The organism is Flavobacterium jejuense (genome assembly GCF_006491595.2).
Classification (GTDB): domain Bacteria; phylum Bacteroidota; class Bacteroidia; order Flavobacteriales; family Flavobacteriaceae; genus Flavobacterium; species Flavobacterium jejuense.
Genome location: NZ_VEVQ02000001.1, coordinates 519,041 through 576,711, shown reverse-complemented (window position 1 = coordinate 576,711; position 57,671 = coordinate 519,041). Strand labels below are relative to the sequence as shown.

Annotated in this window: 48 protein-coding genes and 1 tRNA gene (1 of these 49 cut by a window edge); 14 read left to right on the top strand and 35 right to left on the bottom strand. The window is 28.9% G+C overall.

Annotated features, from left to right (window positions below; genetic code table 11):
• The first annotated feature begins 64 nt into the window (after nucleotides 1–64).
• The gene (locus tag FIA58_RS02660) at nucleotides 65–943 is read left to right on the top strand and encodes a T9SS type A sorting domain-containing protein (RefSeq protein WP_140959749.1); all 879 of its coding nucleotides are present in this window, start codon (nucleotides 65–67) and stop codon (nucleotides 941–943) included.
• Between the two features lie 102 nt (nucleotides 944–1,045).
• On the opposite strand, the gene FIA58_RS02655 is transcribed toward FIA58_RS02660, so the two are convergent.
• From FIA58_RS02655 to FIA58_RS02640, 4 genes are all read right to left on the bottom strand, one after another.
• Complete coding sequence (locus FIA58_RS02655) at nucleotides 1,046–1,966, bottom strand: hypothetical protein (RefSeq protein ID WP_140959747.1); 921 nt, start codon at nucleotides 1,964–1,966, stop codon at nucleotides 1,046–1,048.
• Nucleotides 1,967–2,220: 254 nt separating this feature from the next.
• Nucleotides 2,221–2,733, bottom strand: a complete 513-nt coding sequence (locus FIA58_RS02650) for a hypothetical protein (RefSeq protein ID WP_243754626.1) — start codon at nucleotides 2,731–2,733, stop codon at nucleotides 2,221–2,223.
• 18 nt (nucleotides 2,734–2,751) lie between these two features.
• On the bottom strand, nucleotides 2,752–4,425 hold the full coding sequence (locus FIA58_RS02645) for a hypothetical protein (protein WP_140959743.1): 1,674 nt from the start codon (nucleotides 4,423–4,425) through the stop codon (nucleotides 2,752–2,754).
• A gap of 641 nt (nucleotides 4,426–5,066) precedes the next feature.
• On the bottom strand, nucleotides 5,067–6,215 hold the full coding sequence (locus FIA58_RS02640; protein ID WP_140959741.1) for a hypothetical protein: 1,149 nt from the start codon (nucleotides 6,213–6,215) through the stop codon (nucleotides 5,067–5,069).
• 247 nt (nucleotides 6,216–6,462) lie between these two features.
• Here FIA58_RS02640 and FIA58_RS02635 point away from each other — a divergent pair, with 247 nt between their 5' ends.
• A complete protein-coding gene (locus tag FIA58_RS02635) occupies nucleotides 6,463–7,380 on the top strand; it encodes a hypothetical protein (RefSeq protein ID WP_140959739.1) in 918 nt (305 codons plus the stop codon).
• An 87-nt stretch (nucleotides 7,381–7,467) separates the two neighbouring features.
• On the opposite strand, the gene FIA58_RS02630 is transcribed toward FIA58_RS02635, so the two are convergent.
• Nucleotides 7,468–7,806 (bottom strand): hypothetical protein, encoded by a 339-nt coding sequence (locus FIA58_RS02630; protein ID WP_140959737.1) that lies wholly within the window; start codon nucleotides 7,804–7,806, stop codon nucleotides 7,468–7,470.
• A gap of 281 nt (nucleotides 7,807–8,087) precedes the next feature.
• Here FIA58_RS02630 and FIA58_RS02625 point away from each other — a divergent pair, with 281 nt between their 5' ends.
• A complete protein-coding gene (locus FIA58_RS02625; protein ID WP_140959735.1) occupies nucleotides 8,088–9,020 on the top strand; it encodes a hypothetical protein in 933 nt (310 codons plus the stop codon).
• 221 nt (nucleotides 9,021–9,241) lie between these two features.
• On the opposite strand, the gene FIA58_RS02620 is transcribed toward FIA58_RS02625, so the two are convergent.
• The 10 genes from FIA58_RS02620 to FIA58_RS02575 form a co-directional block, all read right to left on the bottom strand.
• Nucleotides 9,242–9,772 (bottom strand): hypothetical protein, encoded by a 531-nt coding sequence (locus FIA58_RS02620; protein ID WP_140959733.1) that lies wholly within the window; start codon nucleotides 9,770–9,772, stop codon nucleotides 9,242–9,244.
• Nucleotides 9,773–9,827: 55 nt separating this feature from the next.
• Nucleotides 9,828–11,738, bottom strand: a complete 1,911-nt coding sequence (locus tag FIA58_RS02615; protein ID WP_140959731.1) for a DUF262 domain-containing protein — start codon at nucleotides 11,736–11,738, stop codon at nucleotides 9,828–9,830.
• Complete coding sequence (locus tag FIA58_RS02610) at nucleotides 11,731–12,774, bottom strand: DUF4435 domain-containing protein (protein WP_140959729.1); 1,044 nt, start codon at nucleotides 12,772–12,774, stop codon at nucleotides 11,731–11,733. Before FIA58_RS02610 ends, FIA58_RS02615 begins: the two co-directional genes overlap by 8 nt.
• A complete protein-coding gene (locus tag FIA58_RS02605; protein WP_165928831.1) occupies nucleotides 12,767–13,939 on the bottom strand; it encodes an AAA family ATPase in 1,173 nt (390 codons plus the stop codon). The genes FIA58_RS02610 and FIA58_RS02605 overlap by 8 nt, the downstream gene beginning before the upstream one ends.
• Nucleotides 13,940–14,017: 78 nt before the next feature.
• Nucleotides 14,018–14,767 carry a nucleotidyltransferase domain-containing protein gene (locus FIA58_RS02600; protein WP_140959725.1) on the bottom strand — a complete coding sequence of 250 codons (750 nt, stop codon included), beginning with the start codon at nucleotides 14,765–14,767 and terminating at the stop codon, nucleotides 14,018–14,020.
• 586 nt (nucleotides 14,768–15,353) lie between these two features.
• Nucleotides 15,354–16,067: a hypothetical protein gene (locus FIA58_RS02595; protein WP_140959723.1), complete on the bottom strand. Its 714-nt coding sequence runs from the start codon at nucleotides 16,065–16,067 to the stop codon at nucleotides 15,354–15,356.
• Between the two features lie 309 nt (nucleotides 16,068–16,376).
• Nucleotides 16,377–16,670, bottom strand: coding sequence for a phage repressor protein (locus FIA58_RS02590; RefSeq protein ID WP_140959721.1), 294 nt, complete (start codon nucleotides 16,668–16,670; stop codon nucleotides 16,377–16,379).
• Between the two features lie 150 nt (nucleotides 16,671–16,820).
• Nucleotides 16,821–18,116: a hypothetical protein gene (locus FIA58_RS02585; RefSeq protein ID WP_140959719.1), complete on the bottom strand. Its 1,296-nt coding sequence runs from the start codon at nucleotides 18,114–18,116 to the stop codon at nucleotides 16,821–16,823.
• A 19-nt stretch (nucleotides 18,117–18,135) separates the two neighbouring features.
• On the bottom strand, nucleotides 18,136–18,882 hold the full coding sequence (locus FIA58_RS02580; RefSeq protein WP_140959717.1) for a hypothetical protein: 747 nt from the start codon (nucleotides 18,880–18,882) through the stop codon (nucleotides 18,136–18,138).
• Between the two features lie 387 nt (nucleotides 18,883–19,269).
• On the bottom strand, nucleotides 19,270–20,232 hold the full coding sequence (locus FIA58_RS02575) for a hypothetical protein (protein ID WP_140959715.1): 963 nt from the start codon (nucleotides 20,230–20,232) through the stop codon (nucleotides 19,270–19,272).
• 392 nt (nucleotides 20,233–20,624) lie between these two features.
• Here FIA58_RS02575 and FIA58_RS02570 point away from each other — a divergent pair, with 392 nt between their 5' ends.
• The 3 genes from FIA58_RS02570 to FIA58_RS02560 all read left to right on the top strand — a co-directional run bounded on the left by FIA58_RS02570 (nucleotide 20,625) and on the right by FIA58_RS02560 (nucleotide 23,474).
• Nucleotides 20,625–21,254: a response regulator transcription factor gene (locus tag FIA58_RS02570; protein WP_140959713.1), complete on the top strand. Its 630-nt coding sequence runs from the start codon at nucleotides 20,625–20,627 to the stop codon at nucleotides 21,252–21,254.
• 5 nt (nucleotides 21,255–21,259) lie between these two features.
• Complete coding sequence (locus FIA58_RS02565; protein ID WP_140959711.1) at nucleotides 21,260–22,060, top strand: hypothetical protein; 801 nt, start codon at nucleotides 21,260–21,262, stop codon at nucleotides 22,058–22,060.
• A 619-nt stretch (nucleotides 22,061–22,679) separates the two neighbouring features.
• Nucleotides 22,680–23,474 carry a sensor histidine kinase gene (locus FIA58_RS02560; protein ID WP_140959709.1) on the top strand — a complete coding sequence of 265 codons (795 nt, stop codon included), beginning with the start codon at nucleotides 22,680–22,682 and terminating at the stop codon, nucleotides 23,472–23,474.
• On the opposite strand, the gene FIA58_RS02555 is transcribed toward FIA58_RS02560, so the two are convergent.
• From FIA58_RS02555 to FIA58_RS02490, 14 genes are all read right to left on the bottom strand, one after another.
• The gene (locus FIA58_RS02555) at nucleotides 23,471–24,271 is read right to left on the bottom strand and encodes a TatD family hydrolase (protein ID WP_140959707.1); all 801 of its coding nucleotides are present in this window, start codon (nucleotides 24,269–24,271) and stop codon (nucleotides 23,471–23,473) included. The two genes, FIA58_RS02560 and FIA58_RS02555, sit on opposite strands and share 4 nt — an antisense overlap.
• On the bottom strand, nucleotides 24,231–24,629 hold the full coding sequence (locus FIA58_RS02550; protein WP_140959705.1) for a hypothetical protein: 399 nt from the start codon (nucleotides 24,627–24,629) through the stop codon (nucleotides 24,231–24,233). Before FIA58_RS02550 ends, FIA58_RS02555 begins: the two co-directional genes overlap by 41 nt.
• A 73-nt stretch (nucleotides 24,630–24,702) precedes the next feature.
• A tRNA-Ser gene (locus FIA58_RS02545) sits at nucleotides 24,703–24,773 on the bottom strand.
• Between the two features lie 166 nt (nucleotides 24,774–24,939).
• Nucleotides 24,940–26,313 carry an SDR family oxidoreductase gene (locus tag FIA58_RS02540; RefSeq protein WP_140959703.1) on the bottom strand — a complete coding sequence of 458 codons (1,374 nt, stop codon included), beginning with the start codon at nucleotides 26,311–26,313 and terminating at the stop codon, nucleotides 24,940–24,942.
• Between the two features lie 9 nt (nucleotides 26,314–26,322).
• A complete protein-coding gene (locus tag FIA58_RS02535) occupies nucleotides 26,323–27,000 on the bottom strand; it encodes a hypothetical protein (RefSeq protein WP_140959701.1) in 678 nt (225 codons plus the stop codon).
• A 7-nt stretch (nucleotides 27,001–27,007) separates the two neighbouring features.
• On the bottom strand, nucleotides 27,008–27,715 hold the full coding sequence (locus FIA58_RS02530; RefSeq protein ID WP_140959699.1) for a DUF434 domain-containing protein: 708 nt from the start codon (nucleotides 27,713–27,715) through the stop codon (nucleotides 27,008–27,010).
• 2 nt (nucleotides 27,716–27,717) lie between these two features.
• On the bottom strand, nucleotides 27,718–28,737 hold the full coding sequence (locus FIA58_RS02525) for an RNA ligase (RefSeq protein ID WP_140959697.1): 1,020 nt from the start codon (nucleotides 28,735–28,737) through the stop codon (nucleotides 27,718–27,720).
• 247 nt (nucleotides 28,738–28,984) lie between these two features.
• Complete coding sequence (locus FIA58_RS02520; RefSeq protein ID WP_140959695.1) at nucleotides 28,985–29,197, bottom strand: hypothetical protein; 213 nt, start codon at nucleotides 29,195–29,197, stop codon at nucleotides 28,985–28,987.
• Between the two features lie 121 nt (nucleotides 29,198–29,318).
• Nucleotides 29,319–29,861 (bottom strand): cysteine peptidase family C39 domain-containing protein, encoded by a 543-nt coding sequence (locus FIA58_RS02515; RefSeq protein ID WP_140959693.1) that lies wholly within the window; start codon nucleotides 29,859–29,861, stop codon nucleotides 29,319–29,321.
• A 70-nt stretch (nucleotides 29,862–29,931) separates the two neighbouring features.
• On the bottom strand, nucleotides 29,932–30,834 hold the full coding sequence (locus FIA58_RS02510) for a phosphatase domain-containing protein (RefSeq protein ID WP_140959691.1): 903 nt from the start codon (nucleotides 30,832–30,834) through the stop codon (nucleotides 29,932–29,934).
• Nucleotides 30,835–30,923: 89 nt separating this feature from the next.
• Nucleotides 30,924–32,108 carry a hypothetical protein gene (locus FIA58_RS02505; RefSeq protein WP_140959689.1) on the bottom strand — a complete coding sequence of 395 codons (1,185 nt, stop codon included), beginning with the start codon at nucleotides 32,106–32,108 and terminating at the stop codon, nucleotides 30,924–30,926.
• Nucleotides 32,109–32,132: 24 nt separating this feature from the next.
• Nucleotides 32,133–33,416 carry a methyltransferase domain-containing protein gene (locus FIA58_RS02500; RefSeq protein WP_140959687.1) on the bottom strand — a complete coding sequence of 428 codons (1,284 nt, stop codon included), beginning with the start codon at nucleotides 33,414–33,416 and terminating at the stop codon, nucleotides 32,133–32,135.
• A 71-nt stretch (nucleotides 33,417–33,487) separates the two neighbouring features.
• Nucleotides 33,488–36,406 carry a reverse transcriptase domain-containing protein gene (locus tag FIA58_RS02495; protein WP_140959685.1) on the bottom strand — a complete coding sequence of 973 codons (2,919 nt, stop codon included), beginning with the start codon at nucleotides 36,404–36,406 and terminating at the stop codon, nucleotides 33,488–33,490.
• A gap of 1,231 nt (nucleotides 36,407–37,637) precedes the next feature.
• On the bottom strand, nucleotides 37,638–39,155 hold the full coding sequence (locus FIA58_RS02490; RefSeq protein WP_140959683.1) for a TROVE domain-containing protein: 1,518 nt from the start codon (nucleotides 39,153–39,155) through the stop codon (nucleotides 37,638–37,640).
• Nucleotides 39,156–39,266: 111 nt separating this feature from the next.
• On the opposite strand from FIA58_RS02490, the gene FIA58_RS02485 reads away from it, so the two are divergent.
• Both FIA58_RS02485 and FIA58_RS02480 read left to right on the top strand, forming a co-directional pair.
• Complete coding sequence (locus FIA58_RS02485) at nucleotides 39,267–39,878, top strand: HD domain-containing protein (RefSeq protein ID WP_140959681.1); 612 nt, start codon at nucleotides 39,267–39,269, stop codon at nucleotides 39,876–39,878.
• A gap of 43 nt (nucleotides 39,879–39,921) precedes the next feature.
• Nucleotides 39,922–40,947 carry a helix-turn-helix transcriptional regulator gene (locus FIA58_RS02480; protein WP_140959680.1) on the top strand — a complete coding sequence of 342 codons (1,026 nt, stop codon included), beginning with the start codon at nucleotides 39,922–39,924 and terminating at the stop codon, nucleotides 40,945–40,947.
• 52 nt (nucleotides 40,948–40,999) lie between these two features.
• On the opposite strand, the gene FIA58_RS02475 is transcribed toward FIA58_RS02480, so the two are convergent.
• Entirely contained in the window at nucleotides 41,000–41,881 is an 882-nt protein-coding gene (locus FIA58_RS02475) for a hypothetical protein (RefSeq protein WP_140959678.1), read from the bottom strand.
• Between the two features lie 118 nt (nucleotides 41,882–41,999).
• Here FIA58_RS02475 and FIA58_RS02470 point away from each other — a divergent pair, with 118 nt between their 5' ends.
• Together FIA58_RS02470 and FIA58_RS02465 are read left to right on the top strand one after the other, a co-directional pair.
• Nucleotides 42,000–43,031 carry a formimidoylglutamase gene (locus FIA58_RS02470; protein ID WP_140959676.1) on the top strand — a complete coding sequence of 344 codons (1,032 nt, stop codon included), beginning with the start codon at nucleotides 42,000–42,002 and terminating at the stop codon, nucleotides 43,029–43,031.
• 76 nt (nucleotides 43,032–43,107) lie between these two features.
• Complete coding sequence (locus FIA58_RS02465) at nucleotides 43,108–44,370, top strand: DEAD/DEAH box helicase (protein ID WP_140959674.1); 1,263 nt, start codon at nucleotides 43,108–43,110, stop codon at nucleotides 44,368–44,370.
• A gap of 13 nt (nucleotides 44,371–44,383) precedes the next feature.
• Here FIA58_RS02465 and FIA58_RS02460 read toward each other — a convergent pair whose 3' ends face one another.
• From FIA58_RS02460 to ettA, 3 genes are all read right to left on the bottom strand, one after another.
• Complete coding sequence (locus FIA58_RS02460; protein WP_140959672.1) at nucleotides 44,384–46,597, bottom strand: tetratricopeptide repeat-containing hybrid sensor histidine kinase/response regulator; 2,214 nt, start codon at nucleotides 46,595–46,597, stop codon at nucleotides 44,384–44,386.
• A 96-nt stretch (nucleotides 46,598–46,693) separates the two neighbouring features.
• Nucleotides 46,694–48,826 (bottom strand): ATP-binding response regulator, encoded by a 2,133-nt coding sequence (locus tag FIA58_RS02455; protein WP_140959670.1) that lies wholly within the window; start codon nucleotides 48,824–48,826, stop codon nucleotides 46,694–46,696.
• Nucleotides 48,827–48,922: 96 nt separating this feature from the next.
• Nucleotides 48,923–50,617 carry an energy-dependent translational throttle protein EttA gene (gene ettA, locus FIA58_RS02450; RefSeq protein WP_140959668.1) on the bottom strand — a complete coding sequence of 565 codons (1,695 nt, stop codon included), beginning with the start codon at nucleotides 50,615–50,617 and terminating at the stop codon, nucleotides 48,923–48,925.
• Between the two features lie 97 nt (nucleotides 50,618–50,714).
• On the opposite strand from ettA, the gene FIA58_RS21605 reads away from it, so the two are divergent.
• A complete protein-coding gene (locus FIA58_RS21605; protein WP_262887650.1) occupies nucleotides 50,715–50,846 on the top strand; it encodes a hypothetical protein in 132 nt (43 codons plus the stop codon).
• 23 nt (nucleotides 50,847–50,869) lie between these two features.
• On the opposite strand, the gene FIA58_RS02445 is transcribed toward FIA58_RS21605, so the two are convergent.
• A complete protein-coding gene (locus FIA58_RS02445) occupies nucleotides 50,870–52,057 on the bottom strand; it encodes a T9SS type A sorting domain-containing protein (RefSeq protein ID WP_140959666.1) in 1,188 nt (395 codons plus the stop codon).
• A 230-nt stretch (nucleotides 52,058–52,287) separates the two neighbouring features.
• Nucleotides 52,288–52,470, bottom strand: coding sequence for a CAL67264 family membrane protein (locus tag FIA58_RS02440; protein WP_008258152.1), 183 nt, complete (start codon nucleotides 52,468–52,470; stop codon nucleotides 52,288–52,290).
• A gap of 318 nt (nucleotides 52,471–52,788) precedes the next feature.
• Between FIA58_RS02440 and FIA58_RS02435 the strand changes: the two genes are divergently transcribed.
• The 3 genes in view from FIA58_RS02435 to FIA58_RS02425 are tightly spaced (at most 35 nt apart) and all read left to right on the top strand, a layout consistent with a single transcriptional unit that may run on beyond the window.
• Nucleotides 52,789–56,088, top strand: a complete 3,300-nt coding sequence (locus FIA58_RS02435; RefSeq protein WP_140959664.1) for an Ig-like domain-containing protein — start codon at nucleotides 52,789–52,791, stop codon at nucleotides 56,086–56,088.
• Nucleotides 56,089–56,123: 35 nt separating this feature from the next.
• Entirely contained in the window at nucleotides 56,124–57,056 is a 933-nt protein-coding gene (locus tag FIA58_RS02430) for a PorP/SprF family type IX secretion system membrane protein (RefSeq protein WP_140959662.1), read from the top strand.
• Between the two features lie 12 nt (nucleotides 57,057–57,068).
• Nucleotides 57,069–57,671, top strand: the 5' portion of a protein-coding gene (locus tag FIA58_RS02425; RefSeq protein WP_140959660.1) for an OmpA family protein. 1,347 nt of this gene lie beyond the right edge of the window; only the first 603 of its 1,950 coding nucleotides appear in the window; the start codon lies at nucleotides 57,069–57,071; the stop codon falls past the right edge of the window.

Genomic DNA, 57,671 nt, shown 5'->3' with positions numbered 1-57,671 from the left:
ACCCTAAAAAGTCTCTAAAACAGGTAGCTTTTCTAAATTTGAAGTAAATATTAAAAAAATTATTATGAAAAAATTTTTACTACTTCTAATTTTTATTAGTGGATTAAGCACCTCTTTTTCACAGAATCCACAAATTCAAGGAGATCTTATGCTTTGCCCTTGGACAAATGGTACTGCAACAGTTATGAACCAAACTTATGATACATATCAATGGTATTATAAATATTGGTTCACTTCAGACAATTATGTAGCCATTTCTGGTGCGGATCAAGCTTCTTTTACATATGATTGGTACACCTATGACCAAGCTCTTTTAAAAGTAGTTGTTACCTTAGGAACTGATACTTTCGAATCTAATGAAATACAAATTGATAGTTATGCCTGGTCTAGTCTAATAATAGTGAATGAAATAAATGAGACAGTATCAGTCGATAACTTTAATGGAAATTTTTTATTATGCCAAGGAGGTAGTTTTAATAATACTATAAATAGTCCTTATAATACCAACATACAATGGTATAAAGATGGTTTACCAATTCCAGGAGCAACCACTATTTCATATGTTATAACTGAACCTGGAAATTACTATGTTGAAGCCTCACCAGATTTTTGTCCAAATAGTTCTAGTAATAATCAAGGTATGTCTATGGTTGTTGAATGGGATACTAATTGTACCTTAAGCACTAACAGCCCTACTGCTCTAAATAATGCAATCACTATTTATCCAAATCCAGTAGCACATACTCTTACTTTAGGTATTACTAAAAATAGTATAATAAATAGCTATAGTATTATTGATGCTTCTGGTAAAGTATTAATACAACAGAAAGTATTATTAAGTAACAACGCAACAATTGATGTTAGCAATTTATCAAATGGTTTCTACATCTTAAAATTAGAAAGTGATTCTGGTGAAGCTATAAAAAAATTCATCAAAGAATAACTAAACCTTTTTGCCCCTAAACACAATGCAACAAGAAAAACCCTGTAAGACTTTATGCTTACAGGGTTTTGTTATTTGAAATATTGTATACTTTAAAAGCAATTAAAGTTCTACCATAAAATCATAAATAGCATAATGAGGTTGCCCTGAAGTAACCGTATTTAACAAAAATATTGGATTTGAAGGTGTACAAGGAGTAATATCAAAATTATTTGAAATAATACCTGACGAACTTCCTACAACCCATCTTTTACAACAATTATCATAATGAAAGCCTAATTCTTTCATGGTAAATATATTGTTAGCAGGAAGGTTTTTATAGGAATATCTTCCTACTAGGTTGGCACCTAAATCATATTCTAAAATATCTCCATAATTAGGTGAGCAAATATAATTGGTTAAACCAGAAATCACTTGCACTTTATTCCCTACAAAAGTTAACCCATTAAATTGAGGAAAAGATGGAAAAGATGAAAAAGGATTACAAACACCTGTACCTACATTGACTTTTAATATTGAAGAAGTAGCCTCCTTTATCGCTAAGTATAAGCCTGTATTGCCATAATTTTCAATATCTTGCAAAGGAGCAGTTGCATTTGCGGCAATATTTGCGGCACCTGTAGATATTTGAAATTTAAGTATTTTTTGTGGAAAGTTAGAATTTGCTCCAGTTACAGCCCATGCATAATCAGGAACACCAGGCATATCGCAAATACCTGTAACACTAGTAACAAGTGTAGTTCCTATTTTTAAAGTAGAAAGATAACTATAACCTACTGTAGGTGAAGAACATAAATCTACTTTATAAATGTGTGAACTAAGCCCTCCAGGAACAGGTGTACTTGTACCACCAGATAATACTAAGGCATACATATCGCCACAAGAAGGAGCACGTGAAGTAGTTGAAATGGTTTTACTGTTGTTTTTAGAGTCAACTTCAATTGATTCATCAGGAGTTTGACATGACCATAGCAATGTAACTACACTTGCTAATGCCATTTTCATAATTGTACTTTTTTTCATGATTTGTGTTTATTTGAAATGTTTATTACCTAAAATTAAGTAATATTTTTTTATTCAAAAACACTTATTAATTATTAAATTACTGTAATTCAATATTTTATGATTATTTACATTTTTTCTATACTCCTTTTTAACAAATAGTAAAGTTTTACTATAAACTAGTTAACATTTAAAAGCTGTGTTCATTCTTTTATATATTATATGCTCTAAAAAGTACAAATTGCAAAAGTTTTTTTAAATCTGAAATCCACTTATCATTTTTCTCCCCAAAAACTCCATTGTTGTCCATTATATATTTGAACTGTTTTTGAAACTGGATCATAAACAATCGTACCCGGTTCAGGACTAGGAATATTGGCATAAGCATTGTCTACTTTGGGCAATATCAACGCTTTATCTGAAGATTCTAAAACTAAAACACCTGAAGCAGTACTAGGGTTAATTCCTATAACAATACCATTTCCTACATCGGTTAATAAATCCTGAGAAGAAGTATCTACTGTACCTGATTTTCCTGAAAGATCTATCCAAGCGGTACCATTATAATATTTTACTCGTTGATCGTTAGTATCGTAAATTAATGTTCCACCTACTGGAGAAGTAACTGCTGCTGCAGAGGTAACCCAAGGCAAAACAATTCCTTTTAAAGTTCCTTCTTGAAAATCTAAAATTCCATCACCTTCAATCACAGTTTTCCCTATTCCTACTTGGGAAAATAAACAAGAAAAAGGTAAAATTACACTTAAAAATAAAATTATTTTTTTCATCATTTGATTTTTAAATAGTTAGTAGCATCTTTGTTTTATAATTACCCATGAAGTCCCATCATATAACTTCATTACTTGATCGTCTGTATCAAAAACTAACATTCCTTCAACAGGGTTAATAATTGCTGTTTCTGGTGAATCCATCCTAGTTATAACAAAACCTTTGGTTTTAGAACCTAAAATTAACATTCCGTTATCTATAGATTGTATCCATGATTGACTAGCAGTAGCATCAAAAGTGGAAATAATCATATTTTGACCACTCACAGGAGTTCCTGTACTACCATTCTCATAACAAATAGAATTGCCAAATGTAAAATACATGTTGTTTTCTAATGGTATATTTAAAAAAGCATCTGTTGTTATTGGAATTTTTGTGTCTGAGTTATCAAAAATAGCATCAGTACTTAACAATATATAATCAGCATCAGTATTATCTAACTTTAAATTTACCGATGTAATAGCTGAACCCATTTTTTGTACTTTCCAAATGCGATTCATATGATGCAATGCAAAGCCACTGATATGATTATCAAATTGAGTATTTAGACCATTATCTGCAACTAGTAAGTAATTTAAATTAGTAGTAATAGCAGTATGAGAAGCATTGTTTGCCGTAAAATTTGTATCTGTTGATATTGTTATAATTCCGTCCGTATTTACCGATTTTGAAATTTGCTGATGCAAAGCCGTTGAGTCATCTCTACCAATACCAAAGATGTTTTTATTATAAGTTCCTGCTGTCGTTGCATCCCAAATAACAGTTCCATTTGTAGCCAGATAATTATTTGGTGAAGTTTGATTTAAAGTAATACCATATTTAATGGCTAAATAGCTGTTTATTTTTAAAGTCTCAGTAGCAGATAGATTTTTACTATAATGAATTATTTCGCCTAAAAGTCCATCAAATGCTCTATCACTACTAAAAGTTAAATTACCACTCTTTGATTGTCGGCCAATAGAAATAGGACCAGATGTAACTTGATGCGAACTATTTTCATCTATACGTGTAGCATCTAATTCCACTAGCGATATGGTAGTAGTAGCCCGAACTAAATTATTTATTATTATATTTTTATTGGTTCCAAAATTTACATCATAATTATACACATTAGGTTCAGAAGTACCAGCCCAAGTAGTAAAAAATTCTGCTCCTCCATTACCTATAGAGGTATACCCATAAGACCTGTGGCTTCCAATAGCAAAACCATATCCTCTATCTCCATAAAATCCAAAATCAAACACAAAGGGAGCTGTTTTGGCAGCACTAGTTATATCTGGTTTGGCAACCACAAAAACATTAAGGCCTGCTTGAGCTGCAAGGGTAAAAACATAATCATTACCAAAATTTAAACCATTATTGATTCCGTCAAATTCTACTGTGGAATTAAAATTAATTCTTTTAGTACCTGACGTTCTGTAAACTGGTGAGGACAATTCACCACTATTAGTAGCATTGTTAACTCTAACACCTGATTTATCTACCCAATTATTAACTATGACTCCATCTGCCGCAGCAATACCATCATTTGCTTTTAACCAAATATTTAATTGCGTGGTTATACCTCCTGGTCCAACTTGGGAATACCCAGTCCAAAAAAACAAAAAAAGAGGAAACAAAATTATACTAATCTTCTTTTGATAAAATATAATCGTTTTTTTATACAAACTTATTATTATTAGCTTTCTCATAGATAGATAGATAGATAGATAGATAGATAAATTTTTACTTCTAATTCTCATAGAAAATTAGATATTTTACAATACATTGATAAAATTATTAGACCGATTGAAAAAATTTGTAGATAAAAAACTCATTTGAATGGTTAAACAGTAATTATGTTTTTTATAAATACAAATACAAGAATATTTATTAAAAAACAACTATTTAATCTTGTAACTATTTCATAATCAAACAATAAAACAAATTAATAGATAAACATATCTCTCAATTAATTATATCTTTTGCTACAATAGTCATGCAACACAAACATGAAGTTTATCTATTCTTTTTTAAAGACTTTTACTATTATTGAAGTAACTGGAGCTCAACTCGACTCTTTATTAAGTAATGCCATTTTGTAGTTTTCTTTCCAGAAAAATTAGTACTATAAAAGTAAAACATTGTACTCCTGTCAAGGATGGTTTTGAAAGGAAGTAGGTGTAAGAGGTTAAGGGCTTGAACGATCATTTTAAATTATTTTTATTTTTTTAATCAAATCGTTTTTGAATTTCGATTTGAATGTTAGTTATACTGAATTTGAAAACAAAAATACTTTTTTTTTATATCCTATAAGTTAAATTAGTGTTTTATTCTAACTTTAGGATCATTACTAAAAATCTAGATTAGGTTCCTCTCCATTTAAAACTCTTCCTTCTATCAATCTTTGTAAATAATTATCCCTTAAACCAGTATAAAATAGATCTTCTCCTCCTACAGAAAACCCCATTTTTATATTGAATAGGTATTGTTCGAAAGCCAAAGGTAAATGATCCGCTACTTTTTTACAACGGTATTCATTATGAGCCAAAACCAACGCTTCTCTAAAATCTTCATTTGCTCGTATAGGTATATTTTCTTTAGCTTCAATCATTTCTCTAATTAGGTCTTCGTAATACATGTTATCTTGAATGGAATTGGATTCCTCATAATGCTTGTACTTGCTTTGTATGTCTTTGGTTTCAAACGTTTTTACAAAAAAAGAAACCACTTCATGATCGTACCCAACAAGAGACGGTTTATAATCTGTAGGAGTGTTTACTGGTTGCTCTTTTTTTTCTTTTTCCTTCTCCTTGTTTTTAAAGTACAAATCGGAGTAAAAATTTTCTTTTTCACCTCTAATATCTGGTAAAAGGAACAAGTTAGTATTGCCAGTTCTTTGATTATGGAACTCATACCATTCAGGCATTTCAAGATAATCACCTTCAGGATTTAAGTAGCCCGCTTTTCTTTCTTCATAATCTTGCCATTCATCACCTGAGCAATAATCGATAAGTTCCGCTTCTTCGCTTAGTAAATATTCTTGATACATTTCAATGTCGCTTGCTGTAAGAGGTTCTAAAAACGGACAATTTAAAATATCGTTTTGCCATATTACAAAATCAAAACAAATTTCTACACCTTCTACTTTAATTTGTTCTGCTCTCCACAAACATTGTAAGTCAAATAATTTTTTTTGCAAGATAATTTCTAAATGGTCGTGTGCAAGTTCTATCCACTGGGAACGATGATCATCGGCCATTTTTTTATACATATCTCCAAATCGAAACCACATGTATTTCTTTTGCAAATAGTCGTTGATAAAAGAACTAATAGAGCTTTCTTGATAGCCTTTGAAATACGCTTGAATGGCTTCGTTTTGTTCGATTTCTTTTCGCCATTTTATTTTAAGCTCTTTTTCATCTAGGAGTTCTTGAATGCCTTTTTCTATTCTATCCTTTGTGTATTTATCTAGGTTTGCGTCGTCATTTGGTGTTTCCATAGTAATATCAATTTAGATGAAACCAATTAGGTTTTACTTCTTGAAAAGAAATGCTTTTCATTTTACGAATCTTCAAGAATTGTACCAAATTTAGGATGAAAAATAATCATTATTTTTTTATTAGCAAACGGTTTATAAAAGTAAAATAAAGTCTCTAATTAAGTAGTATTGTAATTGTTATTTATAATAAGTAATTCAGTTGAATGTAAAATTTAAAAAATAAGATTTACTTTGTAAAAAAAAAGTTATGTTAGAAGCTATAGTTACAATCTTTACCTTTAGTACCATTGGTTTTATTATATGGAAGGTATTTCGCTTTATAAAAGGGAATGATATCACATTTGGTAACAAAACTGTTGCCTCAATTATTACCTACTTAAACACTAAGAATTATACTAAAGCTGAAAATACAATCCAACAATTAAATCCAGATGATTTTACAGCAACACTAGATGCTATTGGACTAAAAGTAACAACAGATTCTTTAAAAAAATGGGAAGAAAACACAACTAATCCGGAACTTGTGCAACTTTGTTTAGGTGTTCATTACCTACATAAAGCTTGGATTGCTCGTTCCCACGAATATGCTTCGAATGTTTCTCAAAAAAAAGCAGAAAGCTTTTACGACTTACTTGCTATAGCAGAAGACTATTTTTCTCTTATTTCAAACGAATCTCCTTATGCAATGGAGAAATATTCAAGAATGATTCGGTTGACTACGAGTCAGGAGGGTTATACTTCGGAAGCTACGACTTATTTTGAACTAGCTATAGAAAACAATAAAGATTTCTTTTACCCTTACATACATTTAGCAGAAGTACTTCAACCAAAATGGGGAGGAAATCAGCAATTAATTACTGATTTTATAAACACGTTGCCTGATAATTTCTTAATAAAAAATACAGTAAAACTTAAATTGTTATTGGACTCTTACATTTGTTCAGAAAACTATTTTGAAGGGGATTTGGAGTATACTACACACAAAATACTTTATGAAATTGATAGTAAAATTGGCAACGAACCAATTAATTCGATCCATAAATACATGTTATATAACTACATGAAAGAGATAGCGAGTGTATTGCATAAAAAGAAGTTAGTTAGTAAGTACAAAAAAGCGAGTAAGAACTACCCTACTTTATATCCTTACGGAGTTATTCTTTAATTTGGATACTCCGATTTTTAGTTCTCAAAGGATTATTTTTATTTTATATCAATCTCTTTTTCATATTCGCAGCTATTTTTTTAGCTTCTAACATACTAATTCCTTTGTAATTAAAGATGTCACTAAGACTATATTATCTTGTTGTAAAGCTAGTAGGACTTTATGAATGGTTGGTTGTTTTAAGTGTTGTTCGTTCATAACTTTAAATCTATAAAAATAAGGAGAAAAATCTCTTCCTTGAATACAACCTACAATAGGTAAAACATTATCACCATTCATAGTAACTTCATATTCGTCACAGGTTAATTGAACTACATTTTGATACCAATTCTTGATGTAGTTAGTATAATTCTCACTACTTTTCTTATCACTTCCTAAACCATTGATATGCTCTTGATTAAAATCCACTTTGTACTTGAATATCATTTTGATGAAATCCTATTTGTAATAAAAACCTAAAGTGTATTTCTTATAAATTTATGTAAGTAATTCCTTCAAAAATACGCTTTTTTAAATAAAGAAGAAGAAAACAAACACATTTAAAATCAAAATAAATGGATATTAAAACCTCTACTTTCTAAAATCTATAATTATTGTTCAAAAATTGGGTAATAAAAATAAAAGGATAACACTACCTAATGATCGATCAAATGGTGTATCCTGAAAAACCATAATAAAAGAGTAAGGAAAAACTAATATAATAAATCATGAAATTAATCTCAAAAACAGCTCTTTTACTTGTATTTCTATCCTTTTTCTCTTGTTCTAATGAAGAAGAAGTAAATCCTTTAACTAATGATGATTTCAATTCTTTAGGCATGAGATCAGATGGTAAACTATTAATTTTTAAAAGTATTGAAGATTATGAAAAGGTAGTAAATAATCCATCTGAAGCTTTACAGAACGAAGTTTTAAACGAAATTACTAAAATGCCTCATCTTACTTACGCAGAAGTTAATCCAATTGTAGCATTAGACATTAATACTATTGATACTTATATTAGTCCTTATTTTTCAAAACTGATTAATAAAGACAACTGCATTCAAATTGGTTCACATATATTCAGAATTAATAAACAAAATGGAACTGTACTTGTATTAGAAGCAAAATACGCAAATGAATATCAAGATTTAGTTCAAGAAAACATTTTGAATTCTCATATTCAAATCTATTCAACAGATGATGACATATTAGGATTAATTGTAAATGGTAAAGAATCCATTACAAATAAAATTTGTAGAGAGGATGCCGCTGGAGGACGTAGCCAAGGTGTAGGCTTACAAATTGGTGGAAGACTTGTTACTTTATATAGCATCTACGAAAAATCGGGAATTTATTGTTCTGCACATTACTATATGTATTCTAATGCTACATTTAGTAGTACTGAAAGAGCTTATATACAGACAGAAAACACATGGACAAAAGCAAAATGTGGTAATCCATCAGGACCAAGTTCATTGCCTTGGTATAGTAGTCCTGGTCACACTGGTTATGAAAAAATACTTCCTGTTTATAAATCTACCAAACGTTTAAATGGGTATCATTTAAAAAGTAGAATTCGTTTTGAATTGGGATCTACTTCAAGTTATACCACTTCATTTTCTACTTGGGCAGAAATAGAGGCTAATAGCCCTTATTAATTTAATCCTTGAATTAAGCATAAAAGAAGAACCCCGAATTTTAATAAATTCAGGGTTCTATATTTATTTAAAATAGATTATTTCACTTCTTCAAAACCTACATCTTGAGTTTGGATTTTAGAAGTATCAGCATGTGATTATGCATCTGTAACAGCTAAAAGACCTTAGCAACCTGTCAGGTGTAAATCCCGAAATGACTTAGTGAAGAATTAAATTTAGCTTTAAATAATTCTTTTTTTCATATTCTCTGCTATCTTTTTAGCTTCTAGCAACGTACAATCTAAGGCATCAAAAATTAAGGCGGTTGTTAAGGGTAATTTATCTTGTTTTAAAGCCAAAAGTACTTCGTGAACTGTGGTTTGTTTTAGGTGTTGTTCTTTGTTTACTGAAGTAGTACTGCTCTTTTCTAAATTATATCCCATTTTTTCTAAAAGGAATAAGGCTTTTTCAATTTTATAGTGTTTCTGTTTTGAAAAATCATATTGCTCTATAGCTAAAGCAACAATTACTTCTTTTACAAAATGAGGTTCGTGCATATTTAAAACTAATTCTTCTTCCCCTTTATAAACTCTAAAACAACCTTGCCAGATTAAGTTTCTAGTATAATTAGGGTTTTCTATATCATATTTAAAATCAACTATAATAAACTTGTTTTTAGCTGTGGTATCTACAAATAGTTTTAGCTGCCATTCTTTAATAACATAGTTATAAGTTTTAGTTTCAATAGTTATATGACGTAGTTTTTTTATCATTGTTTTAGTTAGTTCTATTTTATTAATTCAAACAAGATAAGGTATCCCTGATATTTTAGGTAATATTTTTAAAAATTACACGATTTTCGTCATTTTGTTTAAAATCTAAAAACAATAATTCTTTTTTTTGAACATCACTACCTAAACTTATATTCCATCTTATTTCAAAGAATCTAAGTAATTTCATACCTCTCTCTAAAATTGAATCATAGTTCCATTTTTCAAATTGGCTTATCTCATTTTCAATTAATAAACTATCATTATTTATTTTTAATTTCAATTCATCAAAGCAAACTTCGTTGAATTCTGCGCTCCTTGATTTAACTAAAATAAAATTCCCCAAACTTCCAGTTATATATTTCTTTTCCCTCTTAGTATGTTGTGCTATTTGTTTCTTCCAACATGCACTGATAGGTTCGTAAGGCAAAATATTTTGAACATGTACACCATTGTATAATACAATATTTTTATTTAAATAATTATCGTTTAAATAATATTCATATTCAAACAAAAAATATTTTAAGTAATTCCAATTAGCATATCCGTTGGTTGCATCTCTTTGAAATAAATCTTTTAAAAAATTATAAAAATTATCTCTATCAAAATAACCGGATATTTCTTCTGTACCATAAATCCAAAATTTTAAATCTTCAATTATATCATTTATATTTAATTCATCTTTATACAATTCATTTGCTTTAGCATTGAAATGATAAGTTCCTGTATTTGATCTTCTTGCTGAAACATTAAAAATTAAAAAAACGTATGCTTCAGTATTTTTAACCAATTCAATTTTCAATTTAATATCTTCATTTACCAATAATGCCGACATTATTAAAGGTTGAAAGGCTTTAAAACCAACTATGTTTTGTTTTTTTAACCAATAAATTAATTCTCTTGATTGAGTTATCTCAAATGCATGTTCATGAGAAGGGTTAAACATAACAAACCATTGTTTAACTGCTTCACCTATACTGTCGATATAAATTTTAATCTCTTTATGACCTATTTTTTTTGAAAAGACTTGTTGTGATGTAAAAATTCTATCAAAAATATCATTAGCATAAAACTCAGGTTCTCTTCTTTCATATCTATGGAAAACAATCCAATGATTTTGTAAAAATGAATCATCATCTAATTTTTTATCTTTATTTAAACCTAAATATTTATAAATGATTTTCCATTTATCATTGATATCTTCTCTTAGCTCTTTTTTTATTGATGTCTCCTCTTCTAACAAAGTTGATAAATATATTAGTCTATTTTTTAGTTTTTCTAAATTAGATAAAGGTTTACCTCTATTATTCATAGTTTCAAAAACTATAAATATATCTAATTCTTTATCAAGTATTTTAAAATCAAATTTTAATTGTTTAGTTATTTTATCGAATAAATTACTTTTTTCGTTCAAAGAAAGCGTTTTAATTCTTCTAATAAAGAAATCTTTTGTAGTAAACAGATTATTAGTATAAGTAGTTTGTTCTAAAGTTTTATTAGGACTATCGTTTTGTTCAAAAATTTCTCTTTTCAAAAATTCATAACTTGGATTATCTTTGTGATACCCGAAAATGTATGACTTATCTTCGGATGCTATATTTTGTGTAAAAATATATTTGTTAATTAATGAACTTTTTGTTTCGAAACTTAATTGTTCATTTTCATCTATACTATCAATAATAACCCATAATAATATTATTATTGTAGTTAAACGTTGTTGTCCATCAACAATAAAAAAAGGTTTATCATTTCTTCCTTCAATAACCCATTTATCTTCTTTCCATTTTGAGTATTCTTGTTTATCAACTTCTTCTACACTAATCATACCAGTGTAATGAACTTTATCTTTTTGTAAGTTTATTATATCTTGCCAAAAATCTTCCAAATGATTTTTTTCCCATGAATAACCACGTTGGTAATCAGGTATTCTAAAAATTTTATTTGAAAAAATATCTCTTATACTATCCATTTATTTTTTGTTTATTATGTATTAAAAAAATATTAACATCATTATGCTTATCAATTTTCATAGGTAAAATAGCAAAAATATTACTTTCATTAATGATAATTGAAGTATTTATATTTGTAATTTTTTTGTCTTCAGGTAATTTTTTATTTAATTCTTGAATTCTACTATTTATATTTGAAGAAATAGAGGATATATTATTAACACATTTACTAAAAAACCATAACTGGTATTTACCTCTTATAAAATGCTTACTATCATTATATTCTTTAAGTAAATTTATATTTTTAAGAATAGTTTTATAATTAATCTTAGATATATCTGCACCTGTCTTTTTTATACTTTCTAAAGTCTTTGAATCTTTATATATAGCTTTATCTTTTGCTGGAATACTACTCTTTTTTATTCTTTTTAATACTTCAGAATTTCTATATTTTAATTTAAAAATATCAACACTTTTTAATATAAAAAAATCATCCATTTTTAAACTATTTAATTGCATATGTTCATTGTTCTTTCTGAAAATTAATATAATACTAGTTAAGTACATTAAATAATTTTCGAAAATTTTAAAAGAGTTCTCAAATTTATCTACATATTCATTAACTAAATTGTCATTTTTTAATTTAAAAATATTCTCAAGTGTATATTTAAAAACTTTACTTGAGGAAATATAATTTTCTATAGAATAAAATTTAGTAACAAAGACATTTCTATCTTTTTTACTTGAAAAACCAATTATATCTTCATAATCTTTATCGACAAAGAACAATATTCTTGATTTATCATAAAGGTTCCAATTAAATATGTTGTATGAGCTTAAAACATTTTTTTTTCCATTCTTTGGATAATGTAGAATTTCAAAACCACTATATATATATTCAATTGATTTTCGATAAAATTCAAAATCATCATCTGCTTCAACAAACACATGTAATGTTTTTTTATTAAAATCATAATGTTGTTTAATTTCAAGCAATGATTTATTGTCAGAAATATTCTCTTTTGCATTAAAAAAAAGATCAACAGTATTACTCATTTATTAAGAATTCTTTTATTCCACAAGTATTTTCTCTAAGCAAATTATTAACTATAAAAGGTGAATGCGTTGCTACAATGGTTCCTATACTATGATTAATTATATCATTTAATATCATCTCTTGCCAAGCTATTGATAGCGAAATTTCTGGCTCATCTACAATAACAAAAGATTTTTTATCATCAAAAAATAAATGACTAAAAAGAGATATTAATTGTTTCTCACCAGATGATAAATCATGCAAATTAGTTATGATATTTTTATTATTATTTTTTAAAAACAACTCACAATATTGGTCATCAAAAAAAAGAGTTTTTTCTTTATTGAAGTACCTATTAATTAGTTCGATAAAACTAACTATTAATTCATTTTTTTTATCCAAATTCAATTGATAAAATTCTTTTAGTCTGAAATTAACATCAGTCATACCAAATTCAATCATTTCAAGCTTATCAACAATTGTCTTATTTTTCAACCATTTTTCATTATTTCTAGAACTTATAATTTTAGTAAAAATCTTATTTAAATCTTCTTCAGTTTCACTAAAATCACTATTATTTTGACTTTTCTCCTTAATTATTATATTTCTAATTTCAGGATATAAAGTAAGAATATAATTAGATACTCGTTTATCAATATCACCATATATTGAAAAATAATCTTTTTCTATTCTTCTATAAGTAGGCAAATAAATAACATTAATTTCCCAATCAAAAACTGAGTCATCAAACTTCTTTAACTCTAACTCGTCAATTAATGATAAAATCAAATTTTTTGGAACATCATAATCTTGTTCTATTTCATCAATCATATATAAATTTGATTTTAAATCATTTAAATTATATTTTAAAAATACGTTATTAATAAAAGATGAATAATTACTGTATTTCTTTGCTAAATTATTATAAATTTTTTTTGATATCTTATTTGCCTTAAACTCTTTTCTTTTAAAAATATATTCTTTGTCATTTATTGTTGCAATAATCTTATCAAATTCATATTCAATAATTTTAGCCCATTGTTTTGTTAGAAAAAAATACAATAACCTTAAAATTGTGGTTTTACCTGATCCGTTATCAGCTACTATTATTAATTTATTATCTTTTATATTGATTTTGAATACTTCGTCAAACAACCCTTCTATAATAAAACTTTGGACTTTCATAAATATGATTTTGTTTTTTTTAAATCTAAGATAATTAACGCAAAGTAAATTGTTTTTCATTATTAAACTAATATACAATTAACTTTTTATCATCCCCCTAAAAACCCCATCCAATTCCACACTCCTTTTCTTCCCACTTCCCAAACCACTCGCATTTTCTTGGTTAAAAGCTACTGTTTCCTGTAAGAAGTTGGTGATTAGTGCTTCTTTTGGGTGTAAATAGGTTTCGTTTTGGTTGGCTTTTATTTCCATTAATTCTTTTACTTTGTCTTTTATGTTTTGTGGAGCAATAGGTAACAATTCCATAAAAGCTACTGGTGGAAAGGTATTGTTTTCTATAATCCATTTTCCGGCTAAAGCCGTTCGCAAGGCATAGAAATAGCTTTTTAGTTTTACTTCTTCTTGTTCGCAAACGGCCATGAAGTTTTTAGTCGTCCCCAAATAATGGTGCAAACAAGCCACTGGTGAAAAACAGTCTTTTGCCAAGGTTCTTAGTTGTTGCATAAACGCTTCATTTTCATAATACACTACTGGAGAAAAAATCCATTCCAGCAAAGATGCGTTGGATTTGGCCAGTAACCTTACGGTTTTCCGTAAATCCCAACCAGAGCCGTCTAAATCGTCTGCAGTCATGAATTCAATAGTATCGGGTTGTTCCCAAAGCGACAAATAATAATCCAAATCGTGTTTGTAAATAAAACGGATGTCATAATCACTATCTGGAGAAGCAAAACCCCAAGCTCTACTCCCACTTTCAACAGCATATAACAACTCCACTCCTTTTTGAAGTTCTATCTCTTTTAGTTTTTCAAGTATTTTATCTTTCATAATCGTGTTTCTCAAATATAGTAATAAAACGGGTTGGTGGATATAGGTATTTTTACCTGTTTTTTTGTTGTAGGTTGTAGGTTGTATGTTCTAGGTTATAGGTTGTCTCAGTTTGTGTTGATTGTTAACTGTTGTAGGTTGTAGGTTCTATGTTTTCTCAGATTGGGTGTAAATGGAACGCTGAGCACGCTGATTTCACTTATTCTCACAGATTGATTTTGTGATTTAAACAACCCAAAACAGACAACAGACAACAGACAACAGAGAACAGAGAACAGAGAACCTATTCTATCAGTTTGTGTGTAAATGGATTGTGGATAAGAATTGTGAAAGTAAACCGATTTTTTTTACCAACAGCTACACACAATACTGTCACCCTGTAAGGGTCTCACTTGAAACTCTATAAAGTTTGCGCTACTTATGGTACAGCATTGAGGATTTTGATTGCGTACGCTACTTGTGAGATGCTTACAGCATGACAAGATTGAGAATTCTGTTTTGTAATCCACATCACTTAAAACCTACAACATAGAACCTACAACAATCAACACAAACTGAGACAACCTAGAACTTACAACCTAGAACCCTACTCCACACGCAAAATCATCACCACTTTACTACTATCCTCCTCCATAGTTACTAAATTTCCCTTTACTTTTTTGTAAAATGCCAGTTCTAGTATCGTAAAAACAGTTCCTTTGGTTGTTTCTTCTGGCAAAGGTAACGTTAGGATGGCTGGTATTTCGTTTCTTTTGTACAACGTTTTTTCTCCTGTTATTAGCATATGATTTTTGGTTTCCCAGTCGCAATCTAAATAATGTACAGTAGCTGCTACGTACTGACTTTGTTTTGGGAAAACGATAGCTGTAGCGTCTATAGTAACTGTATCGCTTACTGTAACTGGTAATGCATAAGTGATTTGAGGGTTAAACTGATAGTTTTGCAAATGCAATTTCCCTTCAATGGTACTCAAACCGGCTTCTAATGTTCGCATGCCTTTTTTAGAAACGGTATCAAACGTCATGACTTCTCGCATAATTTTGGTACAACCATTCACTATAGCTAAATTATTCGCTTTAGGCAAAATGGGTTGTAAGGCAATGCGTATCGTTTTACACAAAGCGGAAAGCCTACCAAACTCACTTGCGTTTTGTCGGCATTTTTTATACTTCGCACTTTTCTTCAACGCTGCACTTGTAAACCCACTGATGCTTCGTAGAATAATTTGTTCTCTTGAGGTATAAATTACATAATTCCCTATGCGTTTTGGGTAATTTCCTGGTGTTTTTATAATGGCCATAGTTTTCCTTTTTTATGTTAATCTGCTTTTACTAAATCCATTCTAGTTTTGGTATGGTTTTGTAGCGGTTTTGTTCGAGTCATGTTCGGGGTTGTGGTACCCCTTTCCGAAGCTTTCCCGAACAAAACCCTAACCAATATCGTACCAAACTGTGAAATAGTGAAAAGTGAGTACTAAATAGTGAAAAGTGAAAAGCAAATAATACACGACCCAAAACATACAACCCAAAACTTACAACCTACAACTTACAACCTACAACTTATAACCTACAACTTATAACCTACAACCAAAAACTAAAAAAGCATACAGCTAGTCCTTGAGAATCTCAATTACTTTTCCATATACTTGCTTGGTCCAGCCGTTTATGTGTCCGTGATTATTGCCTATTTGTAATCCTCTTCTTTCGTTTTTAGCTTTTACTAAATGCGTATACACGTTGCCTCTTACTTTACAATAGACGATATCACCCACTTTACATTCTTCCCAACTCGTGGGTGCCAATCGAACGGCTTGCTTGGACTTTAAAATGGGTAACATACTGTTACCGGCTTCTCGAGAAACAATGGTTTCTCCTTCTAATAGTTTTTGAATTTTGATATTCATTTTTAATTAATTTATTGTTTTGGAAACGAAGATTGTCCTACGTTTTCAAAGCAATAGTTAAGTACTATTAGATTATGGTACAAAGTAAAACCACTCCTGCGTAATTATTTTACGTAGGAGTGGGTTTTGTGATTAATAATAATGGAATGTTTATTCTATTCCTTTATCCAAACTTATTTTCTTAACCTTAGATAAATTATAGGTTATTCCAAAAAAGTTTCCAAATTTAAACTCGCTTTGTGTAGGGATAGTGCCAGAATCTCCAAGGTTATAGGATTCTCCTACACTATAAGAATCAGCAATTCTTTCTACTTTTCCCATAGAAATACCAGCAGTAAGAATAATTCGTTCTTGCTTTCCTAATATAAGTCCACCACCGAAAAGTACTTGTAATTTCTCATTTTGAGTTAATGCCGCACCAAAATTAAGAGTTGGCACTACCCAAGAATTCATACGAACATATGTATTAATCATAGAACCAAATGCCAAATCATATTCTCCTTTATTCTTTAAGGTTATAATTTTGTTTCCAGAAGTACTTAAATCATCTCTTTTGTCAAATTCGTAATCATAGAGTGAACTAAAAAATAATCCAGCACTAACATCTATTTTTAAACCACCTTTAATCCAAATATTATAAGGTTTCGATGCAAAATTGATATCTTCTTCTTTTGTTTCTTTATCAAATCGTTTCAATTTAAATTCTATGGCATCAATATTTTGACCTTGAATGTCAATTGGTAAAGTATAACTATCTAAATTTATTGAGTATAATTTATTTATTATATTATCAACACTTTTTGCAGCCATATTCTTATTAGCAATTGCTACTTTTTTAACGTCATTATAATTTGGATCCTTTACAAATGATTGGAGCTCATTATCATTTTCATAAGTTTCTTTTAAAATATTTTTACTTTCTTTTAACAATTCAACACTCCTATCTATATAATCCTCTTCTGTAAGAACCTTTTTTTGCTTCAAAGTTTCATAAAAAGTATCTACTTCAATATTTAATTCATTAATACTAATAAACAATCGATTATTAGTATCAACAATATTTTGAATTGTTCCCATGGGAACTGCATAAGCTATACTAGGCGCAATTGATAGTCTTTCAATTTCACTAATTATTTGATTTAAATTATTATCTACATTATCATTATAAAAAATGATATTTTTTGTATCAATCTTATAATCAAATTTTAAAGGATTTCCATTAATTAGTTTAATGGAAATCATATCTTTAGATTGGACAGATAGCCATTTGCTACTATCAACATTATCACAAGGAGGATTTGCTACTTCTCCAGATGAATCCTTGCAAATTAAAACACTCTTTATGTGTGGTTTACTCAAATCTACAATAATTACTTTGGTTTCTACTTGGCTGTAGCCAATAATTCCAAAGAATAAAAAATAAAGGATGAATGTTGTCGTTTTCATGATGTTTTAGTTTTTAATGTTATTTTTTTAATTTAAATTCTCCTCCTTTTACTAACCATGAAATACCAAAGCATTCCACAGCAATGGTTTCAAACCAAAAAGTAAGATGATGGGTTTTGTAAAAGTCATGAAATGAATTAGGAACAATTTTATTAAAATAGTCGCTTCCTAAAAAGATAATTACTATAGATAGAAGCATTATCACTCCAAGGGTTCTATATAATTTATGTCTAAATTTTAATTGTATTTCAGCTTTTTCATACCCTTCACTAGTTTTTGTAAAGCGAAATAATGACATATAGGCTAAGGACAATAAGAAAATTGCTGCTGCTATATAATGAAAGGCTTCTCTAGTAGGATTTTTTTCTAAAATAGTAACTATGTGATTTTCAGAAATATTTAAACATCCTTGTAACAAACTATCTGTTGGTAGTAGAACAACAATTAATGCAGCCATACCAGTAATTGATGAAATAATAAAGTCTGTACATTTTTCTTTATATATTATAAAGAAAATAGCTAATAAAGACATTATTGCAATAAACAACGGACCTGATTTTGTATAATAATAATGACTTATAGAGGGTAATACTTCTGTGAATCCATCTGTAAAGAGTAAAAGTAATGGCAATAAAACGGGCAATAAAATTCCTAATACTCCTATTAACTTTCGCAGTGTATATGAATTTTTAATTAATAACTCTTTTTGTTCTTTTTCATTAAATTTCAATGAATGACATTTTTCTTTAATTGCTGTTGTTATCATGATATTATTGTATTGGTTGATGTTTCAAAGGTATTTATACAGCACTATACCAATCAATTACCCTTTTGGGTGATATTTTGTAACTGTTAAAATCATTCTTTTTGGAAAGTTTTGACTATTTATTTTTGACTATCACACAAAAGGGTAATTATGGACACATTATTTATTGCCCAACTTTGTTCAAAAAATAAAACAAAACTAAAATTAGAGTTGCCATAGTAGAAAACGATAATAACTAATACTAAGTTCAAAATCATCGATCTAGGCTAAGAGTAGTTGCAAAATTTTGCATTTAACTTTATAGGTTTGTACCAATCTGAAAATACGCATAGATTTTCAGATTGGTTACAAACTAGTAATTACTCATAGCATCGTTAGGCTACTTGTTTATTTGCTTTCAACTTCTTTAATCGCATTAAGTCTGTCTTTCAATAAATCAGACAAAATATTTTCCATCGGTTCAACAGCTTTTTTCAATTTAGCAATCAAGTCATTAAGTTTATTTTCTTCTACTTTTAAGGCATCAACTGCATTATTATTTTTCAAATCTCTAATGGTATTTTTACATTCCACAATAGAACTTTCATAATCAGAAGTTATTGGTTCAAATTGTTCTCTAACTTTTAATTCCGCTGTGTCGAACTCTTCATTTATCATCTGTATGGTTAATGATTCAAGTTGGTTCTCGAAACTTAAGGAAAGCACATTTAATTCTGCTTGTTTTGACTCAATTTTTTTAGATGTTGTTTCTATAGCTTCCTCTTCCCCATCATAATTTACACTTGTAATTACTAAACAATTAAATTTTACTAATTTCATTCTAATTGTTATGCTTGGCATATCATAAATAAGTTCTTTATCTTTAAAAACTATTTTTGGAATTTTAGTAATTATTTTATGTTCTTTCATTACAACTTCAGGAATTGCTGTAATAATTGGTGTCCATTTTGTAGTGCATTGCCAAGTCTTAGTTTTCAATCCAAATCCTACTTTAGTTATTTTCCAGCCACAAGTCATTTCTGGTTTTTCACCAATTTTTTTATCAACCATGCGGGTAGTTGGTACATCAAAAATAATTTCTCGGTTTTCCATTGTGATTTCTGGAAGTTTTAAAACAACACGTTGTTGATTTTTTCCAATTTCAGGTATAGGCACATGAAAAGAAACTTCTTTCCATTCAAAATTATAGGTATATTCATCACTTTTGATGCTGAATAACGTTCCATTATCTTGTAGCACTTCTCCATTTTTCTCAATTTCGTCAGCATAAGTATTTAATTGCTTTGCCACTTCTTTGCTTTTTGCCTCAAATTCGGCAACTAATTTTTTGATTTGTTCTTCGAATGTCATATTTATAAATTTTATTTGATTACTATATATTAACTGTTATACTTGATGGATTACTTTGATATTTGCTTCATATAAAACTTTCTATAGCTCTTACAAAAGGAGCTTTACAGGAGTTAAGTATGTTGGAAAATTGCAATTCTACTGCATTGAAGTACCTATTTGCTATCATACTATCTATTGTATTAGTTATTGGTTCAAAAGTACCTACAGAACACTATACCAATCAATTACCCTTTCGGGTGATATTTCGCTTTAGCAGATGAATCTTTTTTTTGTAAGTTTTTTAATAAATAAGATTTGTATATTTATACAGCCGATTTCAAAATATCACCCGAAAGGGTAATTGTGTGTGATTTGTTTATTGCCCAACTTTGTCCTGAAAATGTAACAACATGAAAATTAGAATTGCCATAGTAGAAGATGATAAAAACTACAACCAAGCTTTGAAGAAAATTATCGATTTTCAAGAAGAGATGGAATGTGTAGCTCAGTTTTATAATGGTACAACAGCTTTGCAAGAATTAGAAGCCTTAGAACCAGACGTGGTTTTAATGGACATTCAATTACAAGACCTTTCGGGAATTGACCTTGTTTTTCAATTGACGGAAACGATGCCAACAACCACTTTCGTCATGTGTACGAGTTTTGAAAACGATGAGAAAATCTTTTCAGCCTTGCGTGCAGGAGCAAGTGGTTACTTGGTAAAAGGTGAACCGATGGATAAAATTATACAAGCCATTCAAGAAGCTCATAAAGGAGGTGCACCCATGAGTTTTACAATTGCCAAACGTGTTTTACAACATTTTCAAGAATCAAAAGTACAAGTACAAAGCATTTCGTTGCTAACTGTAACCGAAAAAGAAGTACTAGAATTGCTGGCACAAGGACTACTTTATAAAGAAATAGCCGATAAAAAATGTGTTACCATAGACACCATAAAAAAACACATAGGCAATATTTACAGAAAGTTACAAGTAAACAACAAAATTGAGGCAATAAATAAGTTTAACAATAAAAATTAGAAATTATGGAAGAAAATAATTACTTAGAAGAAATTGTACAGAGTTTTATTGAAAAAATTAAACATGATAATGAGTTTAGAGAAGAATACCTGCATACTTTTGAAAAATCTTTTTTAGACAAAGAGATAGTTATTAAAATCCCATTAAAAGTTGAAAAGGAAAGGAAAAAAAATTTCTATTCATCATCATTAAAAGAACATAAAGAATTAAATCAAATTTACAATTTAGATTATCATGTCTTAAAAGCTTTTCTAGAAGAGAAAAATAATGCAGGATATAGAAAAGTTCATTTAGAATTGATTCGTTTAAATAAAATTGAAGGTTTACAAATAGAAAATTTTAACTTTGAAAGACTTTTATTTGCATTTTATACAGATGTCAATCCTAATCAAAAGTTTATGTTGATGGATGTTAATAAACCAATCCTAATTTCTGATCCTGAGTCAGGTGAAGTAAAGAATAACATCTTTTATAAGAGTCTAAAGTCAATTTTAGATCAATATGTTATTGATAATGATCTTGAAAAAACAAAACGTGAAAATACACAAATAATTACTTTATGCAAAGATTTAGATGTTAAACCTGTTATGTCATTGCCATTTAAATCAACAGATAATTATACAATTCAGTTTACTCCAGCGATTATTAAAGATAGCTATTCTGAAAGGGTACACTATAGAAAAGCAGAATATAATCATCAATATACTTTAATAATGAAAGGAATTGTTAATTCTAAACTTTCAAAATCAATTATTCACTCTGATCCATTTGACACTTTCTGCTTAAACCCACCAGATCCATGCTAAAATTATTATATTTACTATATGTTTTTAATAAATAGTTATCTTTTAATACTATTTCTTTGCCTAGTAGTTTCTATTTATAAGAAAACTGCTAGGCAAAGATTATTATGGATTTATTTTATTATAGTATTTGGAGTTGAGTTTACAAAAATAAAAATCTTAAAAAATTCATCTTCTGTAATATATACCTATTTTTCAATATCTTATATATTGTTTTTCTTTTATTATTATCTAAATCAAAAAGTAAACAAATACGTATTATCTTTAATTACTTTGGTTGCAGTTTCCATTTATCTTTTTGTATTATTTGATAACAATATAGTAGATTATCCTATTATAATAGGAATGATAATGAGTTTAACCTATATACTTTTTACTTTACAATGGTTTTTTTATCAACTTGTAAATGTAGATGACGTAAAAATATTAAAAAAGCAGGCTTTTTGGGTAAGTTCTTCCTTAATAATTTGGGCTGTGGTATTTCTTTTTAGATTTACTCCAATGTATTGGTTAGAAATTAATGACAAACAATTTTTAAGACAAATTAGTTTTGGTTATCAAATAGCTACAATTTTTTCTTATTGTTTATTTTTGAAAGGCCTTTTTTGTAAAAGATAAAAACATGAAGGAACTTCCACACGAAATAAAGCTTACTTACATCATTGCCATCATAGTAATGCTACTTTTTGTTGGCTTTATCATTATGGTGGTTTTTGTTTATAATAAAAAGCAATTGATTCAACAACAAGAAAACCAAATTAAAGAAAGCGAGTTTCAAAATCAGTTGTTGCAAAAAGAATTGGAACGTCAGAAAGCGATTCAAGTAGAAAGAGAACGCATTTCACAAGACATGCATGATGATTTAGGTGCTGGTATTTCTGCTATAAAACTGCAAGCTGAGTTTTTAAAATATAAGATAAAAGAAACGACTTATACGGAAGATTTAGAAGCTATTATCACTACTTCTGAAGATATGAACTTGGCTATGCGAGAAATTCTTTGGAGTTTAAATTCTCAAAATGATACCATTGGTAATTTTATAGAGTATACTAGTGTTTATATAGAACGCTTTTTAGATAAAACTACCATTGCTTTAGAATTGGGTTCTACTATAATAGAAAGTGAAACTAATTTACCTGTAAAAGCAAGGAGAAATCTGTTCTTAGTAGTTAAAGAAGCGGTTCATAATGTTTACAAACACAGTCAGTCCAAAAGTATCAAGATTCAATTTGAACAAACAGCTACTTCCTTTAAAATTGAGGTTATTGATGATGGAATTGGTTTATCTGAGGCTGTTAAAAAAGGAAATGGTTTAACCAATATGGAATTGAGAATGGAAAAAATTGAAGGTAAATTTGAAATTGTTGAAACAACAAATGGAACTCATTTGCTATTTCAATATACCTTTAAAGCTTAAATACCAAAGAAGTCTTTCGTATTTTTAGTCGTTTCTAATGCAACTGTTTCCACTGTAATGCCTTTGAAACTAGCAATACTCTGTGCTACATAAGGTAAAAAAGCAGGTTCGTTTCTACGTTCGTGATACTTAACTAAATTTGCTTTAGGTACGTTTTTTGGCAACATAAAAGGAGCATCGGTTTCAATCATTATTTTATCTAAAGGAACATACTTTACTACTTCTTCTAAATGAGCAAATCGTTTGGTATCGCTAATGGCTCCTGTGAATCCTAAATAAAATCCGTTATTTAGATACGTTTTGGCTTCTGCTAATGTACCTGTAAAACAATGTACGACCGCTTTAGGTAATTGTGGTAAATAGTCTTTGGTAACTGCCATAAAACGAGTAAAAGCAGCTCTTTCATGTAAAAAAAGTGGTTTTTGGACTTCTATTGCTAATTCTAAATGTTCTTTATAACATTTTTCTTGTTGGTCTCGTGGTGAAAAGTCACGGTCAAAATCGAGTCCGCACTCTCCTACTGCTACTACTTCTTTGTTGACTAAGAGTTTTTTCAGTTTTCCAATACTTTGGTTATCTCTACTTTTAGCATCATGAGGATGAATACCAGCAGTACTATATAAAACAGTTGGATATTCTTTTGCGATTCTTAGTGCTTCTTCGCTTCCTTTTACGCTGGTTCCAGTTAGTATCATTTGCGTTACTGTTGCTTCTAAAGCGTTTTGAATGATATGTTCTATATCATTGTGGAATTGCCTATTCGTTAGGTTGATTCCGATGTCTATGTAATTCTTCATATTGGTAATATCTCCCTGATGGAGTTTTCTTGTTTGTTTTAAATAAGACTGTAATAACATTATTTCTTTTTATAGCATCTTCTAATTGTTTGTAAGAACTATAGCTGGTATAAACAGAGGAAATTTTGTCATTATGTTCTTTAAATTTTATTTTTACTTTAATATTTTTCTTGGGCTTCTTTTTAATATTAGGATTTCTAATTGCATTTGTATTGTTTTGTTCCAAAGCAAGTGCTTCTTGAACAACAGCATCAACCGTAGCGCGCCATTTTCTATTCCCTAATTTCTTATTAAAAGGTCTCAAATGTTTAGCATATTCATAACCACGATAAGATCCTTTGTTATAGAGGTTTTTCATTTGTTTTTATTTTCTACAAATGTCAGAAGGAAGTACGCAATTATTTTACGTTAGATGTATTTTTTATAAAAATGGGAATAAGTAAGACTCGAACTCACATCTTCAGATTAGCAGTCTGACGTTTTCCAATTGAACTATTATTCCCATTTATTTTTTTGGAAGGTGTACAAGACTCGAACTTGTATATCCCATTTGGTACGGACATTTTTCCAATTAAACTAACACCTTCGTAAACACCATCAGGAATCGAACCTGAAACTAAAGGTTGCAGACCAATCGTTTTTCCTCTTAAAACTACAGTGTTCTATTCTTACCACGGTGACACTTTATAATTTTTAAGTAAGACACCGAATAAATAATTGCCTGCTATGCCTTGAACTATAGGATCCATTATTCTACTAGCTCCATCAACAGAATCTAATGGTGGAATGTATCCTTTTTCAAATTGTTTTTTTCGTAACTCTTCTCTTGCTCCTGTCGAAATCCATCCTACATCAACACAACTCATATAAATATCTTCCTTTGCAAATTCTTTTCCAGATGTTAAGGTTAGCATATTTAAAGCTGCTTTAGTCATATTGGTATGCGGATGAAACATCGTTTTATTAGTATAACTAAAAATTCCTTCAGAAGAAGTAACATTAATAATAAACTTTTCCTTAAAATTAGAGGTTAAAAATAAAGGTTTTAATTCTTTTATCAAATAATATGGAGCCATTTGATTGATTAAATTGACTTCAACTAATTCATACAGGGATACTTCTTCTAAGGTTGAGTTCCAACTTGTTTTTTCTCTGGTATCTACTGGTTGCCCAAATCTTGATAATTGTATTGCTGTACTTTCTGAAGAATTGTATTCTAAGGCTTTTATTTCTTTTGAAATGGGTGTTGCATTGGCAACCAATTGCTTGTTACCTTTATAATCAATTAATAACTTTTCTTCTTTTTTTAATAAAGGCAAATAATACTCATCTGTATATTTAATGGTTTGTGCTGCATTGTTTATTAGTATATCTAACGAATCATAGTTTGATCTATAAAAGGCAACAAAATCGCTTATGGCTTGTAAATTTCTTAAATCTAAGCCGTAAAGGGTTAAATTGTCTTTCCAAGTGTCATAATCCTTTTCTGCCTGAAATTGTTCCAATGCTAAGGCTGGAAAACGGGTTGTTACTACTACATTGGCTTTGTTTCGCAATACTCGTAAAGCTGTGGCAAATCCTACTTTTACACGACCACCAGTTAGTATTACGTTTCGGTTTTCGAGATTGGTATTTTGAAACCGTTTTTCATAATTTTCTTGAGCACAATTAGGACACAAACGATTGTAAAATTCGTGAGCCATTGTATAAGTAATATTACAACAATAACAATTTTTTCCTAATTGCAAAGGAGTAAAAATAGGTTGTGCTACTTTATCTTCATCAGCATATAGCGTTTTACCTGCTACTGCTTTTTGAGATAAAGTAGTTTGCAAAATGGTTTCTAAATCACTTGCTTTTTTAGAGGTATAACTTGCTGTACGCTGACTTTTCTTTGCGTTTTTATGTATTTTGGTAATCAAAGCAGCAAAACGAGTGTTATCTGGATTTTCAAAAGGATTATCCTTTAAAACTGTCAATACTTTGAGACAGTTGTCCCATTCTTCTTGCGTAAATGGATAATTTATATTTTCTTTATTCATTGTTTAAACTTATAAAAATTGTTCTAAAAAACCTATAAATTGTTTTCCATCGCTACTCCATCTCATACCTTGTCCGTTTGGAATTCTGATTTCGTAGACTAAACCGTGTTTGTAATGGTAAAAAACATTCCACCAGGTTTGACTTTCTATGATATAATCAATTTGTTTCTTTATCGTAATTTCTTTTTCTCTTTGATTACCTTTTAACTGCTCAAAAATGCTTTTTGGATAACGACCTACGTGTTTTTCCCAAGCTTTTACGACTACTGTTGTTTCTTTGTTTAAAGGTTGAAAGCAACTTTCTAGTATTATTTTTCGTAAAGGTGGAATAGCCTTTACGTCTTGTACACTAGCTGAAGTAATACGTTGTCCCATGAGTAACAATAGCTCTTTAAAAGGAATCTCTTCTAGTATTTGACTAATAATTTTTGGTTCAACCAACTCATTTTCATTGGTAAACACCTTTTTAAATTGGTTCAAAGCTTCTGCAAAATCTTGTTGTATTTCTTCTTTAAAATAAGGCAATTTGAGTCCATTTGGAGTTGCATTCAATTGGATAAATAATTGTTTGGCAAAAAAAGATATGACTTCCTCTTGCAGAAAAGCTTGGTTTTTGCTTTTCCAATCTTCTGAAAGAAAGGCTTTTGCTTCTACTAGTGTTATATGTAGGTTTTCTTGGGTGATCATTATACAACTAAAAAATCGTTTTACTGTCTATTTTTGTTTCTATTAAATAGGTTGCCAAATTAAACCAATTGGTGGCTTTATCCAATACAATTCCGTCAGAAGAAGCTACTATTTGATTGGAGTTTACAAGAGCTTGATCGGCATTATCTTCTAAGATCACTTGCCAATTTACTTGCTGTTCTATTGCTTTGGCTTCAATTTTAGTTTTAATTCTCCCACTGTTTGAAACTTGTTTGTCGAAAATCCAAACTAGTTGGTGTAATTTACTTTCATTATAAAAATGTATTACTAAATCAATAGCCATTTCAGTTTGATTAACGGTTTTATAATTGCCGTGAACACTCGATAAATCGCGATAACAATGGTCTTGACCTTTGAAAATATACGCATTAGATAAAGTACTTTCCAGTAAAATTAGAATATTGAATCCATCGATTACTAGTGTTTTGTTTTCCAATGCCTCCAATGCTACTTCTTTTACTTTACGAATAGCTAATTGTTCTTTGGAAGCACTCATGCCTTGCACAGCTTTTTGTTGGCGACTGGCTAATTTATAACGTGTTCCTACTGTAAACAAGGCATTTTTCTCAGAATAGCCTCTGGTTAATAGATAATTCATATCAACCAGGGCTTCTTTTATGCTTTCTTTGAATTTGGGTGTTCCAAAAAAGAAATCGTCTTTGGCTTCTTTGCCTCTATTGCTTTGTTTTGACATGATTAAATTTCTTCACTATTCATAAATGGTTTTTCAAAAGTAGGACGAATTCTTTTCCAAATTTCATGATCGTAACATTTGTTATCTAACATTAAAAACAAAACTGCTGGATAGGAACAGTTCATAAAATAAAATGCGGTTTCCTTTCTATTTTCTAAAACTTTAAAATCTATTTTACATTGTTTTTCAATGACTTGAAACTCTTTATTTAAAGTTTTAATTACATTTTTTACCCAGTTAAAAAATTCATCTGGAACGTGTTCTAGCATAGCATCTAAAGGTTGTTTCTCTTTTAAATGTTCCCAAATATCAATACTAGTTAATTGAGTAATGATACGATGCAAACGAACGTATTCGTCAAATTTCACTTTCAATCGGAAACCGTTTTCAAACTTGATCACAAAACCTTCTTTATCATCATTTTGTAAACTTTTTAAAGTTTCAATATCATTAATACCATCATATTTTTCAACGATTGGGAAACCAAGGTCTTCTAAAGGCAACTCTACACCTGTTTGCGTATCCATTACACCTAATAAAACTAAAGCTTCTTTTGTTCCATAATCTAAAACAATTCGGTTTTCTGGATAAATGATTTCAAAAAGATACGTTTTGGATGCCTCCAAATGTTTCCAAACTTCTTTATAAGTCGAATGTAACATTGCAGTGGCTTTAATGGCTTGATCGCTTGTAAAAGAACCACGACTAGCTATGTACGGAATGTTTTCAATCCAATATAAAATACCTAGAGAGCCATCCATTTTGTCATACACTTCAAAAGAGGTCTTTGGAATTTCGACACCTTCTTGCTCTCCTAAATTGAAAAACTTAGGAAAAGGTCTCGCAACAATGTTTTGATTAGCATCCATAATAATACCACGACATGCTAAGGTTACTTCGTTCCAAAGTCTATCAAACTGTGCTGTTTGAGTATAGTTATAGATGTACAAATCCTGCTCAGGATGTTTGTTGATCTTGATATAACCTTCATCAATCATTTTTTGGAGTAACTGCGTATTCATTTCTTTTTATTTTATAGTACAAAGGTGAAATATATGTACGTAATTATTTTGCGTAATAAACATTTCGTTTCTCTTGAACTATTTTAATGTGCTTTTTTACAACATATTTCCTCTTCTCAACTTAACAAGATTATGGTTATTTATTTAATAACTCTTCTGTAACTTTCATTTTTGGTACTTCTAATTCAAGAACAGCAATAAATTGATCAACAAACTGTTGAATCGTTTCTATTTCTGCATTTGGGAATCACATTAAATGAGGCTCTAATTCAGGAAAAGAAGCAATAATGTCTTGTTTGGTATATACTTCTATTTTATTGTACAATGCTAGAGTTTGCCCCAATTGAAAAGCCATTGATTTCTTCAAATCTAAAGCATTACTTCCTTTACCAAAATCTTCAACTGTATTAAAATCAATTGCCTTCAAGGTTTCTATTTTAGGAGGATTAGTATCTTTCATAAAGCCTTAATTTTATCCACACTGTTATTTAAAAATTTCACCTACTATATAGATTTGACAACTTTTTAAAAGTTGTCAAATCTTCACTTTACAAAATAAAAAATACGCTTTTTTTGTAGAATTACTTATGAGTATTCTTCTTGCTTTTTTGATTAACCCTATAGATAATTTTTTCTTTTGAATTCATTTTCTCTAACAACAAAGCAATACCTTCATTTACATAATCAGGATTTGCATACCAATGCTTTTTAAATTCATTAATTCCTAAATTGTATAATCCAACTGCTGGATCTGCGATTGATATGGAATCATTTTCTATTTTATAAACAACCACAAAATGATTGTTATTCCAGTGTAAAATTGCTGGTAATGGAGCCTCTTTAAATTTTTCAAAATCTATTTTAATCGCTAATGTTCTATATCTTAAAGTTTCAGCTGTATCACAAAGGTTAAGAAGATTTGTACCTTCAATACTATCTAATTTTGATAAAATATTAATAGAATCTAAAGAAATTTTATCTCCATAATATTCAAAAATCATTTTTAAGCAGGTTGGTCCACATTCTTGAGTTGTTTTTTGTTTATAAAATGGAAAGTCTTTTGATTCTAATTTACAAGAAATTAGAGCTATAATAGTCCCAATAAAAAATATTTTTCTAATCATTTATTCTTTTAAATTATTGTTAGTAATAACAAATCTGACAGGTTTCAAAGACCTGTCAGATTTAAAATTTTTAAAAATTCCCGTAATACACTTGGAAACAAGGCAATTTTAAGTCGTTTCTCCACATATCAACTACTTGGTTTCTATCGTCTAATACAAATTCGATAAAATATTTGTTACGAATTTCGGTATCGAATAATTCGGTTTTAATTATGCTATCTTTTCGGCTGTCTTTGCTTTTTCGCATGAATAAATGATCGTATTCAATATTGTATTTTTCCAAAAATCGTAATGTAGGCTCTTTGTATTTATCTTCTCTTCCAGAAAGCAAAATAATCGTATGTCCTATGTTCTTATAGTTTTTCAAGATATTCGCAACTGGTTCGTTCAACAAATCTTCATCACATTTACTAGCATCAAAAGGATTTCTTCCATTCATTAAGGCTAATGTTCCATCTAAATCACAAATTATAGCTTTTGGCAACGAAACATCTTGCTCTCCATATTCTAAATCTTTTCTTTTTGTTTTTTTAATAGGTTCGAAATCGAAATTCGTTTTCAAGTTTTCCAATTGCTTGAACATGTTTTCAATAACATTTCTTGGTACTACTCTACTTCGCTTTGAATTTCGCTCTAAAAGCTCTTCTAAAGGAACATCAAACAATTTGAATTCAATGTTAGCTAAATCACTATATTCTTTAATAGCTGTCTTTATATAGTCTTTTTTGGTATGACAATTATCCAAAACTACATTCCAACCATTAGACAATAACGTTTTCACTTGCTCGTGAACCATTTTAGTAATTATTTTCTCTACAGCATCATCCGTTTTTTCCTGAAATTGCGAAAAACGGATTTCATCACGACTTACTCGAAATGTTTTTGACTCAGATTTCACAAGCCATTCGGCAAACGTACTTTTTCCAGATGCTGGACAACCTATTAGGAGTGTTAGTTTTGGTGTTTTTTTCATTTTATATATTTTTGAGAGTAGCACGAAGTAATTTCACGAAGACTCACTAAGTTTTGTTTTTTACTATTTTATTTCTGCATTTTAAAGACTTATAACCTTGGATCTAATGTTTTTTCTATTTCCTCATTATTGATTCGTTTTAAAAGCAAGAGTTTCATTAAATAATTTTCAGCATTCAATGCTTTGTATGGAATTTCCAACATTTGTTGGTTAATTTCCCAACCATTGATTGACTGTTCCAACTTTCTTTTGATGTTTCTGCGTTCTAAATAATACTCAAAATTAGCATTAAAATTGATTCCATAAATCATCGTGAGATAATTGTTATTTCTTACTTTAAAGCAAGGTGGCAATCCTTTTACATAACTTTTAGCTGGTTTTATCATAATACCTTCTTCGTTTTCAGTAGTTAACGTGTCGAAAAAAGTATCTATTTTGGCTAAATTTTCTGCTTCATTTTCTGGTGTAAAGTTCAAGTGTAAAAAAACATCGTCATTTACTAATGCATACGTCAAATTACTATTTGGAATCGTTTCCTTACCATCTTGGTAAACAATCTTTAAAACGTTAAACGGCTTGAAATGTAAAGCACCTTCTTTACCAAACGTATCAATTTGTGTTTTAAAAATGGCCAAAGATTCCTTTTGTTTTGGGATATCTAATACTTTAAAATTTGCAATGGCTTCATATTGTCTTATAACATGATTAGGATATTTGACTTTAAACTCTTTGTTTGTCAACGCTTTCTTGTCTTCAAAATACTTCACATAGCTTTCTGAAGCTTTGACTGTTTCCATTTTATTATACAAATTACTATTTTCTAAATAATTAGTATGTGTTTCCAAAGCGTCATGATAGGCATTGTATTCTCTTTCGATTAATCCACCTCCTAAAATGCTCCATGGCAATAATTCTGAAGCGATAATTAGCGTATCAAAATCGGGATATTGCATTAGCATTTTTTGGTGTAGCTCTTTCAAACTATTTTTAGCTATTTCCAAATCAGTATGTTCTATTTTATGTCCGTTTCTAGAAATAAAATAGGTGTCTGCTAAATTTCGTTTTAAATAAATACTACAATAGGAACCCATGTACTTCTTTTGTACTACAATTTCAGTTTGGTTTTTACGTAGGAAGTATTTTACAGCTTGACGGATACTTTCTATTTCGTTACTCTCCATATATTTTGAAGCTGGTGAAATGGTTGGTGCAAAATCGTTTATTTGATTGTTACTGAACCATTCTATTCTTTTTTTTATTTTTATATCGATCATTTTTTAGTGATTAGTGATGAGTAATTAGTGATTAGCGTTGTAAATTATCATTGCACTTGTTGGATAGACTCCGTTAACGCAATCTCCTATTCCGTGATATTCCATTTTGTTTGAAAATATAGAAGCGATTAAAGCCATGAATTCTTGTTTGGTTAATTCGAAATCGTGATCATCATGACGGAATTCTTCTGTCATTTCATAATTCACGTTGAATTCGCTATTTGGAGTTGTGATAAACAAGGTTGTAAAATTGATGTTCTCCTTTATCCAATGCAACAATTCCTTAGCTTGTTCTAGCGTGTTATGCTCGATAACTTCACTCAAAATCACTTGTCCTTCAAATCCTTTCAAGTCTTCTTTATTGGCTATCCAATGCAAGTTCTCTACATTTTCATAGCCAATTATTTTATCTACGGTGTCTTCAAAATCCTCTTCATCGTGTGCCAAATATTCCGCTGTGAAACCACTTTTACGTAATTTCTTGAAATATTGTAGATTTCCACAACCAAAATCCAAAACAGCTTCATCTTTCTCAATACGATTGCAAATGAATTCTTTTCGAGATTGATGCGTATCTGTAAAAACAAACTGAATTGTGTTGTTAAAATAAGCTTCTAATTGCGGTTTGAATGTCCTAAACTGTTCTGGTGAACGCATTAATCGTTTGATGAACAAATAGTACACGAAATAAGGAACATTTGGTAAATTAGCCAATATCGTAATGTGCTTTTGAATGAAATAATCATCAATGTACATGTATTCCGAATGTTTATTGGTAAAATGACAAAACAATGCGACTACCGAAAACTTATGTAAAGTTTCACGAATGGTTTTACCTTCTACTTTTAAACTATAATTGTTTCCTATTTTTGGTGTAACCGAAATACCCTCAATGTATTTTGATAGCAAGAATGTTCCATTTTTATACCAACCGGAATCGATATAAAATGTTGGCACTACTATATTTGCTGGTAAAGTATCTATTTCAGGATACGTTTTACCCAACCAAGATAAAGTGGTGCTTTCCAATGTTTCGTTGCTTTTGAACAAATGATTGAAAAATTCCGTTGCCATGTTCAATGCCAATAACGGACTGCAATAGCTTTGAAAATCGATTGGATTGCCTTCGTCTGGTAAATAGCTGTTTTTGGTATCTTGGAACAAACAGTGGTATTCGTTTGCACTCACTGCATTTCCAATTAAGACGCCATTACGCAATTCTTTACAATACAAACCCAAATCGGTTGCTGGGTTTTTATAAAGTATGTCTAGCAAATGGTTGTTTTCTGATTGTATAATAATTTGCATACCCTTTGTTTTTAATTTCTGATACAAAGGTGGTATGGTTATGCGTAATTATTTTGCGTAGGTTATTTTAATTAATATTTTTTTCTATATTGATTAATAATAAAATTTGGTGGAGTTGCTTTAAACATTTTTCTTGTATCTTGTAATATGTAATTATATGTTTGAAACTCTCTTAATTTTTTTATATCAATCTTTGCAGTTAAAATAGAAACATTTTCACCTCCTTTTATTTTAACTATATCTTTAGTATAACTTTCAGATGGTTGATTAATTCTTGAATCGCCATATTGAGAAGTATTCACTTGAATTATATATGTATGAATGTCTCTTGATATACTCTCTACAATATTTGAAAAATACTCAATATCTCTGTTATGTTCTATGGCTACAAGAAAGTCAACATTTCCTCTAAATTTACTTCTCTTTTCAATATCACAAAGTTCAAAACAATTAAAAGTACTAAATAACAAACCTCTCCATTGATATAATCTTAATTTCTCATATTGCATTTCATTTTTTGTTGGCAATTTGAATTCGTTTCTGCCAATAATTTCTTTTATTTCACTAGGAGAATAGTCTTTTTTCAAACGAAAATCGATAAATAAATTATTATATACATCAAATTTGAATGGTAAAGCAGTAAGCATGAAATTATATACTTTATTTTTTCTGGTAAAATGCTCTACACCAGCTATTACAGCTATTTCATTTTTTCTAGCAAATGATGTTAGAATTGAAATCCATTGATAAGGAATACATATCTCTGGAAAAATTATCACATCACAATTATTTCTTAATGCTTCATTTAAAATTATGTTTAATTGATTTAATCTTTCGAAAGATAAATTTGGTTTATTTAACATTGAATTAATTGAATTATCTTCTTTGACAACTATGTTTGCAATTGCAATTTTTAAATTATCAATATTTGAATTTTTCGAAATAGTAATGCTTTTGATATTCTTGTCTTTGACTATTGAATTAAGATTTGGATATCCCTTAGAATATCCTTTGTCATCATCTAAAGTATTAAATTCTATGTAATTTTCAAGTGCAATTTTTTCAACATTAAAAACTTTATCTAAATCACCTGAATTCCATCTTTTTAAATAGTGAAAATATATTAATTCATGATAATGAATAAACCTTGGTGAATATTTTATTTTTTGTTTGTCTATAGAAAAACTTGTATCATCTTTTATAAATTGATCGGTGTAAGAAAAATCATCATGTTGTTTACAATAACTAAGTAATGGAAAAAAAGAATAATGTTGTCTAAACATATTTGACTCAAGTAATTTCTGAGCTGTATTACTAATTTTCTCTAAATAAGATTCAATATCATTATTTGTAAGATCTTTAGAGAACTGTTTTATAATTTTATCTTTAAAAAACTTTCTATCTAAAGTTGAAGACATTGCAATCGAAAAATGAAGATGATTTCTTAATGTTTTCTGGATTGAATCTTTAATTTTTTCTTTATTACCTTTTATATGATTTTCAGAAACAATAATTTTATCAATTACAGATGATTGAGCTTTTATAAATTCTATCAATGACTTTTCTGCTTTATTAATAACAAAAAAAGTAACTACTTTTTCCCATAAAAGATTTAATTCTATACTTCTTATTCCAGAAAAATAATCTAATATTTTTTGAGATATATCATCAAGAGATTTACTATCGAGTTTTTTAGTATTTTGTGTTGCTGAAATTAATTTTCTAAGATGCTTAGAAGCTCCTAATTTATTAGTTTTAATTCCATCTATTGATCTTATTTTATTAACAGTGTCAGAGTAAACTATTTCATAAGAATCTGCATTAAAACTTTCAAATATTTGTTCAGCTTCTGGTTGAAATCTGAATTCGCTACTATTTTTAATAATTTCAGATTCAAATCTGTTTAATATTTCAATTGATTCATTTGCTAATATATGGTAAAGTTTAATTTTCTCATCTTGAAAAATCAACGTATCATTTTTTAGTAATATTTCATATTCTTTACCTTCATCTTTTTCTTTTACTGAAACATTCTCTCCCCAACATGACTGATTAATAAGGTATTTTTTTATAAAGTTCTTTACTGGATCTTTATCATTTTTATCAATTTGTGGATTTGCAATAACAATAAGTATGTCATCTACATATCTTCCATAATATTGTGGCTTAATTTTAGATTCTATAGCCTTATCAAATTCAGCTAAAATATGGTTAGCAATTACACTAGATGAAAGAAGACCAATTGGTAATAATTTATTTTTTACTAATAAAATTTCATCTTTATTAAGAATTTCAATATAGCTTTTATGAATTTTTGCTATTAAATTATTTAGCCACTTATATTCCTCATCTACAAAATTTTCAATTGAGCAAAAATCAAAGTTAATTGAATTATAATATTCTTTTATATCTAAATTTAAAATAGCAACATCATATTTCTGTGAATGTAGCTCTTTCGATTTTTTAACTGCTTCATCTCTCCACTTATTATATTTTTGATAATATTTTTGAAATAAATGTATTTTAGAATTATCGAATTTACCATTACTACTTCTAAATAATCTATTTCCAAAGCAATTAACCGATAATTTTTCATCAAGTTTATAGCCAATTTTCATAATCCAAAGAACTGACAAAATATGAATTTCAACAGGACATTTAATAAATGGAGTTATTTTTGTTGTTGTATATGATTCTTGTAAATTAGAATTACTAAAATAAAATGATGTAAAATTATCAGTTGACTTTTTACTCATTCTTTTCGGAAAAACAGAATAACCAATATCTTTTAATAATTCTTCGCAACTTTCATCAGAAATATATTTTTCAATATTCTTTTGTAGTTCTTTTATTTTACTATCAACTTTAGATTGTTCAAAAGTTGATATTTCCATTCTTAAATCTAATGAAAAACTCTCATGATAAATAAAAGATTTAAGTTTTCTATATGCAAATTCTAAGTCTGATTGAAGGTTTAGATCTTTTTTCATAATTTAATTTAGTAACACATAGAAATGTAATTACAATAATAAGGCAAAATTATTAATAACAGTTCTGATATTTTACAAACTTAATCTTTCAAGTTGAACTTTACAATACGTATTTATACGTATTTTTAGGTGTTTTTTGTACGTATAAATACGTAGTGTATGAAAATTTAGAACCATTTAATATTTTGATGTAAACTTATTTCTCAACTATGCAATTATTTTTGGTATGTTTAAAATAGAAAATAATTATTTGTAACTTTTCTGTAAGAGTATTTTAAAATTAAGAGGCAAAAAATGTAAAAAGTTTGTCTTTGTTGGAATCGAAGGAACTCTTTACCACGGCACTCTTTGATTATAAGAGTAATAGGCTAAAGGTGTTTTTTATATCTATGAACGAAGGAACACCTTTATAACAACATCTTATTTTAAAAAGAAGTAAAATACGTAAAGTGAACGGGGCATGTCGTTGCCAGAGTCGAACTGGATAGTCTTGCTGATTTTACAACTTCACTATTCCTCCCCAAATGTGGACGAAGTATCACTTTACTACGACATTCTTTTTTTAGTGATTAGTAACTAATCGTTAGTAATTAGTCATAATTTTGGTTTATTATTTTAAAAAATCAAGATAATGTTCGAAAAGATACTATTGCAGCGTGTTACCTGTTACACCATTCCTCTCGGAATCAGGATTCGAACCTGAATTTCTGGAACCTGAATCGAAGTAATTCTTTTCTACGACACTTGATATTTTTTTTAGTAATTAGTGATTAGTCGTTAGTAATTAGTTTAAAAAAACAAGGCAAAAAGCAAAAAGAGACTGTAATAGTGTTTTAATTAAACTAATAGTTAGTACTAACTATATAAGACTCTACTTATAACTCTAGCGGGAAAAGCGAAGTAACTCTCTTTTACGGCACTTGTTTGTTTTTTTAGTAATTAGTGAATAGTTGTTAGTGATTGGTCATTTAATTTTAAAAGAAAAGAGTGAAAAGCGAAAAAAGGCTTTGGTGCTTTTGCCATTAAGCTATCTTGAGTACTATCTCAGATAGTTTAAACAAGTGTAGGAATCGAACCTACCTATCTGTCTTGGTTTCGAAGGATCTCTTCTCTACGACATCTTTTCTTTTTGATTGTTATTTCTTCTACAAAACTATCCTCTCACTACGCAACTATTTTACGTGGGTTAAAAATTACCGCAAAAAGGAATACAATTTGCGGTAATGGAACACTACAAAGTGATTTGCTTGATTTTCGTCAAAGTACTATCACCATTTTCTAGAGCCTCTAACACATCAAATATTTTATCGGACCAACCTGCGATTAAATACACATCATTTCTTTTGATATCTAAAGGCATTTGTCCGTAACCAGCCAAGTCAAACAAATACAATTTGGCCTTTGGAGCGATTTGCTTGTATAGATTCCACGAATTTTCAAAGGTATGATTGGTATGGTTGCTATTCCATAGTTGTACATCTGTAAACAACATTACTTTATCAACGATTTCTTTTCGTTTGATTAAGTCTTCGATTACCAAATAACCATTGGTAGCATAGCCTACTTCACCTTCACGTTTATAGAATTCTTGCACATTTGCCAAAACATTTCTGTTGGACATATTGATGATTTTCCAAGTATTTCCAAACATACCACTGATTACATTTTTGCATCGTGATTGCATTAGCATACCTAACATCAAACCAATATCATACAGTTGTATTTTACTTTTTGGTGAAATTGCTTTTTGCATCGAACCCGAAACATCACAAGCAATTACAACCGAAGTATTTCCGTCAAAACCTTTTATATTTTGAGCACTTTGCATCACAGCGTCTTCCAAAGCTTCCAAAATCATTGTTGTATATCGCGATTTCAACATTTTAATTTCACGATAAGCAGCCAAGAATCGGAAAGGCAATTGTTTGGCATTGGCTACAGCCTTTTCATTACTCAAATAATTACACACTTTTTCTATATGAGTAAAAGAGACTTCAGCTTCTACAATATTTCTTAGATTTCGCATTGTTGCCATGTAACCCATTCGATTGCTATCAATCAAATCTTCCCATTTTTGTTTGATGGCTTCTTTTTTAGCGGCTTCATTTTCGTATTTATATTGACCAACATCGGACAATTCAGTTTCCCAAGTGTAAGGTATTGTTAATGTATTCGCTGCTATTTTATTGAAAATTGCTTGTTGACTCTCATCTTTTGCTTTTGGATGAACCAAAAACAAAGCATCACGCAATTTCACTTCTCCGTTACGATTGTATTTTGCAAATTGGTACTCATCAAAACTGTTAAATGTAGCTGCTAAACCTTTTTGAATTTGTTTTGACAAACGATTCAATTTTTTCGTTTCTGTTCGTGCATTGGCCATTTGATAATAAGCCAAAAGCTCTGTGATTTCATCTGCACGTTTAACTACACCTTGAACCGTATTTTTCACAATACTATTACCATTAGCTTGTTTCGCCAATTCAACCGTTAAAACCATTGGGATAGATCGCATATACATTTGGTTACGTACATAGATTGCCAATTTAGCTGTGAATTCAGGATTACATTTAGCAATTAATTTTTGAATACGTACTAAACGATCTGTATTTTTTTCATAGGTAACCTCATTTAATCCTGTTGTTACCACAGCTGTATACAATTCCATCTCTGGATTTAAAGTAAAAGCTTTTGCACCTTCGTAATTTGAAATTACCTTTTTCTGTTTGTTAAAATAATTAAATTTCATCTGTGTTACTTTTTAGATTAAATGGTGTCACTTATTGACAAGACAAATATTCAAATTAGTGTACGCAATTATTTTACGTAGTGAAAAATAAATTGTATTTTTACAAAAAAAATGGATTTATATTCAATATATAGTGATTTGTTTCTTACTATAGGCTTTACTCCTTCTAGTATCAGCAAGCAATGGCAAGATTTAAAAAAAGCGTACTCCACCAAATACAGAAGATATCATAATTTAACCCACATTGAAGCTATGATTGATTCTTTTACAAGCTATAAAGAGTACCTAGAACATCCAAATGAGGTTTTATATGCTATTTTTTATCATGATATCATTTATAAAACTACTCGAAAAGACAATGAACTTAAAAGTGCAGAATATGCTCTAAAGATACTTCCTGAAAATATAATTCTTGATAAAATTTTAGTTTATGATATGATTTGTGCCACGCAATTGCATCAACACAATTCCATACAAGATGTTAATTGGCTAATTGATTTTGATTTAAAAATATTAGCTTCTGATTGGAAAGAGTACCAAATGTATTGCCAACAAATTAGAAAAGAATATAACATCTATCCTGATTTATTATACAAGCCAGGTCGTAAAAAAGCATTGGAACACTTTTTAGAAAATGATTTCATCTTTCAAACTGAAGCATTTAGAACCCAATATGAAGATAAAGCTCGAGAAAATATTAAACAGGAAATAAACCAACTCTAAAAACTATTCACTAGTTATAATTACTAGGACTAATCACTAAAAAATGGCACAAAATAAAAATGCACTTATACGCTACAAAACCATAGACAAATGCTTGCAAAACAAATACCGTCAATGGACATTAGAAGATTTAATTGAAGCTTGTAGCAATGCTTTATTTGAATATGAAGGTAAGGAAATGAATGTAAGTAAGCGTACGATTCAACTGGATATTCAAATGATGCGAAGCGAAAAACTAGGTTACAATGCTCCTATTGCTGTGTATGATAAGAAATACTATCATTATGAAGAAGAAGATTTTTCGATAACGGATATTCCATTAACAGAAACCGATATCAATGTATTGACAGAAACTGTTTCTATGTTAAAACAATTTAAAGATTTTTCACTTTTTAATGATGTTTCTGATATTTTGCAACGTTTAGAAGATAAAATTTATGCTGAAAAATCGCATACACAACCTGTAATTCATTTAGATAAAAATGAAAATTTAAAAGGTTTGCATTTTTTAGACGAAATTTATCAAGCTATAGTTAAAAAAGTGGTTTTAGTAATTACTTATAAGTCTTTTAAATCGAGAGAAGCCCAACAATTAACTTTTCATCCGTTTATTTTAAAAGAATTTAATAATCGCTGGTTTTTAGTGGGTAAAACCAAAGGAAGTCAGCCTATAACTAACTTAGCATTGGATCGAATTGAAAAAATTGATTATGATTTTTCAATTCCTTTCTTAGAAGAAGAGTTTAATGCAGAAGTCTATTATAAAAATATTGTTGGTGTAACGGTTAATCAGGGTTTATATCCTGTAAAAATCGAACTTTGGATCGACCAAATGAATGCTCCTTATGTAATTACAAAACCCTTGCATCATAGTCAGCGAATTATTAAACAAAATGAAGATGGAAGTATTCTTGTACATTTATTCTTAATTCCAAATTATGAATTAGAACGTTTATTACTTGGTTTTGGTAGCGGTTTAGAGATTATAAAACCTAATAATCTTAGAAAGCGACTTATTCGAATTATTAGTAAAACCTATGAAATGTACCAATCTAACATAGAAGCATAAAAAAATCGGGACTATTTTAGTCCCGATTTATGTACATTTATGTTGTTCTCTATTATTTTAAAACGAAACTTGTTTTAGAAACATTTTCTCCTTTTGGACTGAAAACATTTACAAAATAAGTACCTGCTTCAAAATTATCTCCAGCTAATTCTTCAGTTACTTGTACTGATTTATTTTCATATTTAACTGTTGTGATAAAACTGTATGTTAACGTTTGATCGTCTCCCATAGGAACTGTTTGCTTTTCTCCTAAGATATTTCCTTTAGTATCCATAACTTGTACGAAATACTTTCTATCACCTGAAGAAGCAATTTGATTTTCAGCAATTACAAAACTAATTTTTAATTTATCAGCTCTACTTGCTTTTGTTGTTTCAACTTGTTTTCCAGAACTTCTTTCTTTAACCGCTAAAACGTTTAAGTTTAAAACAGCTAATTTAGAAGCTTTTTCAATAGTTTTAGTCATGTTGTTATTTTGAACTAAAAGCGTATCTGTAAACTTCCTATTTTCATCCAATGCTGTATTAGTACTGTCAAGTGAAGTAGTTAAATTAATATTTTGTTCTTTTAATAATTTATTTTCGGCAACTAAGTTATCCATTTCTCTTTTTAAACGGAAATACTCATTTTTGTAACGAGCCATCGCTTTTGCGTCACCTTTAGATTTTTCTAACTCTTCAAGAAGTTTCGTCATTTCTTCTTTTTGAGCATCAATATCTCCTTTTAAAGCTGTATTCTCTCCAGACATCGCTTCTAATTCAGCAATTCTAGCTTTAATATCATCTTCAAGAGTGGCTTTTTCAGTAGTTAATTCTGTTACTTGTTTTTTGTTGTCTGAGGTTAATTTATAAATATAACCAATACTACCTAGCAATAATAATGCTAAAACAACAATTGCCGCCTTTAAACCTGAGTTGTTCTTTGTGTTTTCCATAAATTTTTGGTGATTTCTTAATTTTTAAAACAAATGTACAATTTATAAAGTATTTATTCAATCTTAGAACGAAAGTTATATTAAAATAGTATTTTTGGGATGAAATTTTTTTTAAAAAATGGAAAATATAAATTTATTAACGGTTAAAGATTTAGCCAAAATTACGCTTCATAGAAGTGGTGAAATTAAATTTGGAGAAAAAGTAATTACTATTCCTCTTGGAGAAAATACTTGGGATTTTATTGCAAATTCTGATGTAATGTTTGTCTTATTTGGTATTCCTGAAGATATAGGAGTAAAAGCGAATTTAGGAAGAATTGGTGCTGCGTCAGCTTATGAAAGCACTTTAAAAAGTTTAGTAAACATACAACATAATAAATTTTGTAAAGGAAGTAACTTATTACTGCTTGGTCATTTAAATGTTACTGATCATCTAAATGAAGCAAATGAATTAAAAGTTTCTAATAAAGAACACAAAAAGAGACTTTTTCAATTAGTTGAAAAGATCGATAAAGAAGTTTCTCATATAATACATCAAATTATAAAATGTGGCAAGATACCTATTATTGTTGGTGGTGGTCATAACAATGCCTATGGAAACATTAAAGGATTAGCTTTAGCCAAAGGGAAACCCGTAAATGCAATTAATTTTGATGCACATACTGATTTTAGGATTTTAGAAGGAAGACATTCTGGAAATGGCTTTAGTTATGCTTTTGAAGAAGGATTTTTAAAGAAATATTTTGTTTTTGGCTTGCATGAAAATTTTGTTTCAAAAAGTGTATTTAATTCTATAAAAGAACAAGATAGCAGACTGAAATATGTGAGCTACGAGGAAATTGAAGTGAGAAAACAAAAAACATTTGATTCTCAATTGGAAGAAGGACTAACATTTATAAAACAAGATCCTTTTGGTATAGAACTCGATTTAGATGCCATTCCTTTAGTTCCTTCAAGCGCAATGACATTGAGTGGTTTTAGTGTTCAACAAGCAAGAGAATATGTTCATTATTTTGGAAAACATAAAAACGCAGCTTATTTACATATTTGTGAAGGTGCTCCCGATTTAGACTTATCCAACAATAATCATTTAACAGGTAAACTAATTACTTATTTAATTACTGATTTTATGAAAAGTAAAACACTTTAGAACATAAAGTTAATATTGCTTTTTTAACATAATCAACTCTATTTTGTTTTGATTACCTTTGGAGAAAATTTAAGAAATGACATTTAAAGAACTCCACTTAATAAATAATATTCAAGAAGCTTTACAAGAAGAAGGATATGAAAAGCCAACTCCTATTCAAGAACAAGCTATTCCTGAAATTTTAGCTGAAAAAGATTTAGTTGCTTGTGCTCAAACAGGAACAGGAAAAACAGCTGCTTTTGCTATTCCTATTATTCAATTGATTCATCAAATTGTAGGTTCTGCTAAAAAAGTAAAACGTATAAGAACACTAGTTATTACTCCTACTAGAGAATTGGCTATACAAATTGGAGAAAGTTTTAACACTTACGGAAAATATACAAATATAAAAACCTTAGTTATTTTTGGAGGTGTAAATCAGGTTCCTCAAGTAGACCAATTAAAAAAAGGAATTGACGTTTTAATAGCTACTCCTGGTAGACTATTAGATTTATACAAACAAGGTTTTATAGATTTAGATCATATGCATCAATTGGTTTTAGATGAAGCCGATCAGATGCTTGACATGGGTTTTATTAATGATGTAAAAAAAATTATTAAATTAACTCCTGATAATAGACAAACATTATTGTTTTCGGCTACAATGCCAATTGCAATTCGAGAATTAGCTGATACTTTTTTAAATCAGCCAAAATATGTTTCTGTAGCACCTATCTCTAGTACAGCCGAAAATGTGAGTCAGAAAGTTTATTTTGTTGACAAATCTGACAAAAGAAATTTATTATACCATTTAATTAAAAATGATGGTTTAAAGAATGTTTTGGTATTTACAAGAACAAAGCATGGAGCAGATAATGTTGTTAAAGCATTAAAAAAGAATGGTGTTGAAGCTGGTGCTATCCATGGTGATAAGTCTCAAAATGCTAGACAACGTGTTTTAGAAAGTTTTAAAAATCAAGAAATTCCGGTTTTAGTTGCTACTGATATTGCTGCACGAGGAATTGACATAGAAAGTTTACCGTATGTGATTAATTTTGATATTCCAAACATTTCAGAAACCTATGTTCACCGTATAGGAAGAACTGGTAGAGCTGGAAATTCTGGTTTAGCCATTTCATTTTGTGGAAAAGATGAAAAAGGATATTGGACCGATATTGAGAAGTTAATTCGGATGAAAATTAAAGTTGTTGAAGATCACCCTTATCCTTGGAAAGAAGAAGAGAAAAAAGAAGGAGAAAAACCTGATTTGAGAAATAAAAACAAATCAAATTCCAACAAAAACAATAACAAATCAAGAAAATCTGATACTTCTAAAAAAAATAAAAAAAGGTGGTACTAAGATTATAATAATTTTATTCTTCCCCTTGTTTGGAATTGATATGTAAACGAATCATTTGAAATAGTTTTCTTGCATCAAACGGTTTTGCTATTACATCATCAATTCCAGATTGTTTTGCTCTAGCTTGTACTTCTTCTTTTTCAAAAGCAGTAACTGCAATTATTGGAATTTTATAGCCTTGTTGACGAACTAATTTTGTGGTTTCAAAACCATTTATTTTTGGCATGTTAATGTCCATTAAGATTGCATCAAATTTATGTTTTTCTAATAATTCTAAAGCTACGTAGCCATCATCAGCAATTTCACAAAGAAACTTGTGATTTTCTAAAAGTTTTTTGGTAACTATTTGGTTAATTTTATTGTCTTCCACTACAAGTATTTTATACGTTTTAGGTAATGATAAGTCTACCTCAATATTATTGACAAATTCGTTAACTTTGTTTTCTCCTGACTCAAATGGGATAATAAAAGTTACTTTTGTACCTTTATTTACTTCACTTTCTAAATAAATCTCTCCTTTAAATAAATCAATAAGTTTTTTTACAATAGTTAACCCTAACCCTGTTCCTTGATAATCATCTTCTTTTCTATCTATTTGTACAAATTTATCAAAAACTTTATCTTGATATTCTTTAGGAATTCCTGATCCTGTATCTGTTACTTTAAATTTTATAAATATTAACTCATCTTCTGAATTATCCAAATGAGCTGAAATTGTAACTTTTCCATCATAGGTGAATTTCAGAGAGTTACTTACTAAATTTAATATAATTTGTGAGAGACGAATACTGTCTCCAATGATATATTCAGGAATTTTCTTATCAACTTTTACTAAAATATCATTGTTATACTTTAAAGCTATATTATCCAATGAATTTTTAATGGTTTCTAATTTATCTTCTAAATTAAATAGGTTATTTTCTAAAACCACATTATTCTCTTCAAACTTGTATACCTTTAAAATGTCATTTACTAAAGATAATAGATAATTTGCTGAAAATTTCAGTGCTTTTAAATGCGGGCTGTTCTCTAATTCTTGATGTTCAACTTCAATAATATCAGTAATTCCTATTACTCCGTATAAAGGTGTTCTAAGTTCATGACTAATTGTTGAAACAAATTGAGATTTAACTTTTGAAGCTTCTTCTGCGTTCTCTTTTGCTATTCGCAACTCTTCGTTTGCTTCTCTTAACTCTTCATTAGATTTTCTTCTAACCCTATTCAATTTTAATTGTGAATACAGTAAAATTAGAGTAGTTAAGAAAATAACACCTATTAGAATAATTAAGATTTTACTATTAAGAAGTTTTTGATCTTGAACCCTCTTATTAGCTTCCATTTTAATCAATTCTCTTTTTACCTCTTCTTTTTCAATTTGTTCAACTAGCCCTTTAACTTTTTCATTTTTTCGGCTATCATAATCTAATTGTTTGAGAGAATCTGTTATTAAAAGATATTTATAGGCTTTTTCATATAATTTTCTATTGTAATAGAATGAAGATAGACTTTCATACATTCCTATTTCATGATTGGAATCAAAATTTTTATGTTTTGCTTTACATATTTCTAAAGCTTTTAATAAATTATTCTCAGCAATGGCAAAATTACCCATATACTCTTCATAATCAGCATTTAGAGAATAGTAAAAAAACTGTGCTTCATACTCTCTTTCTAATGAATCGATATTAGGCCCAACCTCATTTAAATGCATTTTTCCTTCTTCAAATTTTTTATCTTCGAAATAAGTATTAACCAAATTTAACTTGTTATACGTAAATTCAACTATATCTACTTTTTTAGCATATTCTAAAGATTGTAAATAATATTTTATACCAGTTTCATCATCATTTTTATTATATGAATATACATTTCCTAAATTATTGTAAAGCCAACTTTTAATAGTATCATTGTCCGTTTTATTAGCATGAATTAAAGCCTTATTATAATAGTCTATTGCTTTATCATAATCATAAAATTCAACAAAATTTAATCCAATAAAATTATAAGCCTTGGCAATTGAAGGTTCATCATTTTCTTTTATAGCTAAAGACAATGCTTTTTTAGCATTTTGTAATGATAAATCTGGTTGACTAGTATGCAAATATTTTCCAGATTCTTTAAGATAGTCTTTAATTTTTTTAGAAGATGAATTTTGATTTTGAGAAAAGACTTTCATTCCAAAAACGAAGCAAAAAATTAATATTATAGTCTTAAATAAATGATTCATTGAAAAGAATTTGGACAATTTTAAAATTCCGTTATTTGCTAAAAGTAGTGTTTTTTATATAAAAAAGGGAGTGTTTATGTGTTTTTTATTAAGAAACTACTTAGTATATTGAAAAATAATTTGATATAAATCATTACTATTAAATGGTTTTACAAGTATATCATTAAAACCAATTTTATAAATATCCTCAGCAATTTGATCTTTTTCAAAAGCTGTTACTGCAATAATTGGTACTTCAACTCCATTTGATCTTAAAATCTTAGTTGTTTCTAAACCATTAATCATTGGCATATTTATATCCATTAGAATTATATCAAAACTTTGTTTTTTCAATAATTCAATTGCTTGATAACCATCATCAAGAATAGTACATTTTATATTTTTTAATTCTAAAATTTTTCGGGTAACAAGTTGATTAATTTTATTATCTTCAACTATTAAAACATTACAATTTAATTCAACTGAAGAAGAAAAATCAATTGCAGTTCTTTCAAGTAAATCATCAGAAACTGGCTGATAAGGAATTACAAATGTTATTGTTGTTCCTTTATTTTCTTCACTTTCAAGTTTAATAGAACCTCCAAGTAAAGTAACTAATTTTTTTACAATAGTTAATCCTAACCCAGTTCCTTGGTAATCATCTTCTTTTCTTTCAATTTGTACAAATTTATCAAAAACCTTATTATGAAGTTCTTTTGAAATTCCTATACCATTGTCGATTACTTTAAATTCGATAAAAAAATGATCATTTTCTTTTATTTGTCTAACCTCTAAATATACAACACCTTTTTTAGTAAATTTAAGAGAATTGCTAATTAGGTTAATAATAATTTGAGAGATTCTAATTCTATCCGTTTCTATCCATTTAGGCAATGGATAAAAAGGCTTTAAAATCAATTTATTTTTGGTGTCTTTTGCTATTAACTGTAAAGAATCGACCATTATCTCTAATTCTTTCTCTAAATCAAATACTTCTTTATTAAGTTGGATTTCAGTATCCTCTATTTTACTCATAATGAGAACGTCATTTACCAATTGAAGTAAATATTTTGCAGAAAATTCCAATGATTTTAAATGTGGACTTTCTTTGAGTTCTTTATAATCGTTACCTAAAATATTAGTTATACCTATTACACCATATAATGGAGTTCTTAATTCATGTGTAATAGTCGCTATGAATTTTGATTTTGCTATGTTAGCCTCCTCAGCTTTTACCATTGAAGCTTGGAGTGCATCATTTGAAATCTTTAAATTATTATTAATTTTTTTTGTTACATAAGTATAAGATGAAATAATTAAAATAATAACCAACATAAAAATTACAACTATTAATATAATTTTATTTATTAAAGTTGCTTTTTGTAATTGTGTTTCTTGTAATTTTTTTTCAGTTTCAATCTTTTGAATTTTTAAGTTTGAAACTTTTGCTTCAATGGGTGCTCCTAATAACTTTATTTGTCTTTGTTTTCCTTTCTCTTCTAATTCATCCTCAATTACATCATGCTTTTCTAGATATTTTAATGCTAAATCATATTTTTTATATTCTTTATAAAAATCATATATTTCATAATAAGCATCAACTGCATAAGTCTTATCGTACTCCTTGTCAATATTTTCTAGGTATGAAATAACTTTTAAATAATTAGCTTCCGCCTCTTCAAAATTATCTTTCTTTCTAAAATAAAAACCTTTGTAAGCATAAAATAAAATATTAAACCTAAGCTTATCTAGTGGCTTAATATAGGATTCAAAATCCATTAAATGTTTAAATCCAAGTTCTAATTTACCAATCTCAAAATAAGATTGCACTAATCCTATTTCAGTGTAAATTATATCCATAGAATCTTTGGAAATTAAGGCATATTCATAAGCTTTTTCAAAATTTTCTATTGCTTTTTGATTGTCTATTTCATGATAAAGATATAAATTGGCTAATGTTGAATATACTAAATTAATAAGCCTATTATCTTTTGAAAGTTTAGCATAGCTAATTGCTTTAAGATAATAGGCTTCTGCCTTTTTCAAGTCTTTTAATTCCTCATAACATAAACCAATAAAGTTATAAGCATTTGCTGTAAAGTAATCTTTTTTATTTTTTAAAGAATAATTTAGTAACGTTTCAGAATAATCTAAACATTTTGTTAGTTCTAAATTACCCAAAGATTCATTTGCTAATTGTATAGCTTGTGTTGCTTCAACATCATTAGTTATTCTTAACTCATTTGCCAATAAATTATTTCCATAAATAAAACAAAACAATAGGCTTATTGCTCTGAATGAGAACCTTATGTAGCTGATTAATTGCAAATAACAGTTAATAAATGACTAATTTCTAATCAATTTCTTATATTTAATTCTAGTTGGTGTAACATCTTTCCCTAATCTTTTCTTTTTATTTTCTTCATATTCAGAAAAACTTCCTTCAAAGAAATATACTTGAGAGTCTCCTTCAAAAGCTAAAATATGAGTACAAACTCTATCTAAAAACCATCTGTCGTGAGAAATAATAACTGCACATCCAGCAAAATTTTCAAGACCTTCTTCTAAAGCTCTTAATGTATTAATGTCCAAATCATTTGTTGGTTCATCTAATAATAATACATTTCCTTCTTCTTTTAAAGTCATTGCTAAATGTAGTCTATTTCGCTCACCACCTGACAATGTAGCTACCTTTTTGTTTTGATCACTTCCTCCAAAATTAAAACGAGATAGATAAGCTCTTGAGTTTACTTGTCTTCCTCCCATTAACATTAATTCTTGACCATCACAGAAATTTTCATAAATTGATTTTTCAGGATCAATATCGCTATGTGATTGATCTACATAAGCTATTTTAACAGTGTCTCCAATAGTGAAACTTCCTCCATCTGGATTTTCCTCATCCATTATCATTCTAAAAATAGTAGATTTACCAGCACCATTAGGACCAATAATTCCAACAATTCCAGCTTGAGGCAAAGTGAAATTTAAATCATCATATAATAATTTATCTCCAAAAGCTTTAGCTACATTTTTAGCTTCAATAACATTTGTTCCTAAACGAGGGCCATTAGGAATATAAATTTCTAATTTTTCATCTAGTACCTTTTGATCTTCGTTTAATAATTTATCATAATTTTGAAGACGTGCTTTTTGCTTGGTTTGACGGCCTTTGGCACCTTGACGAACCCAATCTAGCTCTCTTTCTAATGTTTTTCTTCGTTTTGAAGCAGATTTTTCTTCTTGCTCCATACGTTTTGTTTTTTGATCCAACCAAGATGAATAATTCCCTTTCCAAGGAATACCTTCTCCTCTATCTAACTCTAAAATCCAACCTGCTACATTATCTAAAAAGTACCTATCGTGAGTTACTGCAATTACAGTTCCTGCATATTGTTGTAAATGTTGTTCTAACCAAAGAACAGATTCAGCATCTAAGTGATTGGTTGGCTCATCTAATAGCAATACATCTGGTTGTTGTAATAATAAACGACACAAAGCAACTCTTCTACGTTCCCCTCCTGATAATACATTAATAGGAGTATCTGCTTCAGGAGTACGTAAAGCATCCATGGCAATCTCTAATTTATTATCTATTTCCCAAGCTCCCGCAGCATCAATTTTATCTTGTAATTCTGCCTGACGATCCATTAGTTTTTGCATTTTATCTGCATCTTCATACACTTCTGGTAATCCAAAACTATCATTTATTTTATTGAACTCTTCTAATAAGGCATAAATTTCTGCAGCTCCTTCTCTTACAATTTCAATAACAGTTTTATTTTCATCTAATTGTGGTTCTTGTTCTAAATATCCAACTGTATAACCAGGAGCAAAAACTAAATCACCTTGAAAATTTTTATCTAAACCAGCAATGATTTTTAATAATGATGACTTTCCAGAACCATTAAGACCAAGAATACCAATTTTTGCACCGTAGAAAAAACTTAAATAGATATCTTTAAGAACTTGCTTGTTTGTACTAGAGTAAATCTTATTTACTTTAGACATTGAAAAAATCACTTTTTTATCGTCTGACATTGTTTTTTATTAATTTAAAATATTAGTATGAAGTTCCTTTAAATAAGATATTTAATAAATGTCTAAATCATATTCAACTATCTAAAAAATACTTAATATGTGTACAAATATAGACTTAAAATTTAAAAAAATCAATGCCTATACAGGCTTAAATTTTGCGCAAAACGAAGAAGATGCCTGCAAAACAGACATCTTCTTTTTAAATAGTAAACGTTATTATTTGTTTTAAAATAATTGAAACTAAAACCCTTACTATTTTTTTATGATAATTTTTTTATGGATTGCAGTTCCGTCTCTAAATTTAATCTCTGCTATATATATCCCAGAGTCCTCTTTAGATAAATCCACTTTAACAGAAGTAGCTTTTGGTTTAATCATTTTGACTAATCTATTATTCGTTAAACTATTAATATTAATACTTTCAATCAATACTTCATTATTAGATTGAATAGTAAAAATACCTGTGTTTGGATTTGGAAATAACAGAACATCATCATTTTTAAATAATTCTTCAATGCTTTTCTCTTTCAACTCTTCTGGGAATGGATTATAATCATTTATTTTTGTTTTAGTTGAAATTACATCTTCTAACTCGTTTGTTGAGAATTTATTCTTTTCATACCATTTACCAATGCAGAAATCAAAGCATTTTGTACACTTAACACCACTCTTTAATGTTAATGTCATACAAATTGTATAGTTACCTGGTGTTCCTATATAACTTATTGGTAATCCATTATATACACTTGAACCATTTTTAATTATATTCATAGTAACTACACTACCTAAAGGAATTGGATCTGATTGAGCTGTTATTGCTGTGTTTCCACCTCCATATTCACTTAAATCAATTTTAAATTTAATAGAACAAGGTTCTGGAGTTACATCACAAATAATTAGCCTTTTAAGAGTTAATTCGACAACTGGCATTGTACTTGAATATGGATAAATCCATAAATTATCGAAATTATTTGTAGCTGTAAAAGTATACGTATAAGAATTCGTACTTGGTGGTCCTGTTGCATTCCAATTTTCATTAGCTATCAGCTGATTTGGTGAGGGTAAAGCTGGTAGAGCTGTGCCTCCTCCTATAACATCACCTTGAGTGGCAATCATTTTAAAATGTGCATTGGGATCGGCTAAACCTCCTCCTCTAACAACTGTTGTTGCAACTAGTGTTATGCAGTATTGACGACCTGCAACGAAATTATAGGAATGATAATTAATACCTTCTCCAATCCCGTTTGCAGACCACATCCATGCATTATTTGGACTCACAGATGGTGTTCCATGTGAAGCTTGCCAATCGGTATTACTTACAAAATAAGGATCGGGTTCAAAATCCATATTGGCAGTGCTACAATCTCCATTTGCACACTGTGAGAAACCTACTTGTTGCCCAAAAAGGAACAAGATTAAAAATGTTGATAATTTTTTCATTTTATTATTTGTTTGTTTACCCTACTCTATTTTTAAATTGGCTTTTCAGGATACTCCATTTAGATCGATCTACTAATAAGTGTTCAATTCTAAAACTCATTACCCAATAAAAACTGATAAAGTATTCGTTATTAAACAAATAATCATTTTCAAAACTCATTTCTTAGCTATTAAGAAATAAAAAAGTCGGTTATAAAATAACCGACTCTATATTTATTTCTCCAAAAAAATTATACTCTTCCCTTTAAGGCATTAAAAACCCAAGCAATAGCAAAAAAGCCTACTCCTACAGCTGAAAAACCCCAACCAGCTACATCTGCATATCTATAGATTCCTAAACCTATTAAAAGTAATCCCATTAGTATCATTATAAAAGTAGCCCAAGCTAATACCGTATTTTTATTCATTCCCATTTTTAATTATTTTGATTTGAGTAGAGCAAAGATACAAATTCTATTAGGATTGTAAATTATTTAAAAAACTGTATAATACTTAGCACAAAAAACAACAATCATAAAAAATTAACATTTTTTACATCAATACTATATATGAATTAACACTTTTTTTCGTAAATTTATAAAAACAAAACAAAACATAACTTTACAATTATCTGTAATAATTTATTGAGGTATTAATACATAATATAATTTATGTATTGACTTAATATGAAATCAATGTTTAATAAAACATCGATTTATGATTAATAATTTATTAATTTATTATAGACTGTTATGCGAAAAAATTACATTCAAACCCGTCTTGAAAACTGGAAAGTTATTACTTTAGTCTTTTTTCTTTTTATGATTTGTGTTTCTAATGCACAATCTATTGTTTATTCACAAAACATTGTTTCTGAAAGCAATGTTGATAATAGCGTAAATGCTAGTGATCAAAACCAAAGTACATATGCTGTTGTTAGAGCAAGTACTGGAATTGCTGTTGGTATAGGTAGCTACTCAGGTCATCTAGAGTTAGAGTTTCCTACAACATTACCTGCTAATACTACTACTTATGTAAAAGTTGAGGCTGAAGACAATTTATTTGATGTATTATTAGGAGGAAGTTTAGGCAATCTGCTTTCTGATGTTCTAGGAATTGTTATTATTGGGAACCAAGAATTCACCATCCAAGCTAAATTAAACAATACTGTCGTTCAAACTGGAAACTCACAAATTGTAAATGATTTTGCAAATCCAAATTTAAAAGTAGTAGTTAATGCCTTAGGAGAGCATTTTATTGCAATAACTCCTAATTCAGATTATAATAGAATACGATTAACTAATAGAGTAGGTTCTTTATTAGGACTAAATAATGTAAAACAATTAAAAGTATACGGTGCTTATTATATTGACCAAGCTGATGAGTGTGGAAGACCTTCTTATACCTCATTTGAAGGAAGTGGCATAACTTTAGACCTTATAAATCTTGCTGGTGCTGGTGTTACTAATCCTGAACATGTGATTGATTCAGATTTAAATTCTTATTCTGAATTAAGTTTAGGAGTTTTAAGTGTTGCTGCTTCAATTGAGCAAGTGGTTTATTTTGAAGGTTTATCAAACTCAAATGATGTTTTTAACATTAGATTGAAAGTTGACTCTTCTCTATTGGCGTTAGGTGTTGCAAATAATATAAATATAACTGCTTATAATGGGGCAAATATAGCTAATACCATAAGTCTAAATAGCTTATTGAATCTTGATCTTCTTACTTTAATGCAAAATAATCAAACTGTTACAATACCTTATACTCCTGGAATGCCTGTAGATAGAATAGCAGTTAGATATTCCTCTTTGTTAAATACTACTCTTTTTCAAAAATTAGATTTATTTGATATAGAAAGAGTACCAGCTTCCCCTACTATTGATGCTAACTCTCAAAATTTAGCAATTTGTTCAGGAAATACAGCAAATTTAATTGCTTATTCTGATCCAAATACATTACAACTTTATTGGTATGATGTTCATAGTGGAGGAACTCCAATTGCAATGTTAAATTCAGGTGAAACATTTACTACTCCTGTATTAACAACAACAACTAGTTTTTATGTTGCTGCAAAAAATCCTAACTGTAGCCAAGAATCTCAAAGAGTTGAAGTAGTTGTAAATGTAAATCCAACTCCAACTGCAACCGATATAAATGTATCTGGAAATGAAAATGCTATTTGTGCAATTGATGTTGTTAGCTTAACTCCTTCAAGTGCTATAACAGGTACTTATAATTGGTATTTTAATGCAAATGCAACAAATGAAATCACTAACGGACTTGTAGTTGGAAATATTACTTACACAATTGATTCAAATGGCGTTTTAATTATAAATGGATTAACCACAAATGATAGTCCAGCAACTTATTACTTAAGCATTACTGATTCAAATACAAGTTGTTCCAATGCTTCTGGAGATTTAAAAGAAGTCATAATAACTATAACTGATGAATTAACTCCAACAACGGCAAATACAACTCAAGAATTTTGTACCTCACAAAATACAACAATAACTGACTTACAAGTAAATGAATCTCCAATAAATTGGTATACAACTCCGACTGGTGGTTCTCCTTTAGATCCGAGTACTACTCTTATTGATGGAATGTATTATGCTTCATTAATAGGTAGCAATTGTGAAAGTAGTATTCGTCTAGAAATAACAGTAAGTATTTCCGATGAACAAACACCAACCACAACAAATGCGACTCAAGATTTTTGTGCTTCTCAAAGTGCAACAATAAGTGACTTACAAGTAAATGAATCTCCGATAAATTGGTATACAACTCCGACTGGTGGTTCTCCTTTAGATCCGAGTACTGCTCTTATTGATGGAATATATTATGCTTCATTAGTAGGTAACACTTGTGAAAGTAGTATTCGTCTAGAAATTATAGTAAGTATTTCTGACGAACAAACTCCAACAACAACCAATTTGACTCAAGAATTTTGTATTTCACAAAATGCAACAATTGCTGATTTACAAGTAAATGAATCTCCGATAAATTGGTATGCAACTGCAACAGGTGGTACACCATTGGATCCAAATACTTTGTTAGTTACAAACACTAATTATTATGCCGCATTAGTAGGTTCTTCATGTGAAAGTAGTATTCGTCTAGAAGTTACAGCTATCATTAATTCAGATAGTCAAGCTAGTTTAAGTGGTGATTTTAATAATGTTTGTTTTAGTAATGAATATACTTATACAACAGAAAATAATATGAGTAACTATCAATGGTCTGTTACTGGTGGTACAATTAGTGCAGGAGGAGATTCAGCTTCTAACTTTGTTACAGTTAATTGGAATCAATCTTCAACTGGAAATATAAATGTTAGTTATTCTAATCCTTCCCTATGTAATGGAACAGCATCTTTTTCGCAAGACATTACCATTAATACTTGTTCAGATATTACTATATCTAAAGTAGCCAATAATTCGCAAGCAGCAGTTGGTGAAACAGTAGTATTTACAATAACAGTTAATAATAATGGTAGTTCTAACATTAATGATATTGAAGTTCTAGAAAACTTACCATCTGGTTATGCATATATTTCAAATACTACTTCAATTGGAAGTTATAATGTGTCCACTGGAATTTGGTCAATTAATAGTTTATTAGCAAATGAAAGTGCTATTTTAGAAGTTACAGTTACAATAAATGCAACAGGAAACTATACAAATACTGCATCGATAATAAACTCAGATCCAATTGATACCGATTTAAATAACAATAACGCAACTGCAGAAGTAGCAGTATCTTGTTTGATAGTATATAATGAATTTTCACCTAATAATGATGGTCAAAACGAACATTTTATAATTGATTGTATTGAAAACTATCCTAACAATAAACTAGAGATATACAATAGATATGGAAATATTGTATATGAAACTGTATCATATAATAATACTTGGAATGGTGTTGCAAATGTGAGTGATATAGTAAATAAAGGTGAAGTATTACCTGTAGGTACTTATTTCTATTCTTTAAAAATAGATGAGTTAAACATGACTCGTTCTGGTTGGTTATATATCGCAAAATAATTTCTCAAAATTCTATTAACAAAAAGTATTCAATTATGAAAAAAATATATAGATTCTCTTCAAGGATCCTTCAAACTATGCTTGTTATATTCATTTGCAATAATGCTTTTGGACAACAACAACCACAATATACACAATACATGTATAACACAATTAGCATAAATTCGGGTTATACAGGTACAAGCACAAATCTTGAAGCTGTTTTATTACATCGATCTCAATGGATTGGGATCGATGGTGCTCCAACAACTCAATCACTAGGTATACATGGTAAAATAGGTGACTATACTGGGTTAGGATTGAGTGTAATTAATGATAAAATTGGTCCACAAACCCAACAATATTTTAATGCAAACTTTGCCTATCGCATACAAATGAATGAGAATACAACTTTATCTCTTGGTGTAAATGCTGGAATAAATTTATTAAATATAGACTGGTCTAAAGGAACCTATAAAATGGAAACTGATAATGCCTTCAATACAAATATTAATAACAATACAAGGTTGATTTTTGGAACTGGTGGCTTTTTATATAATGAAAATTGGTATGTAGGTTTATCAATCCCAAATTTTATAATTACTGAGTCCTATGATGATATTAAAGAATCCATAATAAGAAGAAAAACACATTATTATATTCAAGGTGGTTATATATTTAATCTTTCTAGTAATATAAAATTTAAACCTGCCTTTTTAGCTAAAATTGTTGAAGGTTCTTCAGTAACATATGATGGATCATTAAACTTTCTTTTCTATGAAAAATTAGTCCTTGGTGCTGGTTACAGATTTACAGACGCTGTATCTGCACTAGCAGGATTTCAAATAACAAATTCAATATTTGTTGGATATGCTTATGATCGTTCAGTTACTGATTTACAGAAGTATAATGATGGATCACACGAAATTATATTCAAGCTTAATTTAAATGGAAAAGCAAAACTAGCTCGTTCACCAAGATTCTTCTAATAAAAAATTATTATGAAAAAAATATTCCAAATAACAATCTTATTATTAAGTATTTCTCTTTTCTCTCAATCAAATTTAGAAAAGGCTACAAAATACTATAATACAATGCAGTATAAAAAAGCTATCGAATCTTATCAAAAAATAATTGAAAAGCAAGAAGCTACAAGTCATGAAACCATTTTTAGAATAGCTAATAGTTATTTTTATATTAATGATTATCAGAATGCGAAGAAATGGTTTGATAAAGTATATGAAATTCAACAAAAAACTATGGCTGAGGTTAATTTTCTAAAATATATAGAATGCTTAAAGGCCAATAGAGATAATGATAAAGCTAATAAAATATTAAAAGAATACTATAAAAATAATCCGAATAAACTAAAAACATTAGCGATACAAAAGAAAGGCTTAGATAGTTTAAATAATCAGAAATCACTTTTTACAGTCACAAATCTCTCAATAAATACTCCAATGTCTGACTTTGGAGCTGTTAAATATGGTCCTAATAAAATAATTTTTTATTCTACAAGAGATACAGCTAAGGTAAATAAAAAAATATATTCATGGAATGAACAACCCTATTTGAGTACATATGTTGCTGAAAAAAACATTTCC

Bases quoted from the DNA above. Each gene is read 5' to 3' on its own strand.
- FIA58_RS02660 (WP_140959749.1), top strand. From the start codon at position 65: ATGAAAAAATTTTTACTACTTCTAATTTTTATTAGTGGATTAAGCACC.
- FIA58_RS02655 (WP_140959747.1), bottom strand. From the start codon at position 1,966: ATGAAAAAAAGTACAATTATGAAAATGGCATTAGCAAGTGTAGTTACA.
- FIA58_RS02650 (WP_243754626.1), bottom strand. From the start codon at position 2,733: ATGAAAAAAATAATTTTATTTTTAAGTGTAATTTTACCTTTTTCTTGT.
- FIA58_RS02645 (WP_140959743.1), bottom strand. From the start codon at position 4,425: ATGAGAAAGCTAATAATAATAAGTTTGTATAAAAAAACGATTATATTT.
- FIA58_RS02640 (WP_140959741.1), bottom strand. From the start codon at position 6,215: ATGGAAACACCAAATGACGACGCAAACCTAGATAAATACACAAAGGAT.
- FIA58_RS02635 (WP_140959739.1), top strand. From the start codon at position 6,463: ATGTTAGAAGCTATAGTTACAATCTTTACCTTTAGTACCATTGGTTTT.
- FIA58_RS02630 (WP_140959737.1), bottom strand. From the start codon at position 7,806: ATGATATTCAAGTACAAAGTGGATTTTAATCAAGAGCATATCAATGGT.
- FIA58_RS02625 (WP_140959735.1), top strand. From the start codon at position 8,088: ATGAAATTAATCTCAAAAACAGCTCTTTTACTTGTATTTCTATCCTTT.
- FIA58_RS02620 (WP_140959733.1), bottom strand. From the start codon at position 9,772: ATGATAAAAAAACTACGTCATATAACTATTGAAACTAAAACTTATAAC.
- FIA58_RS02615 (WP_140959731.1), bottom strand. From the start codon at position 11,738: ATGGATAGTATAAGAGATATTTTTTCAAATAAAATTTTTAGAATACCT.
- FIA58_RS02610 (WP_140959729.1), bottom strand. From the start codon at position 12,774: ATGAGTAATACTGTTGATCTTTTTTTTAATGCAAAAGAGAATATTTCT.
- FIA58_RS02605 (WP_165928831.1), bottom strand. From the start codon at position 13,939: ATGAAAGTCCAAAGTTTTATTATAGAAGGGTTGTTTGACGAAGTATTC.
- FIA58_RS02600 (WP_140959725.1), bottom strand. From the start codon at position 14,767: ATGAAAGATAAAATACTTGAAAAACTAAAAGAGATAGAACTTCAAAAA.
- FIA58_RS02595 (WP_140959723.1), bottom strand. From the start codon at position 16,067: ATGGCCATTATAAAAACACCAGGAAATTACCCAAAACGCATAGGGAAT.
- FIA58_RS02590 (WP_140959721.1), bottom strand. From the start codon at position 16,670: ATGAATATCAAAATTCAAAAACTATTAGAAGGAGAAACCATTGTTTCT.
- FIA58_RS02585 (WP_140959719.1), bottom strand. From the start codon at position 18,116: ATGAAAACGACAACATTCATCCTTTATTTTTTATTCTTTGGAATTATT.
- FIA58_RS02580 (WP_140959717.1), bottom strand. From the start codon at position 18,882: ATGATAACAACAGCAATTAAAGAAAAATGTCATTCATTGAAATTTAAT.
- FIA58_RS02575 (WP_140959715.1), bottom strand. From the start codon at position 20,232: ATGACATTCGAAGAACAAATCAAAAAATTAGTTGCCGAATTTGAGGCA.
- FIA58_RS02570 (WP_140959713.1), top strand. From the start codon at position 20,625: ATGAAAATTAGAATTGCCATAGTAGAAGATGATAAAAACTACAACCAA.
- FIA58_RS02565 (WP_140959711.1), top strand. From the start codon at position 21,260: ATGGAAGAAAATAATTACTTAGAAGAAATTGTACAGAGTTTTATTGAA.
- FIA58_RS02560 (WP_140959709.1), top strand. From the start codon at position 22,680: ATGAAGGAACTTCCACACGAAATAAAGCTTACTTACATCATTGCCATC.
- FIA58_RS02555 (WP_140959707.1), bottom strand. From the start codon at position 24,271: ATGAAGAATTACATAGACATCGGAATCAACCTAACGAATAGGCAATTC.
- FIA58_RS02550 (WP_140959705.1), bottom strand. From the start codon at position 24,629: ATGAAAAACCTCTATAACAAAGGATCTTATCGTGGTTATGAATATGCT.
- FIA58_RS02540 (WP_140959703.1), bottom strand. From the start codon at position 26,313: ATGAATAAAGAAAATATAAATTATCCATTTACGCAAGAAGAATGGGAC.
- FIA58_RS02535 (WP_140959701.1), bottom strand. From the start codon at position 27,000: ATGATCACCCAAGAAAACCTACATATAACACTAGTAGAAGCAAAAGCC.
- FIA58_RS02530 (WP_140959699.1), bottom strand. From the start codon at position 27,715: ATGTCAAAACAAAGCAATAGAGGCAAAGAAGCCAAAGACGATTTCTTT.
- FIA58_RS02525 (WP_140959697.1), bottom strand. From the start codon at position 28,737: ATGAATACGCAGTTACTCCAAAAAATGATTGATGAAGGTTATATCAAG.
- FIA58_RS02520 (WP_140959695.1), bottom strand. From the start codon at position 29,197: ATGAAAGATACTAATCCTCCTAAAATAGAAACCTTGAAGGCAATTGAT.
- FIA58_RS02515 (WP_140959693.1), bottom strand. From the start codon at position 29,861: ATGATTAGAAAAATATTTTTTATTGGGACTATTATAGCTCTAATTTCT.
- FIA58_RS02510 (WP_140959691.1), bottom strand. From the start codon at position 30,834: ATGAAAAAAACACCAAAACTAACACTCCTAATAGGTTGTCCAGCATCT.
- FIA58_RS02505 (WP_140959689.1), bottom strand. From the start codon at position 32,108: ATGATCGATATAAAAATAAAAAAAAGAATAGAATGGTTCAGTAACAAT.
- FIA58_RS02500 (WP_140959687.1), bottom strand. From the start codon at position 33,416: ATGCAAATTATTATACAATCAGAAAACAACCATTTGCTAGACATACTT.
- FIA58_RS02495 (WP_140959685.1), bottom strand. From the start codon at position 36,406: ATGAAAAAAGATCTAAACCTTCAATCAGACTTAGAATTTGCATATAGA.
- FIA58_RS02490 (WP_140959683.1), bottom strand. From the start codon at position 39,155: ATGAAATTTAATTATTTTAACAAACAGAAAAAGGTAATTTCAAATTAC.
- FIA58_RS02485 (WP_140959681.1), top strand. From the start codon at position 39,267: ATGGATTTATATTCAATATATAGTGATTTGTTTCTTACTATAGGCTTT.
- FIA58_RS02480 (WP_140959680.1), top strand. From the start codon at position 39,922: ATGGCACAAAATAAAAATGCACTTATACGCTACAAAACCATAGACAAA.
- FIA58_RS02475 (WP_140959678.1), bottom strand. From the start codon at position 41,881: ATGGAAAACACAAAGAACAACTCAGGTTTAAAGGCGGCAATTGTTGTT.
- FIA58_RS02470 (WP_140959676.1), top strand. From the start codon at position 42,000: ATGGAAAATATAAATTTATTAACGGTTAAAGATTTAGCCAAAATTACG.
- FIA58_RS02465 (WP_140959674.1), top strand. From the start codon at position 43,108: ATGACATTTAAAGAACTCCACTTAATAAATAATATTCAAGAAGCTTTA.
- FIA58_RS02460 (WP_140959672.1), bottom strand. From the start codon at position 46,597: ATGAATCATTTATTTAAGACTATAATATTAATTTTTTGCTTCGTTTTT.
- ettA (WP_140959668.1), bottom strand. From the start codon at position 50,617: ATGTCAGACGATAAAAAAGTGATTTTTTCAATGTCTAAAGTAAATAAG.
- FIA58_RS21605 (WP_262887650.1), top strand. From the start codon at position 50,715: ATGTGTACAAATATAGACTTAAAATTTAAAAAAATCAATGCCTATACA.
- FIA58_RS02445 (WP_140959666.1), bottom strand. From the start codon at position 52,057: ATGAAAAAATTATCAACATTTTTAATCTTGTTCCTTTTTGGGCAACAA.
- FIA58_RS02440 (WP_008258152.1), bottom strand. From the start codon at position 52,470: ATGGGAATGAATAAAAATACGGTATTAGCTTGGGCTACTTTTATAATG.
- FIA58_RS02435 (WP_140959664.1), top strand. From the start codon at position 52,789: ATGCGAAAAAATTACATTCAAACCCGTCTTGAAAACTGGAAAGTTATT.
- FIA58_RS02430 (WP_140959662.1), top strand. From the start codon at position 56,124: ATGAAAAAAATATATAGATTCTCTTCAAGGATCCTTCAAACTATGCTT.